The organism is Nonomuraea deserti, assembly GCF_004348685.1.
In the GTDB taxonomy this organism is placed as follows: domain Bacteria; phylum Actinomycetota; class Actinomycetes; order Streptosporangiales; family Streptosporangiaceae; genus Nonomuraea; species Nonomuraea deserti.
Window position 1 is genome coordinate 113760 of the sequence record NZ_SMKO01000003.1, and the last position, 43794, is coordinate 157553.

Annotated in this window: 50 protein-coding genes (1 of these 50 cut by a window edge); 30 read left to right on the plus strand and 20 right to left on the minus strand. The window is 71.5% G+C overall.

Annotation, left to right across the window (positions count from 1 at the left end; genetic code table 11):
• Nucleotides 1-490 carry the 5' portion of a TetR/AcrR family transcriptional regulator gene (locus tag E1292_RS02310; protein WP_132591472.1) on the minus strand. The gene continues 140 nt to the left of window position 1, outside the view, so the window shows 490 of its 630 coding nt (coding positions 1-490); the start codon lies at nt 488-490; its stop codon lies off the left edge, out of view.
• 189 nt (nt 491-679) lie between these two features.
• Between E1292_RS02310 and E1292_RS02315 the strand changes: the two genes are divergently transcribed.
• The 8 genes from E1292_RS02315 to E1292_RS02350 all read left to right on the plus strand — a co-directional run bounded on the left by E1292_RS02315 (nt 680) and on the right by E1292_RS02350 (nt 9047).
• Complete coding sequence (locus E1292_RS02315) at nt 680-1720, plus strand: LacI family DNA-binding transcriptional regulator (RefSeq protein ID WP_132591474.1); 1041 nt, start codon at nt 680-682, stop codon at nt 1718-1720.
• Between the two features lie 141 nt (nt 1721-1861).
• Nucleotides 1862-2782 (plus strand): carbohydrate ABC transporter permease, encoded by a 921-nt coding sequence (locus E1292_RS02320; RefSeq protein ID WP_132591476.1) that lies wholly within the window; start codon nt 1862-1864, stop codon nt 2780-2782.
• Nucleotides 2779-3687 (plus strand): carbohydrate ABC transporter permease, encoded by a 909-nt coding sequence (locus tag E1292_RS02325; RefSeq protein ID WP_132591478.1) that lies wholly within the window; start codon nt 2779-2781, stop codon nt 3685-3687. Before E1292_RS02320 ends, E1292_RS02325 begins: the two co-directional genes overlap by 4 nt.
• A complete protein-coding gene (locus E1292_RS02330; RefSeq protein ID WP_132591480.1) occupies nt 3684-4340 on the plus strand; it encodes a hypothetical protein in 657 nt (218 codons plus the stop codon). The genes E1292_RS02325 and E1292_RS02330 overlap by 4 nt, the downstream gene beginning before the upstream one ends.
• A 13-nt stretch (nt 4341-4353) precedes the next feature.
• Complete coding sequence (locus E1292_RS02335; RefSeq protein ID WP_132591482.1) at nt 4354-5715, plus strand: ABC transporter substrate-binding protein; 1362 nt, start codon at nt 4354-4356, stop codon at nt 5713-5715.
• Entirely contained in the window at nt 5712-7076 is a 1365-nt protein-coding gene (locus tag E1292_RS02340) for a sulfatase-like hydrolase/transferase (RefSeq protein ID WP_165974321.1), read from the plus strand. The genes E1292_RS02335 and E1292_RS02340 overlap by 4 nt, the downstream gene beginning before the upstream one ends.
• A 25-nt stretch (nt 7077-7101) precedes the next feature.
• Complete coding sequence (locus E1292_RS02345; RefSeq protein ID WP_165974322.1) at nt 7102-8595, plus strand: sulfatase family protein; 1494 nt, start codon at nt 7102-7104, stop codon at nt 8593-8595.
• A 41-nt stretch (nt 8596-8636) separates the two neighbouring features.
• Nucleotides 8637-9047 (plus strand): HIT family protein, encoded by a 411-nt coding sequence (locus tag E1292_RS02350; RefSeq protein WP_165974323.1) that lies wholly within the window; start codon nt 8637-8639, stop codon nt 9045-9047.
• Between the two features lie 12 nt (nt 9048-9059).
• On the opposite strand, the gene E1292_RS02355 is transcribed toward E1292_RS02350, so the two are convergent.
• Nucleotides 9060-9878 carry a sugar nucleotide-binding protein gene (locus E1292_RS02355; RefSeq protein WP_132591490.1) on the minus strand — a complete coding sequence of 273 codons (819 nt, stop codon included), beginning with the start codon at nt 9876-9878 and terminating at the stop codon, nt 9060-9062.
• A 98-nt stretch (nt 9879-9976) separates the two neighbouring features.
• On the opposite strand from E1292_RS02355, the gene E1292_RS02360 reads away from it, so the two are divergent.
• Nucleotides 9977-10420 (plus strand): SRPBCC domain-containing protein, encoded by a 444-nt coding sequence (locus E1292_RS02360; protein WP_132591492.1) that lies wholly within the window; start codon nt 9977-9979, stop codon nt 10418-10420.
• A gap of 44 nt (nt 10421-10464) precedes the next feature.
• Here the strand turns inward: E1292_RS02360 and E1292_RS02365 are convergent, their stop codons facing one another.
• Together E1292_RS02365 and E1292_RS02370 are read right to left on the minus strand one after the other, a co-directional pair.
• Nucleotides 10465-11418, minus strand: coding sequence for a DUF3500 domain-containing protein (locus E1292_RS02365; protein WP_132591494.1), 954 nt, complete (start codon nt 11416-11418; stop codon nt 10465-10467).
• A gap of 121 nt (nt 11419-11539) precedes the next feature.
• Nucleotides 11540-12397, minus strand: a complete 858-nt coding sequence (locus E1292_RS02370; RefSeq protein WP_132591496.1) for an alpha/beta fold hydrolase — start codon at nt 12395-12397, stop codon at nt 11540-11542.
• Nucleotides 12398-12476: 79 nt separating this feature from the next.
• Here E1292_RS02370 and E1292_RS02375 point away from each other — a divergent pair, with 79 nt between their 5' ends.
• The gene (locus E1292_RS02375; RefSeq protein ID WP_132591498.1) at nt 12477-13340 is read left to right on the plus strand and encodes an AraC family transcriptional regulator; all 864 of its coding nucleotides are present in this window, start codon (nt 12477-12479) and stop codon (nt 13338-13340) included.
• Nucleotides 13341-13455: 115 nt separating this feature from the next.
• A complete protein-coding gene (locus E1292_RS02380) occupies nt 13456-13767 on the plus strand; it encodes a hypothetical protein (RefSeq protein WP_132591500.1) in 312 nt (103 codons plus the stop codon).
• A gap of 19 nt (nt 13768-13786) precedes the next feature.
• Here E1292_RS02380 and E1292_RS02385 read toward each other — a convergent pair whose 3' ends face one another.
• Genes E1292_RS02385 through E1292_RS55365 form a run of 3 tightly spaced genes read right to left on the minus strand, consistent with a single transcriptional unit; the run spans nt 13787 to nt 14716 of the window.
• On the minus strand, nt 13787-14140 hold the full coding sequence (locus E1292_RS02385; RefSeq protein ID WP_165974327.1) for a hypothetical protein: 354 nt from the start codon (nt 14138-14140) through the stop codon (nt 13787-13789).
• Between the two features lie 49 nt (nt 14141-14189).
• Nucleotides 14190-14555: an Lrp/AsnC family transcriptional regulator gene (locus E1292_RS02390; protein WP_342775594.1), complete on the minus strand. Its 366-nt coding sequence runs from the start codon at nt 14553-14555 to the stop codon at nt 14190-14192.
• A complete protein-coding gene (locus tag E1292_RS55365) occupies nt 14552-14716 on the minus strand; it encodes an Lrp/AsnC family transcriptional regulator (protein WP_342775595.1) in 165 nt (54 codons plus the stop codon). Before E1292_RS55365 ends, E1292_RS02390 begins: the two co-directional genes overlap by 4 nt.
• 90 nt (nt 14717-14806) lie before the next feature.
• On the opposite strand from E1292_RS55365, the gene E1292_RS02395 reads away from it, so the two are divergent.
• From E1292_RS02395 to E1292_RS02415, 5 genes are all read left to right on the plus strand, one after another.
• Complete coding sequence (locus E1292_RS02395) at nt 14807-15853, plus strand: S1C family serine protease (RefSeq protein WP_246089874.1); 1047 nt, start codon at nt 14807-14809, stop codon at nt 15851-15853.
• 25 nt (nt 15854-15878) lie between these two features.
• The gene (locus E1292_RS02400; RefSeq protein WP_132591504.1) at nt 15879-16868 is read left to right on the plus strand and encodes an AAA family ATPase; all 990 of its coding nucleotides are present in this window, start codon (nt 15879-15881) and stop codon (nt 16866-16868) included.
• Nucleotides 16869-16871: 3 nt separating this feature from the next.
• Entirely contained in the window at nt 16872-17756 is an 885-nt protein-coding gene (locus tag E1292_RS02405) for a DUF58 domain-containing protein (RefSeq protein ID WP_132591506.1), read from the plus strand.
• A gap of 102 nt (nt 17757-17858) precedes the next feature.
• Nucleotides 17859-18809, plus strand: a complete 951-nt coding sequence (locus E1292_RS02410) for a VWA domain-containing protein (RefSeq protein ID WP_132591508.1) — start codon at nt 17859-17861, stop codon at nt 18807-18809.
• Nucleotides 18810-19865, plus strand: coding sequence for a VWA domain-containing protein (locus E1292_RS02415; RefSeq protein ID WP_132591510.1), 1056 nt, complete (start codon nt 18810-18812; stop codon nt 19863-19865).
• A gap of 39 nt (nt 19866-19904) precedes the next feature.
• Here the strand turns inward: E1292_RS02415 and E1292_RS02420 are convergent, their stop codons facing one another.
• Nucleotides 19905-20309 carry an RNA-binding S4 domain-containing protein gene (locus E1292_RS02420; RefSeq protein WP_132591512.1) on the minus strand — a complete coding sequence of 135 codons (405 nt, stop codon included), beginning with the start codon at nt 20307-20309 and terminating at the stop codon, nt 19905-19907.
• 135 nt (nt 20310-20444) lie between these two features.
• Nucleotides 20445-21134, minus strand: a complete 690-nt coding sequence (locus tag E1292_RS02425) for a DUF899 domain-containing protein (protein ID WP_132591514.1) — start codon at nt 21132-21134, stop codon at nt 20445-20447.
• Between the two features lie 192 nt (nt 21135-21326).
• On the opposite strand from E1292_RS02425, the gene E1292_RS53355 reads away from it, so the two are divergent.
• Entirely contained in the window at nt 21327-21479 is a 153-nt protein-coding gene (locus E1292_RS53355; protein WP_246089875.1) for a hypothetical protein, read from the plus strand.
• Nucleotides 21443-21607: a hypothetical protein gene (locus E1292_RS55610; RefSeq protein WP_369334330.1), complete on the plus strand. Its 165-nt coding sequence runs from the start codon at nt 21443-21445 to the stop codon at nt 21605-21607. The genes E1292_RS53355 and E1292_RS55610 overlap by 37 nt, the downstream gene beginning before the upstream one ends.
• A 5-nt stretch (nt 21608-21612) precedes the next feature.
• Here the strand turns inward: E1292_RS55610 and E1292_RS50780 are convergent, their stop codons facing one another.
• Nucleotides 21613-22077 carry a MarR family winged helix-turn-helix transcriptional regulator gene (locus E1292_RS50780; protein WP_165974324.1) on the minus strand — a complete coding sequence of 155 codons (465 nt, stop codon included), beginning with the start codon at nt 22075-22077 and terminating at the stop codon, nt 21613-21615.
• Between the two features lie 349 nt (nt 22078-22426).
• Between E1292_RS50780 and E1292_RS02440 the strand changes: the two genes are divergently transcribed.
• Nucleotides 22427-23167 (plus strand): TetR/AcrR family transcriptional regulator, encoded by a 741-nt coding sequence (locus tag E1292_RS02440; protein ID WP_132591518.1) that lies wholly within the window; start codon nt 22427-22429, stop codon nt 23165-23167.
• A gap of 12 nt (nt 23168-23179) precedes the next feature.
• Here the strand turns inward: E1292_RS02440 and E1292_RS02445 are convergent, their stop codons facing one another.
• On the minus strand, nt 23180-24043 hold the full coding sequence (locus E1292_RS02445; protein ID WP_132591520.1) for an NmrA family NAD(P)-binding protein: 864 nt from the start codon (nt 24041-24043) through the stop codon (nt 23180-23182).
• Nucleotides 24044-24155: 112 nt separating this feature from the next.
• Nucleotides 24156-25037, minus strand: coding sequence for a helix-turn-helix transcriptional regulator (locus E1292_RS02450; protein ID WP_132591522.1), 882 nt, complete (start codon nt 25035-25037; stop codon nt 24156-24158).
• 191 nt (nt 25038-25228) lie between these two features.
• Here E1292_RS02450 and E1292_RS02455 point away from each other — a divergent pair, with 191 nt between their 5' ends.
• Both E1292_RS02455 and E1292_RS02460 read left to right on the plus strand, forming a co-directional pair.
• Nucleotides 25229-26272, plus strand: a complete 1044-nt coding sequence (locus E1292_RS02455; protein WP_132591524.1) for an alcohol dehydrogenase catalytic domain-containing protein — start codon at nt 25229-25231, stop codon at nt 26270-26272.
• A 200-nt stretch (nt 26273-26472) separates the two neighbouring features.
• Nucleotides 26473-27150, plus strand: coding sequence for a YqjF family protein (locus tag E1292_RS02460; RefSeq protein WP_220446611.1), 678 nt, complete (start codon nt 26473-26475; stop codon nt 27148-27150).
• Here the strand turns inward: E1292_RS02460 and E1292_RS02465 are convergent.
• Nucleotides 27125-28108, minus strand: a complete 984-nt coding sequence (locus E1292_RS02465; protein WP_132591528.1) for a helix-turn-helix domain-containing protein — start codon at nt 28106-28108, stop codon at nt 27125-27127. The two genes, E1292_RS02460 and E1292_RS02465, sit on opposite strands and share 26 nt — an antisense overlap.
• Nucleotides 28109-28209: 101 nt before the next feature.
• Here E1292_RS02465 and E1292_RS02470 point away from each other — a divergent pair, with 101 nt between their 5' ends.
• Together E1292_RS02470 and E1292_RS02475 are read left to right on the plus strand one after the other, a co-directional pair.
• Nucleotides 28210-29247 (plus strand): saccharopine dehydrogenase family protein, encoded by a 1038-nt coding sequence (locus E1292_RS02470; protein WP_132591530.1) that lies wholly within the window; start codon nt 28210-28212, stop codon nt 29245-29247.
• Nucleotides 29248-29379: 132 nt separating this feature from the next.
• Entirely contained in the window at nt 29380-29805 is a 426-nt protein-coding gene (locus E1292_RS02475; RefSeq protein WP_132591532.1) for a spore-associated protein A, read from the plus strand.
• A 161-nt stretch (nt 29806-29966) separates the two neighbouring features.
• Here the strand turns inward: E1292_RS02475 and E1292_RS02480 are convergent, their stop codons facing one another.
• Both E1292_RS02480 and E1292_RS02485 read right to left on the minus strand, forming a co-directional pair.
• Nucleotides 29967-30809: an NAD(P)H-binding protein gene (locus E1292_RS02480; RefSeq protein ID WP_132591534.1), complete on the minus strand. Its 843-nt coding sequence runs from the start codon at nt 30807-30809 to the stop codon at nt 29967-29969.
• A 140-nt stretch (nt 30810-30949) separates the two neighbouring features.
• Nucleotides 30950-31384 (minus strand): TIGR03618 family F420-dependent PPOX class oxidoreductase, encoded by a 435-nt coding sequence (locus tag E1292_RS02485; RefSeq protein ID WP_132591536.1) that lies wholly within the window; start codon nt 31382-31384, stop codon nt 30950-30952.
• A gap of 50 nt (nt 31385-31434) precedes the next feature.
• Here E1292_RS02485 and E1292_RS02490 point away from each other — a divergent pair, with 50 nt between their 5' ends.
• Complete coding sequence (locus tag E1292_RS02490) at nt 31435-31791, plus strand: winged helix-turn-helix transcriptional regulator (protein WP_132591538.1); 357 nt, start codon at nt 31435-31437, stop codon at nt 31789-31791.
• Nucleotides 31792-31803: 12 nt separating this feature from the next.
• On the opposite strand, the gene E1292_RS02495 is transcribed toward E1292_RS02490, so the two are convergent.
• The 3 genes from E1292_RS02495 to E1292_RS02505 form a co-directional block, all read right to left on the minus strand.
• Nucleotides 31804-32259, minus strand: coding sequence for a MarR family winged helix-turn-helix transcriptional regulator (locus tag E1292_RS02495; protein ID WP_132591540.1), 456 nt, complete (start codon nt 32257-32259; stop codon nt 31804-31806).
• Nucleotides 32246-32998, minus strand: a complete 753-nt coding sequence (locus E1292_RS02500; RefSeq protein WP_132591542.1) for an alpha/beta fold hydrolase — start codon at nt 32996-32998, stop codon at nt 32246-32248. Before E1292_RS02500 ends, E1292_RS02495 begins: the two co-directional genes overlap by 14 nt.
• A 74-nt stretch (nt 32999-33072) precedes the next feature.
• Nucleotides 33073-35649, minus strand: coding sequence for an ATP-binding protein (locus tag E1292_RS02505; RefSeq protein WP_132591544.1), 2577 nt, complete (start codon nt 35647-35649; stop codon nt 33073-33075).
• 183 nt (nt 35650-35832) lie between these two features.
• On the opposite strand from E1292_RS02505, the gene E1292_RS02510 reads away from it, so the two are divergent.
• The 5 genes from E1292_RS02510 (at nt 35833) to E1292_RS02530 (ending at nt 40462) form a co-directional block, all read left to right on the plus strand.
• Entirely contained in the window at nt 35833-36396 is a 564-nt protein-coding gene (locus E1292_RS02510) for a dihydrofolate reductase family protein (protein WP_132591546.1), read from the plus strand.
• A gap of 64 nt (nt 36397-36460) precedes the next feature.
• Entirely contained in the window at nt 36461-38107 is a 1647-nt protein-coding gene (locus tag E1292_RS02515) for a tannase/feruloyl esterase family alpha/beta hydrolase (protein WP_132591548.1), read from the plus strand.
• 12 nt (nt 38108-38119) lie between these two features.
• A complete protein-coding gene (locus tag E1292_RS02520) occupies nt 38120-39445 on the plus strand; it encodes an MFS transporter (RefSeq protein ID WP_132591550.1) in 1326 nt (441 codons plus the stop codon).
• 31 nt (nt 39446-39476) lie between these two features.
• The gene (locus tag E1292_RS02525; protein WP_132591552.1) at nt 39477-39917 is read left to right on the plus strand and encodes a hypothetical protein; all 441 of its coding nucleotides are present in this window, start codon (nt 39477-39479) and stop codon (nt 39915-39917) included.
• 197 nt (nt 39918-40114) lie between these two features.
• Nucleotides 40115-40462, plus strand: a complete 348-nt coding sequence (locus tag E1292_RS02530) for an alpha-amylase inhibitor (protein WP_132591554.1) — start codon at nt 40115-40117, stop codon at nt 40460-40462.
• Between the two features lie 92 nt (nt 40463-40554).
• On the opposite strand, the gene E1292_RS02535 is transcribed toward E1292_RS02530, so the two are convergent.
• Together E1292_RS02535 and E1292_RS52480 are read right to left on the minus strand one after the other, a co-directional pair.
• On the minus strand, nt 40555-41619 hold the full coding sequence (locus E1292_RS02535; protein ID WP_132591556.1) for a Glu/Leu/Phe/Val dehydrogenase dimerization domain-containing protein: 1065 nt from the start codon (nt 41617-41619) through the stop codon (nt 40555-40557).
• Between the two features lie 166 nt (nt 41620-41785).
• Complete coding sequence (locus tag E1292_RS52480) at nt 41786-43231, minus strand: serine/threonine protein kinase (RefSeq protein ID WP_220446613.1); 1446 nt, start codon at nt 43229-43231, stop codon at nt 41786-41788.
• A 172-nt stretch (nt 43232-43403) separates the two neighbouring features.
• On the opposite strand from E1292_RS52480, the gene E1292_RS02545 reads away from it, so the two are divergent.
• Complete coding sequence (locus E1292_RS02545; RefSeq protein ID WP_132591558.1) at nt 43404-43793, plus strand: hypothetical protein; 390 nt, start codon at nt 43404-43406, stop codon at nt 43791-43793.
• Nucleotide 43794 lies beyond the last annotated feature (1 nt).

Genomic DNA, 43794 nt, shown 5'->3' on the forward strand with positions numbered 1-43794 from the left:
GCAGCGCGCCGGTCATCGCCGCGGCGGTGATGGGGTCGAGCCGGCCGGGGAAGGCCTTCTGCAGCTCGTCGGCGATCCGGTGCTGCAGGTCGAGCAGCAGGTAGAGCCCTTTCGCCTGCAGGGCGGGCGTGTTCAGCACCAGCCGGGCCGTCGCCGACAGCTCTTCGGGCTCCTTCGGCGGGACCTTGGGCCGGCGGTGGGCGGCGTACTCCTGGACCATCCTCGCCAGCACCTCGCCGGGACCCTCCTCCGGCCGGCGTTCCGCGATCGCCCGGAACAGCACGTCGAAGTCCCGCTCGGTGCCGACCCACAGGACCTCGTCCTTGCTGCGGAAGTAGTTGGAGAACGTCTTGGGGTCGACGTCCGCCGCCGCGGCGATCTGCGCCATCGTGGTCTGCTCGTATCCCTGCTCCTCGAACAGCTTGATCGCCACCATGACGATCCGTTGCCGCGTCTCACGTTTCTTCCGCTCTCGCCGCGACTCCTGCATGGCCCCAAACGTACGCCCACCCGAATTTTCCTGCAACCTGAAAATTCCATGATCGGGAATTTGTCCCGACCGAGATCGGGCTATCCTGAGGCCGCCACAGATCACCTGATGATCACCGCCTGCTGTTCGCCACGGCGGCGACGCTTGTCGTTCATGCATGGCGGTGCTGGCCGGCGCGGGAGGTGAGTCGTGCAGGACGACCTGGAGCAGGGCGACCGGGCCCGGGCGCGACGGGTGCGGATGATCGACGTGGCCAACTCGCTGGGGCTGTCCCGGGCCACCGTCTCGCTGGTGATGCGGAACAGCCCGCTGGTGTCGGCGGCGACCCGGAGCGCGGTCCTGGCCGAGGCCGAGCGGCTGGGATACATCTACAACCAGGCCGCCGCGAACCTGCGGACCCAGCGCAACGACCTGGTCGGCCTGGTGATGCCGGACGTGATGAACCCGTTCGTCGCCGAGGTGTCGCTGGGCGTGCAGGAGGTGCTCGGCGAGATCGGCTTCTTCGTCATGATCGCCAACACGGTCGACCGGCTGGACCTCCAGCGGCAGATCCTGCAGTCCCTGGTGGGGCACCGGGCGGCCGGCGTCGTCACCATCCCGGCGCTGACCTCGGCCGCCGACCATTTCGCCGGCATCCGCCGCAGCGGCCTGCCGACGGTGCTGCTGCTGCGGCACATCGACGGTGTCGACCTGCCCTTCGTCGGCACCGACGAGGTGGGCATCGGCCGGCTCGGCGCCGAGCACCTGATCGCCGTGCACGGCTGCCGCCGGGTGGCCTACTTCGGCGGCGACCCGCTGGCCTCGCCGCGGGTGGGCCGAATGGAGGCCTTCCGTGAGGCGGTCGCCGAGGCCGGCGCCGGCTGGGACGCGGCCTGGTCGGAGCCGCTGGAGGCGACCGCGGACGCGGCGCACCGCCGCGCCGCCGACCTGCTCGCCGCGGGGCCGCCGCCGGACGGGGTGCTGTGCCACAGCGACAACGTGGCCTACGGCCTGGCCAAGGCGCTGCGGCTCGGCACGCCCGACGCGGCGCCCTGCGCGGTGCTGGGCATCGACGACCTTCACCAGTCGGCGATGTGGAACCCGTCGATCAGCAGCATCGCCACCGATCCCGTCGAGCTGGGCCGGGTCTGCGGCCGCGTGCTGCTGGCGGAGATGGGGATGCCGGTCGAGGGCAGCCGCACGCCTCCGCCGCCCGAGATCCACGCCCGCGCGTCCTGCGGTTGCCGCTGAACCATTTCACCCTTGGCCTACCTGTTTTGATAGAAAAGGTTGACCCGCCGGTTTAGATCGATCTAAGGTCCATACCGAGTTGATGAGGCCCCATCGGCGCGAGCCCGGGGCCGGCCCACTCGACCGAGGGAGGGGGCACGGATGCCCGCAGTCGTCCGCTCTCCCCGTCGCGCGCAGTGGCACCGGCGCGAGGACGGCGTCGGCCGCCTGATGTTGCTGCCGAGCCTGCTGCCCTACCTCGCTTTCGCGCTGCTGCCGATCGGCTGGCTGTTCTGGTTCAGCTTCCAGCGCTGGAACGGGTTCACGGCGCCGCGGTTCGCCGGGGTCGCCAACTACGAGCGGATGATCGGCGACGAGCAGTGGTGGCTCGCGGTGCTGAACACCGTGAAGTTCGGGGCCGGCCGGTTGATCATCGAGATCCCGCTGGCGCTGGTGCTGGCCTACGTGTTCTTCCGCGGGGTGCGCGCCGGCACCGTCTACCGGACGATCCTGTTCCTGCCGCACGTGCTGTCGCCGGCGATCATCGGCATCATCTTCGTCTTCCTGCTGCGCGAGACCGGCGGGCCGATCAACCAGCTGCTCGTCGGATCGGGCCTGGTGGAGGCGCCGATCCGCTTCCTGGGCGAGGCCGGCAGCGCGCTCGCCAGCCTCGTCGGCGTCGGCGTGTGGGCCCACCTGGGGATCAACCTGCTGCTGTTCTTCGCCGGCATGATGACGATCCCGAACGAGCTGCTCGAAAGCGCGTCGCTGGAAGGCGCCGGTCACTGGTCGACGCTGCGGCACATCGTGCTGCCGATGCTGGCCCCGGTGACACGGGTGGTGATCCTGATCTCGATCATCGGTACGCTGCGCAGCTTCGACCTGGTCAAAACGCTCACCGACGGCGGGCCGGCCGGTGGCACCGAGGTGATGTTCACCTACCTCTACCGGTTCTTCTTCGAGCCGGAATCGGTGCCGCAGATCGGGTACGCCGCCGCGCTCGGCGTCACCGCGAGCGTGATCGTGGGCATCATCTCCGTGGCCTACCTGCGGATCAGCCGGAGCGGGAGGACGGCGCGATGAGCACACCCACCGTCACCGGACCCGCGACCCGGACGGCCGCCCGGCCCGTGCCGTCCAGGCGCCCGCGCCGCACCCGCCCGCTGACCGTGCTGCTGCACGCGGTCCTGATCGCGGCGGCGCTGATCATGCTGTCGCCGCTGGTCTTCGGCCTGTTCGCCTCGGTGTCGCCGCTGGACCAGATCCTCAGCAGGAACGGCGGCCTCCTGCCCCGGGTCTGGGAGTGGGGCACCTACGTCCAGGCCTGGACCACGGCCAGCTTCTCCCGCTATTTCGTCAACAGCGTGATCGTCACGGCCCTGGTCGTGCTGCTGGACACGCTCGCCTCCAGCATGACCGGCTACGTGCTGGCGCGGCGCCGGCTCCGCGGCCAGCGCCTCCTCGAAGGCGTGTACGTCGGCACCCTGTTCGTCGGCCTGACCACGGCGACGCTCTACCCGCAGTACGTGATCGCCGAGGCGCTGGGCCTGGCCAACCTGCTCGGGATCGCGCTGGTCCAGCTGGCCGGCATCATGCTGGTGCACATCTTCCTGATCAAGGCGTTCGTGCTCGGCCTCGGCACCGAGATGGAGGACGCCGCCCGCGTCGACGGCTGCGGGCTGTTCGGCACCTACTGGCGCATCGCCTTCCCGATGATGCGGCCGATCCTCGCCACCACGGTGATCCTCGGCTTCCAGGCCTCGTGGAACAACTACCAGGTGCCGCTGGTGTTCTCGCTCGCCGCCCCCGACCTGCGCACCCTGGTCGTGGGCGTGAGCGCGCTGCAGTACGACGCCGCCGAGGGGATGACGCCGTACAACACGGTGCTGGCCGGCGCGAACATGGCGCTGGTGCCGATCGTGGTGATCTTCATCGTGCTGCAGCGGCACTTCGTCCGCGGCTGGACGGACGGGTCGGTGAAGGGATGACCCTGCTCGCTCCGGACGGCGCCCTGCTGCGCGGCTGGTCCCGCTGGTGGTTCTGGGCCTGGACCAGCTGCTGCTGGCTGCTGCTGAGCCTGCCTGTGATCACCGCCCCCGCGGCCACCCTGTGGCTGGTCGACCAGCAACGCCGGCAGGAACGCGGCGAGGCCGCGCTCGGGCCCGGCGAGACACTGCGGTTCCTGGCCCGCCGGCTGCTGCCCGCCCTGCGGCTGGCCGGCTGCCATCTCGGCATCGCCTGCCTGGTGCTCGTCGGCCTGCTCGGCCCGTCGCCCGGCGGCCCGTACGGCTGGCTGGTGCTGATCACCAGCGTGGTGGCCGGGGTGACCTGGGCGCTGGTCGCCCCGTGGTCGGTCGTCATGTTCGAGCGCACCGGCCGTGCCGTCGCGGCGCTGCGGATGGCGTACGTGCTGGCGCTGTCGCGGATCGAGCTGGCACTGACCGCGACGGTGGCCGTGCTGGCCGCCGCCGTCGCCGGGCCGTTCCTGGCGACCCAGGTGCCGTACGCAGGTCCGCTGCTGGTGATCGCGCTGCCGGCGGCCACGGCCAATTTCGTGATCATGCTGGGCGATCGGGCCGCCGCGGTCCGAGACGTGGTCCCCGCCGGCCGGATCGGGTCCGGTTCGGTCCCTTCCGGATGAGAAAGGCCCCCTGATGATCGATCCCTCCCTGACCCGCCGCGGCCTGCTCGGCACGCTCGCCGCCGGCGCCGCGGGCGTCCTCGTCGGCTGCGGCGGCTCCTCGTCCGGTTCCACCGATCCCGACGAGCTGACCACGATCGTGGTCTGGGATCGGGCAGGCGCGCACGCCAAGGCCCGGCAGGAGTTCTTCCGCACCTGGAACCAGCAGCAGGGCAGGTCCCTCGGCATCGCGGTGCGGTACGAGCCGCAGGCGACGGACAAGTACGAGGAGATCGTCCGGCTCGGCTTCCAGACCAAGAGGGCGCCCGACCTGTTCCACAGCCCTTCGGCGCAGCTGGGCGCGTTCGTCGCGGCCGGGTGGGTGCAGCCGCTGCCGGACCTGGTCGGCAAGGCCGTGCTGGACAAGGCCGCGCCCTACCACCAGAAGAACAGCGAGCTGGTCTGGGGCGGCGTGCCGTACGCGGTGCCGACCACCGCGTTCACCAACCGCATGGTGATCAACACCGACCTGTTCGAGAAGGCCGGGCTGGACCCGGAGTCGCCGCCGGCCACCTTCTCCGAGGTGCGGAAGGCGGCCGCGGCCATCACCAGGATCGGCAAGGGTGACGCGTTCGGCATGCTGATCCCGATCAAGGCGACCGGGTTCCGGCAGTGGAGCGTCGACATCCTGCTGATGGCGGCCGACCCGGCGCTGGCCCAGTTCGGGCTGTTCAACGCGGCCACGCAGACGTACGAGTCGGCCAAGTACGCGCCGCTGCTCGAGCTCTACCGGAGCATGCTCAGCGACAAGACCGCCTACCCGGGCGCCGCGACGCTGACCAGCGACGTCGCCATCAACGCCTTCGGCAAGGGCGAGGCGGGGATGTACGTCACCAGCAGCGCGGTCGTGTCCTCGCTGGCCGATCTCGGCAGCGAGGTCAAGGCGGCCGCGGTCCCGCTGCCGGTGCCGGACGGGCAGAAACTGGTGCGCTCGCCGATGAACGCCGGATACCCGTACGCGATCTCGTCGACCACCGAGAACCCGGAGAAGGCCGCCAAGGTGTTCGAGGTGATGGTCGGCGACGGCATGCAGGAGGCGCTGGCCGCGAAGGCGGCGCCGCCGCTGAACGCCGCCGTCTGGGACTCCGCCGCGATCAAGGACAACGCGCTGCTCCAGCAGTACCGGCCGGCCGAACGCGACGAGCAGTGGCCGAAGACGCCCGGCGGCCTGCTGCAGGTGGACGGGGAGAGCGTCGATCAGACCGTGGAGAAGCTGCTGCTCGACCCGTCGGCGGCGCTCGGACCGGCGCTCACCGCCATGCAACAGCGCATGCAGGCCGCCTACGACGCCGCGGTGAAGAACGGCGAGATCGACCCGCAGGAGTTCCAGGCGTGACGGGCCCGAACCTCGTCGTGCTGCTGGCCGACCAGTGGCGGGGCCAGGACCAGGGCTGGCTCGGCGGCGCCCGCGGACGAGCCTCCCAGGTCCGCACCCCGCACCTGGACCGGCTGGCGGCCGGCGGCGCCGCGATCGCGGGCGGCTGCGCCAGCTCGCCGGTCTGCGGACCGAGCCGGGGCAGCCTCCTCACCGGCCGCCTGCCCCACCAGCACGGCGTGGTCGCCAACGACCTGCCGCTCTCGCCCCGGCTGGAGACTCTGGGTACGGCACTGTACGGCGCCGGATACCGGACCGGCTGGATCGGCAAGTGGCATCTGGCCGGGCTGCCACGGGACAAATGGGTGCCGCCCGCCGCACGGCCGGGAATCGAGCACTGGGCGGGGGTCGACTGCTCGCATGACCACGTCGACGGCCACTACTACGTCGGCGAGGAGAGCCCGGCCAGGGTCGACTTCGTCGGATACGAGCCCGAGGTGCAGACCGACCTCGCGATGGAGTTCCTCGCCGGGCAGGACGCCCCCTTCTTTCTCACGGTCTGCTACAACCCGCCGCACGACCCGTACGACTCGGTGCCGGAGCGCCTTCGCACGGGTTACCCGCTCGAGCGGATGACGGTGCCGCCGAACACGCCCGGCAGCGACGAGCGGCGCGAGGTGCAGCGGCTCTACTGGAGCGCCATCACGGCGGTGGACGCGCAGATCGGCCGGATCCTGGCGGAGCTGGACCGGCTCGGGCTGCGCGAGAACACGATCGTCGTGGTCACCTCCGACCACGGCGACATGCTCGGAGCGCACGGCCTGCGGGCCAAGCAGAGCCCGTACGCGGAGGCCGTCAGGGTGCCGATGGTGATCAGCGGGCCCGGTGTTCCCGCCTGTCGCCCGGCCGGCCTGCTCGGCCTGGTCGATCTCGCTCCGACCCTGCTCGGACTGCTCGGGCTGCCGCCGATCGGGGTGTACGGCCGCGACCTCAGCGACCGGCTCCGATCCGGCGCATCCCTGCGCACGGAGCTGCTGATCGGCAACTGGGTCAGCTTCGACAACGGATACGACCAGGGCATCGGCGAGTGGCGGGGCTTCGTCACCGACGAGCTGACCTACGCGCGCACCGTCGACGGCCGGCCCTGGCTGCTGTTCGACGACCGCGCCGATCCCTGGCAGATGGACAACCTGGCCGGCGACGCGGCGTCGGCCGGCCGGGTCGCCGCGGCCGACGACCGCCTGTCCGCGCTGCTGACGGAGTCCGGGGACAGGTTCTGGCCGGCCGACCGGTTGCTGACCGAGCTGGGCCTGGTCGATGACTGGAACGCCCGCGAGATCGCCCTGCGGGGCGACAGGGCCCGGCTGCTGCCGACGAGATGACCGCTCTGTGAGGAGAGACCCGTTCATGCCCACCCGCCCGAACGTGCTGTTCGTGATGACCGACCAGCAGCGGTTCGACACCATCGCGGCGCTCGGCAATCCCCATGTCGCGACGCCCCATCTCGATCGGCTGGCGGCCCGCGGGACCGTCTTCGACAACGCGTACTCCACCTCCCCGGTCTGCGTCCCGGCCCGCTACACGCTGCGCAGCGGATGCGAACCGACCAGGACCGGGGTGTACGACAACACCGTCCCCGGCGGGGGACACGCCGGGATCAGGGAACGTTGCGGCCCGTACCTGGCCGAGGCGATGGGCCTGCGCGGGTACCGCACCTGGGGCGTCGGCAAGTTCCACACCGAGCCCTGGGACGCGCCGGTCGGCTACGAGGTGCAGCGGCACAGCGAGGAGTTCTACGGCAGCCCCGAGCAGCGCGCCAGGGACGCGTACGCGTCGTGGATCGCGACGGAACACCCTGAGTACGACTGGATCGAGGCGCTGATGGGGGAGCGGACCGACATGTACTACATGCCGCAGCTCAGCCCCTTGCCGGCGGACTGCACCGTCGAGTCGTGGGCCACGCGGGAGGCCATCGGGCTGATGGCCGCCGATGACGGCCGGCCCTGGTTCGGGTTCGTGTCCTACATCGGCCCGCACCCCCCGTTCGCGCCACCGCTGCCGTACAACCGGATGTACGACCCCGACCAGATGCCCGACCCGGTGTGCGGCGATCGTGCCATTGACCATCTCGACCAGCACATCCCGTGGATGAACCACCTGGTCTACGCCGAGGACGTCGACCCGCACCGCGCCCGGACGCTGAAGGCCCGCTACTACGGCGAGATCAGCTACATCGACGGCTGCATCGGCGACCTGCTCGACGCGGTGGAGCGGCGACCGGACGCCGACAACACCGTGATCTGCTTCTACGCCGATCACGGCGATCTGCTCGGTGACCATCACGGCTGGCAGAAGGAGAGCTTCTTCGAAGCGTCTGCCCGGGTCCCGTTCCTGATCTCCTGGCCGGAGCGGATCGCGGCCGGTGACCGCCGATCGGAGCTGGCATGCCTGACCGACCTGTTCGGCCTGGCCACCTCCGCCGCCGGCCGGCCGGAGCTGCGGCAGGGCAGCGACCTGCTCGGCCTGCTGGCCGGTACGGCGCCGCCCAGGGAGACGCTCTTCGGCTACCACGGGCGCCCCGGCACCCGGCGGTTCAAGGCGATGGTGCGGCAAGGTCACCTGAAGCTGATCTGGCTGGCCAACGGCGGGCACCGGCTGCTGTTCGACCTCGATGCCGACCCGCAGGAGGTCAAGCCGGTGCAGGCGGAACGGCCGGAGGACGCCGACCGGCTGACCGCGCTGCTGGCCGCGCGGCTCCGGTCCGAGGGCGTGGCCGAGGCCTTCGACCGCGCCGGCCTCGGATCGGAGCTGCGGACCTTCCCGTACGAGGAATGGCCGCTGACCAGGATCCACCAGTTCGACCTGTCGCGAGGGATCACCGGCTTCGGCGCCGCCGGATAACCCGATGGCGGGCCCGGCCCGCGGGATGCGACCATCGGCAGGTGGCCGCATGTGTCTTCTGCGAGATCGTCGCTGGGCGGGCTCCCGCCTACCGGGTGACGGCGGACGAGCACGCGGTCGCGTTCCTGGACCTCGCCCCCGCCGCGCCGGGCCACACGCTGGTCGTGCCTCGCGGGCATGCGCGGGACGTGTGGGAGCTGCCGCAGGACGCCTGCGCCCAGGTCGCTCGGCTGGTGCATGGGGTGAGTGCGCTGCTGCGGGTGGCGCTGGCCCCCGACGGGCTGTCGATCACCCACGCCACCGGGGAGGCGGCCGGGCAGGACGTCTTCCATTTCCACACGCACGTCGTCCCGCGGTGGCGGGGCGACGACGTGAGGCTGATGTGGAAGACCAGGCGAGCTTCGCCTCAGGAACTGCAAGAGGTGCTGGAGCGGGTGACCGTGGCTCGGTGAGCGGTCACGTGGTCACCTCAGGAACTCCCGCGCGCCGCGCAGCCTGGTGCGGAGCCGCCGCCGGGTCAGGCCGCACTCCAGGCGCACGTCCGTCGGGCCGGGCACGCCGGCGTCCGCTCTCCGGGCGGAGGGCAGCCGGTCGGCGTCGAGGCCGTCGCGCCGGGCGATGAGCCGCCCCAGCTCGTACCGGCTCACCGCGTCGGCCCCGGCGACGTGGTGGACGCCGTGATGGCCTGAGACGGCGAGTTCGAGGAGCGCCGCGGCCAGGTCGACGACGTGCACGGGGCAACGTACGTCGTCGGTGAACAGCGCTCCCCGCGCCCTGCCGGTGGCCAGGGCGTGCACCAGCGCCTCGTGCGGAGAGCCGCCGTCACCGATGATCAGGGAGGTCCGGGCCGTCACCGCGGCCGGCGCGATCGCGTTCACGGCCGTCTCGGCGGCGGCCTTGGCGGCGCCGTACGGGGTGATCGGGTCGGGGACGCACGTCTCGTCATAACGGATCGCGGCGCCGGAGAAGACCGCGTCGCTGGACACCTGGACCAGGCGTGCACCTGCCGCGGCGGCGGCCAGGGCCACGTGCGCGGCTCCCGTCGCCGTGGTCGCCCAGTCCGTCTGCCGGTAGGCGGCGTTGATCACCGCCTCCGGCCGGCATGCCGCGACCAGCGCGCCGACGTCCTCGCGCCGGCGCACGTCGAGCGGCGACCACGCGACACCCTCGGTCTCCCCTGGTCGGGAGAGGTAGGTCGCGGCCACCTCGTGTCCGGCCGTCGAACACTGCCGAGCGAGTTCGCCGCCGAGCAGGCCACTGCCACCGACGATGAGGAATCTCATGGCGGGTCACCATAATCGATCGGTCACGCCGATCCGCCCTGTACCAAGATCGTTCATGCCGGTATGGTGTGGACCCCGACGACACCGCGAGGTAAGGCGTGCACCAGATCCGGACGGAGATCCGCATCGCGGCATCTCCCGAGCAGGTATGGAAGATCCTCTGCGATTTCGACGCCTATTCGGAGTGGAACCCGCTGGTGCCGAGGATGCGGGGCACCGCGGTGACGGGGAGCCGGCTGTCCTTGCCGACCGCCATGTGGCCCGGAGGCCCCGTCGTCATGCCGATGCGCGCGACGGTGGAGGACGCGACCCCGCCGCGGCGGCTGGCCTGGCGTACCAACGTGATCGCGCGCGGCGTCGTCAGCTCGGTGCACGTCTTCGAGCTGTCCCCCGATGAGGAGCGTGGCGGCACGCACGTGCGTCATCAGGAGACCGTCACCGGGGCGGCCGCTTCGGCGATGTGGCCGATACTGCGCCGGTTCGAGCCGGTGTTCGAGCAGCTCAACCAGGCGCTCAAGAGCCGGGCCGAAGCGTCGTCCTAGCTCTCGCCGGCCATCCGTGGCCGGGGTGCGATCGGCGCGGCTGGTCAGTGGTGCTCGGCGTAGTGGCGCGCGAGCAGGTCCTCGCCCCAGTCGTCACGCAGGTCGCGCCACACGGAGTGGATGTGGTTGGCATCGTCCTGGGTGTTGTCGTACTCCAGCAGGAACGTGGGCCCGGCGACGCAGTAGTAGTGGCCCTGCCCGCGCTGGTCGGATCCCATCCACGCGAACGTCACCTTGTCGAGTCCGGCGTCGAGCACGTCGCGCCAGCAGGTCTCGCCGTACCAGCCGGGAGCACGGTCGAAATAGCGGCGGACGAGCCGTTCGAGCAGGTCCTTCGACGACGCCGGCATGTCGGCGCAGGACAGCCCGCGGGGGATGCGGCCGGGATCGGCCACGGGGTCGTTGCGGGTGAGGACGTCGTCGGGGGCCGCCTGGCTGGTGATCGCGATCGAGCGCTGGTGCGGCGCGAGGTCGGCGAGCAGCGCCCGGCCCAGCTCCTCCTCCTCGGCGAGCAGCCGCAGGCCCCGCTGCGGCCCGGACAGGACCATGGCCGGCTCCGCGCCGAGGAAGCTCGGCGTGACGGCGATCGCGTCGCCTGCGACCGTGATGTGCACCGCGAGGTGGTGGCCGTTGACCTGCCACGTCCACGGGTCCGCTCCTCCCGGGTCGCCGAAGACCCGGAACCAGTAGCGGTCGCCGTCGATCTCGTCGACGCCGGTCGCCAGGCGGCGCCTGATGCGCTCGAGCTCGATGACGCCTCTCGCCGTGCGCGCACCGGCCGTGCCGCAGCCGGTGTCGAGCAGGGCGAGCGCCAGCTCCTGCTGTCCGGAGGTCATCTCGGCCAGCGGCAGACCCGGGCGAGGGCCGGGGAGGTAGGACCACTCGGTGCGCTCGGGCGAGCCGAACGCCGCCGTCGCCGCGGCCCTTCGCCCGGTGTCGAGCGAGCCGAGGAAGCGCTGCACCGCCTGGCGCATCGCGTGGACGTCGTGGGCACTCATGCATGGTTCCTTAACGGGAGGAGGGAGCCGCGATGGTCAGAACACGGTCTCTGACGCCACGAACCGCAACATACTGCAATCTAAACGACAGCAAGCGGATGCGGATCGTCGATCGTCCCGCTCAGTCCGCCCGCGCGGCGTGGATCGCGCCGAACGCCAGGAGAGGGGCGGCGGTCCGCGCCGGATCCTCGAGAATGGGCGTGTGTCCGAGACCGGGCAGCATCTCGACTCTCGCTCCCGGGACGACGCGGTAGCCGGCGGCGGATGAGGATCGCCATCTGCGATCGTCCTCGCCGAAGATCACCAGCAGCGGCTTGCCGAGGGCCCTCAGCCGGTCCGGCAGCGCCCGCTCCTCCAGGTAGGCGCGGGTGGCCTGCATCGTCGTGGTGAACGTGTGGTAGGTCATGCCGCGCACCTCGTCCAGGAACTCATCCGGGATCCGGTAGCCCGCGCGGCTGAAAGCGGGGCCCGCCAGCCGGCGGATCTGCTCGTCGGTCGGCGGCCACCGCGAGGGCCCGATCGCGGCGGTCTCCGGCGCGATGAAGGCGTCCAGGCTCGGGCCGGTGTTGATGAGCGCGAGCGCGGCAACCAGGCCGGGTCGCTGCTCGGTGAGGGCGGTGGCGACCGCGCCGCCGCTGGAATGGCCGGCGACCAGGGCGCGCTTGACGCCGAGCCGGTCCAGTGCCGCGCCGACCCGGCGCCCCTGCTCCGGGAGCGCGTAGCTGCGGTCGGCGGGCTTGGCTGACCGGCCGTGCCCGAGCAGGTCGATCCGGACGACACGATGAGCTCCGGTCAGCATCGGAACCAGCGCGTCCCACGAGCGGGTCGAGGACGCGGACCCGTGGATGAGCAGGAGCGCGGGTGCGTCGCGGGGGCCGTCCTGGCACACGTGGATGTCGCCGTCGTCCAGGGACAGCGTCGTACTCTCGGCGGCCGCGGCGTCGCCGTTCACGTGCGGTCTGCCGTCAGGAATCGTCATGTCGCCACTGTCGCGGCCCGTACGCGCCGGTGGATTGGACGAATGTTCCCCCTCGACCGGACCCGCCTAGCATGGAACGGTGCGGACGTTCGTCCACGGTGCGGCTGTGTGGGGCATCGCGTGCCCGCGGCGGCCCAGCCGGGTGGCCGGTGTCACCATGGCCGGGTTCCGGGTCCGTGATCTGAGCGCGCTCCGGATGGTCCCCCACCCCGCCGTGACGCTGATCGTGGACTTCGGCACCGGCTCGCCCGTGGTGGACCACGCCGCCGGGCGGCGGCTTCGGGGCAGCGTCGCCGCCGGGCCGGGGATCGGGTCGGGAGGCGCGGTCCGGGCGTGGGGCGAGAACGTGGAGTGCGTGCAGGTGCGCCTGTCCCCCGTGATCGCACGCGGGGTTCTGGGCGCCTCCCCGGCCGACCTCGACGGCGTCGTGGTGGCCCTCGACGACCTGTGGGGCCGGGAGGCGTCACGGATCCGCGAGCAGCTGAGCGAGGTCTCGTCGTGGCAGGATCGTTTCGCGCTGACGGACGCGCTGCTCGCCCGCCGGCATGCCGAGGGGCCGCCGGTCGACCCGGAGGTGGCCTGGGCCTGGAGGCGGATCGTCGGCGCCCGCGGCCAGGCCCGGATCGACGGGCTCGCGGCGGAGGCCGGGTGGAGCCGCAAGCGCCTGTGGTCGCGGTTCCGGTCGCAGCTCGGCCTGCCGCCCAAACGCGCCGCGAAGCTGGTCCGCTTCGACCATGCCGCCCACCGCCTGGTCGCGGGCGAAGGCGCGGCCCGAGTGGCCGCCGACGCCGGCTACGCCGACCAGTCCCACCTGCACCGGGACGTCGTGGCGTTCACCGGGGTGACCCCCGCGACCGTGGCCGGCGAGACGTTCCTGGCGGTCGACGACCTGGCGTGGAGCGGCCACGTCTCCAGGGTTCTCGGGCTCGGGCGCCGGCCGTAGGCGAGGCGGCCATCGCCGTGATCGAAGCTGGTCGCGAGATCGAACCTTCGGGGATCCGGCGGGATCACAAGGGATGACCGACGTTCCGTGGAGTCCGCCGATTCGGAGGCTGTTCGTGGAGTTCCTCATCGCGATGATCGTGGCGAGCGCCGCTCTCGCCGGAGGCGTCGCCCATGCGGTCACCCGCCGTGATCTGCAGGGCGGCGCAAAGGTGGCGGTCCCTCTCGCCTGCGCCCTCCTGGTGGGCACCGCCTGCACGTTCGTGCCCCATCTTCCCCTGCTCGCCTTCCTGGGGACCGTGGTGGTCTATCTGCTCGCGAGGCGCCTGTTCACGGCGAAGCTCGCGCTCGCCGCCTCGGGGGTCGTGCTTCTCGGCGGGTGCTCGTTCGCCGTGCTCCTCATGATGGTCGCCCTCGACACCATGTGATGCGCGCCCGCCGTCGCCGCTAGCGCAGCCAGCGCAGAGCCGCGTCGGCGCAGTCGTCGGGGTTGTCGTTGAAGGCGATGGCCGCGCCGGGCGCGTGCCGCCTGACCCGGTTGACCACCTTCTCGAAGAACTCGAGCAGCGGTTCGTGCTTGCGGATGCCGCCCCCTATCACCACGCAGGCGTAGTCGTCGCGGGTCAGCGCCTCCACGATCGCCGCTTCGGGATCACGGTCGAGCGCCACCAGGCAATAGTCGGCCTCGATGCCGTGATCGTCGAAACGGGCGCGACCGCGTGCTATCGCCTCCTGGACCGGCTCCGGGTCATAGCCCTCGATCGCGGCGGGATCGAGGCCGATCACGAGCACTCGTGCCATTGTCACGCGTCTCCTTCCTGGCAGAACATGTGCACAACCGATGCGGGCGTCACGCGCGAGCGCCCGGGTGGCGGCGCGTCCAGCCTTCCGAGGCGGTCACCCGGCTGCTCCGTGGCGGGGCAGGTTCGACGGCACGGCCCTCGTACGGTGTCGAGAGCACGACGTGGGAGTTCATCTCGCCGTGCTCGCCGAGCCGTTCGAGCAGCCCTTCCAGGTGCGGCATCGAGGCGACCCGCACCTTGAGCATCGTGCACCAGCTGCCGCTCAGCTTGTGCACCTCGGTGACTTCGGGCAGGTCCTCGGCGGCCGTGGTCTTGAGCAGGCAGCGGCCGTGCGCGCAGCGCATCTGGACGAAGGCCGTCAGCGGCTGCCCGGCGCTCGCCGGGTCGATGCGCGCCTGGTAGCCCGTGATCACTCCCACTCCTCGAGCCGCCGTACCCGTTCCGCCACGGCGGGTGCGGAGAGGTTGACGCGCCGGGCAAGCTTGTTGAAGGAGAGCCGGCCGTCGTGCTGGAGTTCGCCGATGATGCGCCAGTCCGTCCGGTCCAGCGATCTGTCCATGTGCAAGCCTCGCATGCTTGATTCCTTGCGAACCAGCGGTCTATGGCATCGAACTCCGATTCTTGCCCATTCAACGGCGGATTCGGCGTTCCTATCGTGAAGGCCATGGTTGTTGAGGTCCGGGCGGGCGGCGTGACCCGCGAGCGGCGGCCGATGGCGGCACTGTGCTCGGGGGCCGCCCTGATGAACGCGGCAATGGCGGTCGCGAGCGCGGCGGGCACGCTGGTCGCGGGGGATTTGGCTGTGCAGCCGGCCGCGTACGGGCGGTGCGGGGACCGGTTCTCATGGAGTTCTCAGGCGGGCTTTGTAGCACTTTCGCCTGAAATTTATGAATATGGGGCGATGGAGCGCGTGCCGCAGGAGGCCGGTGCGGCCGAGGCTCAGCAAGCTCGAAGAGCCGTGGCCGGAAAGGCTCGGCGGATGGTCATCGGGGGCGGCGTACTCGTCGTCGTGGCGTTGGCGGCGTACTGGCTGGGGAGCGGCGGCGGGCACGGCGAAGGAGCCGCGCCCAGGCCGAGCGCGACGCCGACGCCCAGCGCGACGCTCACCGTGCCGGACGTCTTCAGGAGAGTCGGGCCCTCGGTGGTGGTCATCCAGGCAGGGAAGTCGCTCGGCACCGGGGTGATCGCGGCCGACGACGGGACGATCCTGACCGCGCACCACGTCGTCAAGGGCACGAAGGACGTCAACCTGACATTCGCCGACGGCACCAAGGCGAAGGCCGTGGTCGCGTCGTCGAACCCCGAACGCGACGTCGCGACCCTCAAGCCCGCGAAGCTGCCGGAGATCGTCGTACCGGCGACGCTCGGCGGCGGCGCGGCCGTGGGCGCGCCCGTCGTGGCGATCGGAAACCCGCTCGGTCTGACCTACAGCGTCTCCACCGGCGTCGTGTCCGGCCTGAACAGGAGCGCCGACCGGAGCGCGGAAGAGGGCGACCTGAGCGGGCTCATCCAGTTCGACGCCTCCGTCAACCCGGGCAGCTCCGGCGGTCCGCTCCTGGACGCTCGCGGCCTGGTCATCGGGATCGTCGTCTCGATCGCCGACCCGGGAGGCGACGAGGCGTTCGCCGGCATCGCGTTCGCGGTGCCGATCGGCGTGGCCCTGGGCGGCACCGAAGGCGACGGCCCCCCGGGCGACGGGCCCGAGATCTGATCGAAGCCCCATGAGAAGGAAGCCCATGACCTCGACCAAGTCCCCCGAGCCGGCCCACCCGCTCGAACACGTGCTGTTCGAGGTCAAACGTACGATCGTCGGGCAGGACGTCCTGCTGGAGCGCATGGCCGTCGCGCTGATCGCCGACGGTCACCTGCTCGTCGAGGGCGTGCCAGGCCTGGCCAAGACGCTCGCGGTGCGGTCGCTGGCCGCGGCGATCGCCGGGAGTTTCCAGCGCGTCCAGTTCACCCCCGACCTCGTGCCCGCGGACCTCGTGGGCACGCGGGTCTACCACCAGCACTCGGGGGAGTTCAAGACCGAGCTCGGCCCGGTGTTCGCGAACCTGCTGCTGGCCGACGAGATCAACCGCGCCCCCGCCAAGGTGCAGAGCGCCCTGCTGGAGGTGATGCAGGAGCACCAGGTGACGATCGGCCGCGAGACGTTCCAGGTGCCCGAGCCGTTCCTCGTCATGGCGACGGAGAACCCGATCGAGTCGGAGGGCACCTACCCGCTGCCCGAGGCGCAGGTCGACCGTTTCATGATGAAGGTGGTCGTCGACTATCCGACGCAGGCGGAAGAACAGGCGATCGTCGACCGGGCGCTGCGCCCGCCGGAGCCGCCGCAGGCGATGGTGACGGCCGATGACCTGGTCGCGATGCGGGTCCGCGCCCAGGAGGTGTACGTCGACCCGTCGATCGTCGACTACGCGGTCCGGCTGGTGTCGGTGACACGTTCCCCCGCGACCGCCGGGCTCGGCGAGCTGGAACGGTACGTCACCTACGGGGCGAGCCCGCGGGCGTCCATCGCGCTCGTCACGGGCGCCCGGGCGCTGGCGTTCCTTCGCGGCCGCGACTACGTCCTGCCGCACGACCTGGCCGAGCTCGCGCTCGACGTCCTGCGCCACCGCCTCGTCCTGTCGTACGAGGCCCTCGCCGACGACGTCGACGCCGACACGATCATCACCAGGGTGCTCGGCGCGGTCCGGGCCCCCGACGTCGTCCTGCAGAACCGCTGAGCCATGGCCACCGCCCCCGACAGGCTCCTGCTCCGCCTGGAGTGGAAGGTCGTCCGCAGGCTCGACGGCCGGCTCCAGGGCGCCCACCGCACCACGTACCGCGGCTCCGGGATCGACTTCACCGGGTTGCGCGCCTACGCCGACGGCGACGACGCCCGGCACATCGACTGGAACGTGACCGCGCGGCTGGACGAGCCGCACGTGCGCGTGTTCACCGAGGACCGCGAGCTGACGGTGTGGCTCGTGCTCGACCGGTCGGCGTCGATGGCGGCGGGCCGGCCGGGACGCGGCAAGCACGACGTGCTCGCCGAGCTCGCGCTCGTCCTGACTCGCCTGTTCGGCCGGGGCGGCAACCGCGTCGGCGCCCTGCTGTTCGACACCGGGATGCTGCGTGTCGTGCCGCCGGGCACCTCCCGGCGGCACGCGCTGCGGATCGGCGCCGAGCTGGAACGCACCGCAGGGTCACGGGGCGGCAGTACCACCGACCTGGCCGAGATGCTCGACGCGGCCGGACGGCTCGCCCGCCGCCGCGCCCTCATCGTCGTGCTGTCGGACTTCATCGGCGACGGCGACTGGGAACGCTCGCTCCAGCGCCTGGCCCGGCGGCACGAGGTGGTCGCCCTGCGGATCGTGGACACCGCCGACGACGTGTTGCCCGAAGCCGGGCTGATCGTGGTCGAGGACGCCGAGACGGGCGAGCAGCTCGTCGTCGACTCCGCCGACCCGCTGCTGCGCGTACGGTTCCGCGAGGCCGTCGACGACCGCGACGCCCGGCTCGCGGCGGGCATGCGCCGGGCCGGGGTGCCCGTGCACCGCGTCGACACCGACCGCGATCTGGCCGAGGCGCTCGTCGAGGTCGTCGCCCGGACCCGGGACCGGGCGACATGACCGCGCCCGTCGAGGTCACCCACGGACACGGCGCCTTGGTCATGCGGCCGGCGAAGGAGGCTCCATGACCGAGGTCGGCGTTCGACGGGCGAAGGAGGCTCCATGACCCTGTCCTCCCCGCTGTTGCTGGCCGCCGGGCTGCTCGTGACGGTGGCGCTCGCGTGGGCGGCCGTCGTCTCGGCGCGCCGGCGGACTGCGGCGCTGGCCGCGGCCGGGGTCGCCGTGACGGGCGGCCGGCGGGCGTACCTCGGAGTCGGGTTGACGATCGCCGGCGTCGGCGTGCTCGCGATCGCCACCGCCGGACCGGCGGCCATGGTGCCGGTGCCGCGGACCGCGGGCACCGTCATCCTCGCCATCGACGTCTCCAACAGCATGGGCGCCGGCGACGTCGCGCCCAACCGGCTGGCGGCCGCGCAGCGGGCGGCCCGCGCGTTCGTCGCGGCGCAGCCCGACAGCGTCGACATCGGAGTCGTCGCGTTCGAACGGGGCGCGCTCACCACCGCACGCCCCGACGCCGACCACTCCGTAGCGCTCAAGGCCATCGACCGTCTGAGACTCACGGGCGGCACCTCGCTGGGCACGGCCATCACGGCCGCGCTGTCGGCGATCACCGGCAAGCAGGTGGCGATCGGCCGCGACGGCGAAGCGCCCGACATCGGCTACTGGCCGTCGGCGACGATCGTCATGTTCTCCGACGGCCAGAACCGGGGCGGCGATGTCGAACCGGCCGCCGAAGTGGCCCAGCGGGCGGGCGTGCACATCCACACCGTCGGGGTCGGGACCACGGCCGGGGCGACGGTGAAGGTCGACGGTTATCACCTGCAGACCTCGCTGGAGGAGGAACCTCTCACCGTGATCGCGCAGACCACCGGCGGCGCCTACCATCCCGCCTCCGACACCGCGCGGCTCGACGGGATCGCCGACACGATCGATCTGCGGCTCACCGTCTCCGACGAGCCGCTGCCTCTCGCCGGCGGGCTGATCGGGCTCGCCCTCGCGCTGCTCGCCGCGGGAGCGGCGCTCACGGTGCTCCGGTCCGGACGGGTGGTCTGAATGGTGTTCTCGTGGCCGTGGGCGCTGCTGTCCGTACTGGTCATCCCGCTGATCTTCGGCATCCGCTGGTGGGCGCGGCGGCGCCGGCGACGGGCCGCTGTGCGGGTCACCTCGATCGCGCTCGTACGCAGCGCCCTGCCCGGCCGTACCCGCTGGACGCGGAAGATCCCGGCGGTGCTGTTCGTCGCCGGGCTCGCGCTGCTCGCGGTCGGTGCCGCGCGTCCGCAGGCGTCGGTGCCGGTGCCGCAGACGTCGGCGACGATCCTGCTCGCGCTCGACACCTCCGGCTCCATGTGCTCCACGGACGTCGACCCCAACCGCATCACCGCCGCGAAGAAGGCCGCCGCGGAGTTCATCGAGTCGCAGCGGGGCGGGCCGCGCATCGGGCTGGTCACCTTCGCGGGCAACGCGGGCCTGCTCGTGCCTCCCACCGACGACACGGAATCGCTGATCGAGGCGCTGGACGGCCTCACCGTGGCCCGCGGCACCGCGATCGGGCAGGCCATGCTGACCTCGATCGACGCGATCGCGGAGGTCGACCCGTCGGTCGCGCCCACCGGAGCCGACCCGCCCAGCGGAGGGCCGGGCTACGCCGGCGCCGCGATCGTCGTGCTCACCGACGGCGCCAACACCCAGGGCGTCGACCCGCAGACCGCCGCCCAGGAGGCGGCGCTGCGCCGCGTCCGCGTCTTCCCCATCGGCTTCGGCAGCACCGAGCCGGCCCCGATGGTCTGCGAGAACTCGCAGTTCGACGGCCGTGGCTGGGGCAGCTGGGGCGGCTTCAGCGGCCGTGGCGGATTCGACAGGGGCCGCAACGTCCGCATGATCGACGAGCCCGCGCTCAAGCAGATCGCCCAGACCACGGGCGGGTCGTACCACCGCGCCGAGAACGCCGACCAGCTCCATAGCGCCCTCGAGTCCCTGCCCGGCAGCTTCACCGTCATCACCCAGCGGGTCGACACCGCCGCCGCCTTCGCCGCCGGCGGTGCCGTCCTCGTCACCGCGGCCCTGTCCCTCTCCCTCTGGTGGAACCGCCCCCGCACCCCGACCCGCTGACGGTACGCGCAGCCGGAAGAGCCCGACAAAAGCGGCCGGTCACTCCCGGCGGCCCCGCCCCTCTCCCGCCTGGCGGCCGAGCAGCTTCTCGATGCTGCGGCGCTCGCGTTTGGTGGGACGGCCCGCGCCACGAGCCCGGACGGCCACCGTCACGGTCTCCTCGCGGGGAGGCGGCGGAGGGCTCTTGTCGACGTAGCATTCGGCGGCCACGGCGGCGCCGACGCGCTTGGTGATGATCCGGGAGACGACCACGACGCGTTCGCGCCCCTCGTGCCGCAGCCGGACCTCGTCACCGGCGCGGACGGCGTGCGCGGGCTTGACCCGCACCCCGTTGACCCGGACGTGACCGCCGCGGCAGGCGTCGGACGCGATCGAACGCGTCCTGGTCAGCCGCACCGACCAGATCCAGCTGTCCACCCGGGCACTCACCTGCTCGCCTGCCATCCCGACACTGTACTGAGCGACACGACACTCCGTGGACCGCACTCCGTGGACCGCGCTTCATGGACCGCGCTCCGTGACCGCACTCCGTGGACCGCGCTTCATGGACCGCGCGGGTCCCGTCGGGACGCGGAGTCCTCAGGCGGTGTCCGGGCCGTAGAGCGCGGCGATGTCCTGGGAGCTGGCCCACCGGCTGTAGGTGGGCGACTGCGGCCAGCCGTCGGGCGAGTCCTGCCACTCCTCCTGCCGCCCGTACGGCAGCAGGTCGATCAGCGCGAACGTGTGGCTGAGCTGCTCGGTGCCCCGGCCGTTGGTGTGCCAGGTGCGGTAGACGGTGTCGCCGTCGCGCAGGAACACGTTGACGGCGAAGCCTCCTCCGGGCGGTGCGCCGACGTCGGCGCCGAACGGGCTGTTCGCGGTGGAGTACCAGGCCATCGTGTTTCCGACCCGCCGCTTGTAGGCGAGTGCCTCGTCGATGGGGCCCTGGGTGACGACGACGAACCGGGCGTCGTAGTTGTCCAGGAACTCCGTCCGGGCGAACTGCGAGGTGAAGCCCGTGCAGCCCGGGCACTGCCATTCTTCGCCCGGGGACCACATGTGGCTGTAGACGATCAGCTGCCGCTTGCCGTCGAAGACGTCCGCCAGCCGGACCGGTCCGTCCTCGCCCTCGAGGGTGTAGTCGGGCATCTCCACCATGGGCAGGCGGCGGCGCTGTGCGGCGATGGCGTCGAGTTCCCTGGTCGCGGCCTTCTCCCGGGCACGCAGCGCGTCGAGCTGCCGCTGCCAGGTGCCGGCGTCGACGACGGGTGGTAGCGCGTTCGTCATCATGGTCCCTCCCTGATCCCTTGCTTGGCTTTCCGTGCTCAGGGGATAGACCTGCCCCGTGCGCGGAACTCATCGGCGGCCAGGTCAAATGCGTACAAAACGTGCGTCGTGCACGTTCGTGCAGATGTGTTGACCATCCGTTCAGGCGCAGGTCACAGTGACGCGACACCCCGAGCGCGGGAACAAGGAGTGGCGGTGACCACCTTCCGCTGCACGCGCGACATCCCGATCAGCGATGCCACCGCAGTCCTCGTCGTGGGAGGCGGGCCGGCCCGGGTCTCGCCGCCGCGCGGGCCGGGGCATCCGTACGGATCGTCGAGCGGTCCGGCTTCCTCGGCGGAAACCTGACCGCCGGGCTGGTCGGCCCGTGCATGACGTCGTTCTCGCTGGACGGCGGCACGCAGCTGATCCGCGGGGCGGACATACCGCGCTCCTGCAGCGGCAGGCCGCGGATCAGCAAGCGTCGTTCCAGGTGAGGGCGCTACGGGGAGCGCTCGCTCGCCTCGTCCTCGTTGTCCGGGTCGAGCCGTGCCCAGACCTCGGCGAGGTTGCGCAGGTGCTCGTCGTCGAGCCGGTCGAAGAAGAGCCTGCGCAGGTCGCTGTGCTGCCGGCGCCATGCCTTGCGCAGGAGCGCCCTGCCGTCCTTGGTCAGGACCACCTCGAAGCCGCGGCCGTCGTCGGCCGAGCGCCGGCGCTCGATCAGGCCGCGGCGCTCGAGCCGGTCGGCGAGCCGGGTGAACCCGCCGGTGGACATCAGGCGCCGCTGCGCGAGCTCCGACATCCGCATGCCGTTGCGGCCGGCCTCGCCCAGCAGGGACAGCACGCTGTATTCGGCCATGCTCACGTCCAGCGGAGCGAGGCCGGCCTCGATCTCCCGCCAGATGCGATCGTGGGTGAGCAGGAACCCCCGCCACGCCTGGTCCTCAAGCTCTCGCAGGGTCGCCATGAGCAGCACAGTAGCGGCAGGGCGTCGTGGGAACCAACCGGTATGTCTGCCTGCGCAGGCACCATGAACAGCCCGCCACCGGCTGATCCCGGATGCCGCCCGCCTGACGGCTGTGCCGGCACTGACTCCGCGTGGATCGGCGGTCGGCCGCCCACGCGGTGGCGGCAGCCCATCGCCTTCGGCGTCGACCGGGACATACGCCTTCGGCGTCGACCGGGACATACCGAGCGGGGTCGTACCGCATCCCATCGACCCGGAGTCGAGCGCGGCGGCTCTGGGAGCTGAGCGAACGGCTGCTCGGGGCCTGACGCCGTGAACGTCGATACGGCGAGAGCGGTATCGTTCCTCCATGCCTAGGAGCACAAGGGCGGACACCTCCTCGGGCTCCATGCCGGAGGGGGGAGGGCGCGAGCTGACCCGCCAGCGGGTGGTCGAGGCCGCGGCCGGCCTCCTGGCCCGCGAGGGGCGCGAGGCCGTCACCACCCGCGCGGTCGCGGCCGCGGCCGGGGTGCAGCCCCCCGCGATCTACCGCCACTTCGACGACATGGACGGCCTGCTCGACGCGGTGGCCGAGCAGGGCTACGCCAGGTTCGTCGAGGCCAAGCGCGCCATCCCCGCCCCCGACGACCCGGTCGAGGATCTGCGGGCGGGCTGGGACCTCGCCGTCGAGTTCGGGCTCGCCAACCCGGCGCTCTACGCGATGATGTACGGCGAGCCCCGGCGTGGCACGGATTCCCCCGCGCACAGGGCCGGCATGGAGCTCCTCCTCGGGCGCATCCGCCGCATCGCCGCCGCGGGCAGGCTCCGCGTCGACGAACCGCTCGCCGCCGCCCTCATCCACGCCACAGCCCGCGGGGCCGTGCTCACCTGGCTGTCACTCCCCGAGGACCGGCGCGACCCGGCCCTGCTGACCGCCATGCGCGAGTCCATGGTCACCGCCGTCACGACGGAGAAGCCTGCTGTGCAGGACCCTGGCCCCGCGGGCGCGGCCAGGGCGCTGCGTGCCGCGCTACCGCAGCAGACCACGCTCAGCGAGGCGGAGCTGCATCTCCTCGGTGAGTGGCTCGACCGCCTGGCCGCCGGCGGGTAGGGCCGCCGACCCTCAGGCGCCGGGCAGGTGCTTGCGTACGACGGAGCTCAGCGGGGTGGGTTCGTGGCCCAGCAGGGTGGCCAGGGTCGGGTCGACGGTGGCGAACTCCCCGGCGCGGGCGGCGACGAAGACGTCGATCAGATGGCCCGCGTACTCGTCGGGCACGCCGTGCTCCGTCAGCTGCCGCCGGAACCGGTCGTCGGGTGCGACGGCCCTGGTGACGGTGCGGCCGGTCACGTCCCCGGCGATGACGGCGATGTCGTCGAAGGTGAGCGCCCTGGCCGCGGTGAGCGGGGGAGTGGGGCCGTCGAAGCGGCCCTCGTCGGCGAGGATGGCGGCGGCCGCGTCGGCGAGGTCCTCGTGGGCGGTCCAGCTGACCGGCCCGTCCGCGGGGAGCACGATCTGGTCGGATCGCATGGCCTGACTGAGGAACCGTACTGCGCTGGCGGCGTAGAAGCCGTTGCGCAGTGAGGTGTACGGCACGCCGCACGGGCGCAACGCCTGCTCGGTCGCGGCGTGGTCGCGGCAGGCCTGGAAGTGCGAAGAGGCGCTGGCGCCCATGTGGCTGGTGTAGAGGACGCGGCGGGCGCCCGCCGTGACGGCCGCGTCGATCGCGGCGCGGTGCTGCCGTACGGACTCTTCGCCCATCACGTCGGTCGAGACGATCAGCACCTGGGCGGCGCCCTCGAAGGCGTGGGCGAGGCTGCCGGGGTCGGCGAAGTCGCCGCGCCGGACGCGTACGCCCTGATCGGCGAAGGCCCGAGCCTTCTGGGGATCGCGGACGCTGAGGCCGACCTGGCCCGCCGGCACGCGGGTCAGCAGCCGCTCGACGATCTGGCTCCCGAGCAGTCCGGTGGCGCCGGTCACGATGATCATGTTGTACTCCAGTGGCGTTTTCCGGTGGAAACACAACAAGCGTACCACCGATAATATCACTGGAATCAGTAATGGGTATCGTTGATATCGGCGGAGGGCGGGCTCGACGTCGTCACCGTGGGTCCGCGGAATCCGCGGACGGTGAGGAGGCCCGAGGGGCAGGGGCGGTCAAGCTGCTCAGCAGCCGTATCGCGTCGGCGGTGGGGGAGCCGGGCTCGACGTTGTAGACGCACAACGTCTGGTCGGGGTCGCCCGGAGGCTGGAGCGTCTCGTAGGAGAAGCAGAGCTCGCCGACCGCGGGGTGGAAGTAGCGCTTGGTGCCGTGGGTGCGGCGCAGGACGCGGTGGTCATTCCACCAGGTGGTGAACTCGGGGCAGCGCAGGGTGAGCTCGCCGACGAGATCGGCCAGCCGCCGGTCGTTCGGGTAGCGGCCCGCTTCGAGGCGCAGCATGGCGACGGTCTCGGCGGCGATCTGCTCCCAGTCTTCGACGCGGTCGCGGGCGACGGGGTCCAGCAGGTAGTAGCGGGCGAGGTTGCGCTGCGGGACGGGCAGAGCCTCGAAGTCGGTCAGCACCTCGCGCGCCAGCCGGTTGGCGGCCAGGATGTCGGTACGCCGGCCGACCACGAAGGCGGGCACGTGCTCCAGCGTATGGAGCATGAGATGGAGGCCCGGCCGCACCCGCTGCGGAGCCGACGGCGCCCGGCGCGCGGACGCGGGCCGGGCCAGCAGGTCGACGAGGTGCTCACGTTCGGCGGGGTCCAGTTGGAGGGCGCGCGCGAGAGCCTCGACGACCTCCGGGGACGGCGTTCCGGCGCGGCCCTGTTCGAGCCGGGTGAAATATTCGGTGCTCATGCCGGCGAGGCGGGCGACCTCGTCGCGGCGCAGCCCCGGCACGCGCCTGGCACGGCCGTCCTCCGGGAGCCCCGCCCGCTCGGGAGTGATCCGGGCGCGCCGGGAGCGCAGAAAGTCGGCGAGCTCGCTCCTTCTGTCCATAGCACCATTGTCGTCCCGCCGCGACGGGAACACCCGCGGGCCGGGTGGCCCTGTCCGTACCTGCCTCGCCGGTACCTGCCCGCTCACGGCCTGCTCGGAGCGGTTGCCGAGGGCTGCGGCGTGGTGTCCTGGGTATGGGCCCGGTGGGACCGGTTCCGCCACAACTCAGCCTCCTTCCGAAGGGGTTCACCATGTCCACGGAAACGTTCGCCAAGCCGCTGACCGTACGAGCCGCCCAGGTCACCGAACCCGGCGGCCGGTTCAGCGTGGTCGAGCGCGAGCTGCCCGAGCCGCAGCCGGGCCACGTCCGGCTCACGGTCGAGGCCTGCGGCGTCTGCCGCTCCGACGCGGGGTTCGTCAACGCAGGCTTCCCCAACGTGCCGTTCCCGCTGGTGACCGGGCACGAGATCGCCGGACGCGTCGAAGCGCTCGGAGACGGCGTCGAAGGCTGGGACGTCGGCGACCGGGTGGCTGTCGGCTGGTTCGGCGGCAACTGCGGAACCTGCCTGCCCTGCCGCCAGGGCGACTTCATCCACTGCGCACGCATGCAGGTTCCCGGCTGGGCCTACCCGGGCGGCTACGCCGAGGGCGTGGTCGTACCCGTGTCCGCGCTGGCCCGCATCCCCGATGAGTTCAGCGCCGCGGAGGCCGCTCCCATGGGGTGCGCCGGTGTGACCACGTTCAACTCGCTGCGGCACAGCGCGGCAGGGCCAGGCGACCTCGTCGCCGTCCTCGGACTGGGCGGGCTCGGCCACCTGGGCGTGCAGTTCGCCGGCAAGCTCGGGTTCGAGACCGTGGCCGTCGCGCGGGGCGCCGACAAGGCCGACGCGGCCAAGAACTTCGGCGCCCACCACTACATCGACAGCAACGCCGGTGACGTGGCCGGCCGGTTGCAGGCCCTGGGAGGCGCGAAGGTCGTGCTCGCGACCGCGGCCAGCTCCGACGCCATGAGCGCCGCCATCGACGGCCTGGGCAACAACGGCGAGCTCATCGTGCTGGGCGCCACGCCCGAGCCCATCCAGGTCAGCCCGTTCCAGCTCATCTCGTCCAGCAGGACCGTGCACGGCCACCCGTCCGGCACCGCCCGCGACGTCGAGGAGACGCTGCACTTCGCCGCCCTGACCGGCGTCCGTCCCTTGATCGAGACCCGCCCCCTGGACGACGTCGCGGCCGCCTACGACCGCATGATGTCCGGCGACGCCCGCTACCGCATGGTCCTCACCACCGGCAGGTGACGGGCCCGCCGTCAACGAAGCGCCGAGTACGGCGGGGCGCCGGCGGTCGCCAGGCTGCGACGGTTCAGCGTCATCACCAGAGGGAGCACACACGGACCCGACGATCGCGCGGCCCCGTAGAGAGCCGGATTGCCGGTGCGGGCGACGGGCAGGGGTGCGGGATGCGTGCTCCATCCTCGCCCCACGTCAGCCTGCCCGTGATGTACCACCGTTGGTCGCGGATGACGTTCATCCACTGGCGCTACCGGCCGGAGCAGGTGCGGGCGCTGCTGCCGGCGCAGGTCACGGTCGAGACGTTCGACGGGGCCGCGTGGGTGGGGCTCACGCCGTTCCTGATGCGAGGGGTCCGGGTGCCGGGTGTTCCCGAGCTGCCGTGGTTGTCCACGTTTCCGGAGACGAACGTGCGGACCTATGTGCGCGACGCCCGGGGACGTACGGGCGTCTGGTTCTTCTCGCTGGACGCCGGACGCCTGCCCGCCGCGCTCGGCGGACGCGTCGGCTACCGGCTGCCCTACTTCTGGTCCGACATGTCGGTGGACGCCAGGAACGGACGCACGCGGTACCGGTGCCGCCGGCGCTACCCCGGGCCGGGTGGCGCGCGGTGCGACGCGGAGGTGGAGACCGGTCTGCCGCTGGCGGAGCGCGAGCGCGACGAGCTCGCCTACTTTCTGACCGCCCGGTATCGGCTGTTCAGCCTCGTGGCCGGGCGGCTGGCGGCGGCGCAGGTGGAGCACCCGCCGTGGCCGCTGCACCACGCCTCCCTGTGCGGCCTGGACCAGGACCTGGTGCAGGCCGCCGGGCTGCCCGCCCCTGAAGGGCGGCCGGTCCTCCACGCCTCCCCTGGAGTGCCGGTCAGGGTGGGGATGTGGAGTCGGTGAACGTGGGGGCCGGCGCGCGGAACGTGCGGCGGTAGGCGTCCGGCGGTACGCCGATCGTGCGCTGGAAGTGGCGGCGCAGTGTCGTCGCCGTGCCCATGCCCGAGGCCGAGGCGATGGTGTCGATGCTGTCGTCCGTGGTCTCCAGCAGCTCCTGCGCGCGGCGGATGCGCTGCGTCAGCAGCCACCGCAGCGGGGTGGTGCCGGCCGTCGAGCGGAAGTGGCGGGTCAGGTGGCGTGAGCTCATGTTCGCCTGGCGGGCCAGGTCTTCCACGGTGAGCGGCTGGTCCAGCCTTCGCATCACCCAGGGGAACAGCTCGGCCAGGGGATGGCCGTCCTGGTCGGGCACCGGCGTGGTGACGAACTGGGCCTGGCCGCCGGCCCGGTGGGGCGGCACGACCAGGCGGCGGGCGAGCACGTTGGCGATCGCCGAGCCGTGGTCGCGGCGGACCAGATGCAGGCACAGGTCCATCGCGGCGGCCTTGCCCGCGGAGGTGAGCACGCTGCCGTTGTCGACGTAGAGCACGTCCGGGTCGACCTCCACCCGGGGATGGCGCGCGGCCAGGTGCCCGGTGTGTGCCCAGTGCGTGGTCGCGCGCAGCCCGTCCAGCAGGCCGGCGGCGGCGAGCACGAACGCCCCTGTGCACAGGGAGACCACCCGCGCGCCCGACTCGTGGGCCGCGCGCACCGCCTCGACCAGGTCGCCCGGCGGGTCCTCGTCGACGTCCGCCAGGGCGGGAACGAGGACGGTGCCGGAGCGGGCCAGCTCGTCGAGCCCGCGGTCCGGCTCCAGCTGGAACCGGCCGAGCCGTACGGCGTGCGTGCCGCACACCTTGAGGTCGTACCAGGGGCCTGGGAGGGCGGCCGGGGCGGAGCCGAACACCTCGTAGGCCAGGGCCAGCTCGAAGTGGAGCATCCCGTCGGCCGCGGCGACCGCGACGGAGCGCGGGTCAGAACTCATGTCGGGAATTGTACGGGTCATGTCGTTCCGGACACTGGCCCCGATGGGCCGGTAGCGGCAGCATTCCGGAGGCGGATCACTTCGAGCACGTGGGAGCGGGCATGGGATCGGGTCGGAACGTGGTGGCGGTGTTCGGCGCCTACGGGCACACCGGGCGGTTCGTGGTCGCGGAGTTGCGCGAGCGCGGGTACGTGCCGCTGCTCCTCGGCCGCGACCGGGACAAGCTGCTGGCGATGGGGCAGCCGTCCCTGACGCGGCAGGCGTCGGTCGACGACCCGGGCTCGCTCGACCGCGCGCTGGACGGCGCGGCCGTCGTGATCAACTGCGCCGGGCCCTTCGCCTCGACCGCCGGCCCGCTGGTCGAGGCGGCGCTGCGGGCCGGCATCCCCTATGTCGACGTGGCGGCCGAGGTCGAGGCGAACGTCGACACGTTCACGCACTTCGCGGAGCGTGCCCGCGCCGCGGGCACCGTGGTGGTCCCGGCGATGGCCTTCTACGGCGGGCTCGGCGACCTGCTGGTCACCACCGCGATGGGCGACTGGACGGCGGCGGACGAGGTGCACGTCGCCTACGGCCTGAGCAGTTGGCACCCCACGGCGGGAACGCTCGCCGCCGGCGTGGTTTCGGGGCGACGGCGGGGCGGCCGCCGGGTCCGCTACACCGGCGGTCGGCTGGAGTACCACGACGACGCCCTGCCGACCCTGGAGTGGCGTTTCCCGGCTCCGCTCGGTCCCCAGAGCGTCATCGGGGAGTTCACCATGGCCGACGTCGTCACCGTTCCCAGCCACCTGGCCGTCCCGGAGGTGCGTACCTACATGACCGCCAGGGCGGCCGCGGACCTGTTCGCTCCTGACGCCTCGCCACCGGCCGCCGTCGACGAGCGCGGCCGCTCCGCGCAGACCTTCCTCGTCGACGTCGTCGTCCGTTCCGGCGGCGCGGAGCGCCGCGTGGCCGCCGCCGGTCAGGACATCTACGCCGTCAGCGCGCCGCTCGCGGTGGAGGCCGCCGACCGCATCCTCACCGGCCGGACCAGGACCACCGGCGTCGCCTCCGCGGGGGCGGTCTTCGACGCCCCCGACTTCCTCCGTGCCCTGTCCCCGCACGTCTCGCTGCAGGTCCCGCTCGGCTCACGCGGCTGACCGGCCACGCCGGGATCCGGACCGTGCCCGGTGGCCGAGGCCGCTCGCTCGTAACGTGACCGCACCTGTGATGGCGCGTCAGCGGCATTCGTGGTCTCATGTCGTGAGCATTGATCGATTGAAGGGATTTTCGTGCGCACACGCAAGCTGGCGACCCTCCTGGCCGGCGCGGCCATCGCCGCCTCCGCGACGATGGTGGCGGGTGCCGCTCCGGCAGGCGCGGCCGGACCCTGCGGTAGCAGCTACACCCGGGTCGGCGTCTACGCCATTCACCACAAAGTAGACGGGAGCCGCACGGGCACGCTGGAGGTGCACTACAGCTCCAGCACCGGCAAGAACTGCGCCCTGACCTACGGCTACGGCAAGTACGCCAACACCAAGAGCTGGAAGGGCGTCATCATCTCGCGGGGCGACGGCAGCGGGAAAGACTCGGACGCCGGCGAGTTCACGTACTACGCCGGCCCGGTGTACGTCTCCGCGCCCAACCAGTGCATTGACGTTGAGGGGATCGTACCGGACTGGAATTCGCTCAAGCTCAACAACGTGCACTGCGGCTGAACCCGTCACGACGGACGTGCGGGCAGACCTGCCACGTTCGTCCGTGGCAGGTCCGCCGACCTTGGAGGGGTCACTCCTCGCGTACGCGATCACCGGTGACCGCCCGGGCTGTCAGCCCTGGCGGTCCGGGGGCGTGAGCCGGTTCTCTCCGTGCCGCTTCCTCACGACCACACGCCGGTTCGCGCGGTGCTTCGCGCCCAGTCGGTGAAGTCGCGCGGTTCCCGGCCGAGGACCTCCCGCACGCCGTCGGAGACGTACTCGGAGCGGTGGTCGCGGATCACCGCGAACAGGTCGCGGAGGGCCTCTGCCCCGGCTCGGGACGCGCCGTACCCGACCATCTCGGTGACGTGCTCCTCGGGTTCGAGAGCGACGTACCGGATCTGCCGGCCGGTCGCGGCGGAGAGCTCGGCCGCGACCTCGGCCAGCGTGAGGGCGCGCGGGCCGGACAGCGAGTACGTCTCGCCCGTGCGCTTCTCGTCCAGCAGCGCGGTCACCATCACGTCGGCGACGTCCTCGGTGTCGATCCACGGCTCGGCGCCGTCACCGGCCGGCAACCGGAGCTCGCCGGCCACCACCTGGCCGTGCATGAGGTCCTCGCTGAAGTTCTGCATGAACCAGGCGGGCCGGACGATGGTCCAGCCGACGCCGCTGTCCTTGACCGCGTTCTCCAGTTCGAGCTGGGCATGGTAGACCGCGAACTCGCGGCCGGGACCGCCGACGCCGCGGCCGGACAGCAGCACCACCCGGCGCAGGCCGTCCGCCGCCGCCTGCTGGACGAACCGCCCGGCCTGCGCGAGACCCGGCGGGTCGTACGGCGGGGCCAGGTAGGCCGTGTCGATCCCGGCCGCCGCCGGGGACCAGGTGCTTTCGTCGTACCAGTCGAACCGCTGCTCGCTCGAGCGCGAGGCCGGCCGGATCGGGACGCCGCGCGCCTGAAGCCGCCCGGCGACGTGGCGGCCGGTCTTGCCCCTGCCGCCCAGGATGAGGATCGGTGTCGTTGTCATGATGCGAGTTCATCGCGAAACGATGAGACGCACCATGGCTGAAAAGCGCATTTCCATGTCCGAGCGTCTCGATCGCGCCGTCGTGGACGTGCTCGCCGGCCTGCCGGCGGCGCGCCTTCGCGGCCGCTGAGCGGATGGTGTCAGTGCGCCCAGGGCCCGACGCCTGACACGTGTTCCACCCGGATCCGGCCGATGAGCGCCGTCGTGGACTCGCGGTTCGCGAAGGGGTAGTCGGTGCCGAGGTAGCGCTGGGCCTGACGGTCCATGAAAGCCGCGAACCGCTCGGGGATGCCGGGGCCTTCGAAGGTCACGGTGCCGCGGACGATCAGGTGCTGCCGCAGCCCGTGCTCCGCGTCCCGGTCGTCTTCGACCAGCACCGTGATGCGCGGGTCGCGCCGCAGGTTGCGGACCTTCACACGGTGTTGCTCGACACCGAACACCAGGTCGTCGCCGTCTCTGGAGATCCACATGAGGCTGACATGCGGCGAGCCGTCGGCATTGACCGTGACAAATGTGGCACACCGATCGGCTTCGAGGAGCCGATCCGCGGCCGGCGAGAGCTTCTGCGTCGTCATGAAGCGCACGATAGTGAGCGCCATGGGAACCGGAGAGTACCTTGGGAACCATGGGTGACTTCGACGGGCCGGGGGATGTGTTCCTGGCCGACTGCCCGGCCCGCCTGGCGGTCGAGGTGATCGCCGACAAGTGGTCCGTCGTCGTCCTGTACGCGCTCAGCCGGGGGTCACGCCGGCACGGCGAACTGGTCGAGCTCATCGGCGGCATCTCGAAGAAGGTGCTGACCCAGACCCTGCGGCGGCTGCAGGACTACGGGCTGGTCGGCCGGCGCGCCTACGCCGAGGTGCCGCCGCGGGTCGAGTACGAACTGACCGAGCTCGGCGCGACGCTGATCGACCCGATAGCGATCCTGACGCAGTGGGCAGAGCATCACGGGGACGCGATCCTGGCCGCGCGGCCGGAGTGACCATGGTGCCGGTCAGCGGTGGGTGCGGCGGGCCACGGCCTGGCCGGCGGGCAGGCCGCCGACGAACGCCCTGAGGAAGGCGAGGATCTCTCCGAGCTCGCGCCCCTCGGCCGCGGCGTCGATCGACTCGTAGAGCCTCTCCTCGATCTCGGTGATCTGCCGCACCCGAGCGCTCCCTTCTTCGGTGAGCGACAGGTCGATGTGACGGCGATCGTTGGCCGCAACGTCACGCCTGACCAGGCCGAGGGTGACCAGGCGATCAACGAGCCTGCTCGGGCTGTTGCCGCTCTCGCAGACCAGGAGTTCACCGAGGCCGTTGAGCGTCAGAGGGCCGTGCTGCTGCAGGACGCGGATCACCTCGGCTTGGGAGGGGGTGATGCCGAGCGGCCGCAGGGCCTGGCCGAGCAGCCGGTTGCCTTCCCGCTGCGCGGCCAGGATCAGGTATCTGAGCTCCTCAGCGGGCCGCATGGGTCATCTCGCGGTCGCCGGCCGTTTCGGTCAGGAACGTCTCGACGGCGCGTGCGTAGGTTTCTGGATGCGTGAAGCGGAACATGTGCCCGCTCCGGTCCAGCACGATCTCGCGGGAGCCCGCGATCCCGGTGCGCATGATCTCCGCCGCCCGCTCGCCGATCAGCTTGTCATGCGACGGTGTGATGATCAGGGTGGGGACTCGTACTCTGTCGAGACGGTCGATGTAGTCGGCGGTGAGCGCCGCGCCGATGCGGGCCCCGAAGGACGTGGCCGGGGTGTTGTCCAGGAACAACCGGCGGCTGTCGGCCTCGCTCCAGGGGATCTGGCCCGCACGGTCGTGGGGTGAGGCCAGCCGGTGGGCGTGCGCGCGCAGCGCCAGCTGCCGGTAGAGGCCGCCGCGCAGCCTGCCCATCATCCGCATGGCGCTCCTCCAGACCGGCGAGGAGACGGGGTTGGCCGCGAAGCCGCCCGACATCACCAGAGCGCGCAGCCCGGCCGGCCGGCGGACGGCCAGCGCCAGCGCGATGTTGGCTCCGAAGGAGTCCCCGACCAGCACGTAGTCGTCCAGGTCCGCGACGTGGGCCGCGGCGGCGTCGGCGTAGACCTCCATGTCGGCCACGCCTTCGGGGAGCCGGAAGGTGCGCTGCGGACGATGGGCCAGCGGGGTGAGCGTCGTCAGATCCCAGGGAGCGCCGGAGAAGCAGGGGATGAAGACCAGGGTCGGTTCGTTCGTCATGGCAATAGATTACACGACATATATGTCATGTCAACTAATTGGCGGGTCGGTGTTCAGGTGCGGCGACCTCGTCGTCACCCAGCCGAACCGGATGCGCCGCCGGCCGGTCCCCGCGATGTCGGCCTGAGCCCGAGGCGGGCGAGGTGGGTGCGGATGCTTTCGGCGTCGACCCCTCTTTCGTCCGTATGGTCGGTGCCGAGGGTGGTCAGGATGGTCAGGGCCTCGGCCCAGTGCCGGTGGGCCTGGTCGTCCCGGCCGAGCATGGCGTGGGCGTGGGCGAGGCCGTCGTGGGCGCGTACCTGGTCGCCCGGCTGGTCGAGGTCCGAGGCGAGGCCGAGTGCTCGGCGGTGGTCGTCGAGCGCCTGCTCGTAGTGGCCGCAGTCGTGTCGCAGCCGGCCCCTGCCGTGGATGGCTTCGAACTGCCAGTTGCGGTTGCCGATCTCGATGGCGAGGTCAAGGGCCTGCTGGTAGCAGTCGCCGGCCTGCCGGTCGCGTCCCTGGAGGCGGTGGAGGTCGCCGAGGGCGGTGAGGCTGTCGAGTACACCGAGCCGGTGCTCCGTGCCGCGGGCCAGCTCCAGGGCCTGAGTGAAGCAGCCGGTGGCCGGCCCGTGCTCGTCCCTGCCGAGATGGAGATGGCCGAGCGCGAGCAGCGCGCGCACCTCGCCGGTGCGGTGGTCGATCAGCCGGGCGATGTCGAGAGCTCGCGCGAGACTGTCCACGGCCTGCGCGTGCCGTCCCATCAACCGGTGCATGTGGCCGAAACCGATCAACGCGTCCAGCTCGCTGGTGGGGTGACCGAGCGTCCGGGCGATCTCCAGCGCCTGCGTGAAGTGCTCGACGGCCTGTGCGTACTGTCCGTGGACCGCGCAGATCATGGCAAGAGGGTTGAGCGCTCGGAGTTCGCCTGAGCGGTGACCGAGGGCTCGGGCGATGTCCATGGCGTACGACGCGTCCTCGATGGCCGTTTCGTACCGGTTCTGCATGTGGCGGATCTCAGCGAGCCCGATGAGCGCCTCCATCTCGCCCGTACGATCTGCGGCCGCGCGGGCGGCGGCCAGCGCCCGCCGGTGGAGGGTCTCGGCTTCGGCGTAACGGCCGCGGGTGCGCAGACACCGATGCAAGGTGGCCGACAGATGCCGGACATGTTCGGAGAAGCCGTGCTCGGCGGCACCCTGAGCCAGGGTGAGCAGGTTGGACAACTCCGCCTCCAGCCACGCGGCGGCATCCGGCATCACGGGCATGGAGGCCCCGCTCAGCGAAGGGCGTGGCCTGATGTCGGCTTCGTAGGGGTAGAGGCGATCCATCGCCACCGAGGCGGCCAGGCTGTAGTGGTCGAGCAGCCGGGTCAGCGCGGCGTGCCGGCCGTTCTCGGATTCTTCTTCGGCGACCACCTCGGCGGCATGCGCGCGGATCAGGTCGTGAAAGCGAAAGCGGCCGGGCACCGGCTCCTGCAGCAGGTGAACCTCCAGTAACTGGTCCAGCAGCCGGCCGGCCCGGGTGACCTCGGTGGCGAAGAGGGCGGCGGCGGCATCGGGCGCGATATCGGTGCCGGCGTGCAGCCCCAGCAGCCGATATGCCCGCCGTACGTCGTGGTCGAGTTCCCGACAGGACAGGTCGAGCGCGGCGGTGACGCTGCGCTGCCCGGCGTGCAACTCGCCCAGCCGGCGCTGACGCTCCTCCAGGCGCTCCAGCAGATCCCCTACGCTCCAGGCCGGATGGACCTTGAGCCGGGCCGCGGCCAGCCGGATCGCCAGCGGCAGCAGCCCGCACCGCCGCACCACCTCGGCCAGCGCATGCTCGGGAGCATCGGCGACGCGCCCTTCCCCCGTCGTCGCGGTGAACAACGCGATCGCATCCGCGAGCGGCAGGAGGTCCACCGACAACGTGCGGGCGTCATCGAGCCCGACCAGCCGCCGCCGGCTGGTGATCAGGACCAGGCAGCCCGCCGCACCCGGCAGCAGAGGTTGTACCTGCGCCTCATCGGCGGCGTTGTCCAGCACGATCAGCATCTTCCTGCCGGCCAGGACGCTCCGGTAGAGCATCACCCGCTCCTCGAGCTGCTGGGGGACCGACTCGCCGGGCACACCCAGCGCACCCAGGAAGCGAGCGAGCGTGTCGGCCGGGTCCGCCGGGCCCATGCCCTGCGTGTGACCGTGCAGGTCGACGAACAGATCGCCATCGGGAAAGCGGGAAGCCAGCTGGTGAGCGGCGTGCACGGCCAGCGCGGTCTTGCCGACGCCTGCCATGCCGTCGATCGCGCTGATCACCACGGTGGACGCCTCGCCGGCATCGTCCAGAACGGCCAGCTCCCGCGCCCGGCCAACGAACGCGACATCGGCCGGCAACTGCCGCGGCACCGTACGCGCCGGGTGAGAGGGCTCCGGAGCGGCGCGGGCGAGCCGCCTCAGGACCGACAGCTCTTCGGCATCCAGGGCTAGCGCCTCGGCCAGCAACCGCATGGACGCCGTACGAGGCCGGCGTAACTCATCCGCCTCCAACCGGCGCACGGTACGCACACTGAGCCCGGACCGTACCGCAAGCTCCTGCTGGGTCAGCAGCGCCCGCTCGCGCCAAGCCCGCAACAACGCCCCCAGCGTCGGCTCCGCCGCCGGCGGGCCTGCCGCAGCCGCGTCATGCGTTCCTGACGGCATGAACACATCCCCTGCGTTTTCCAGCCTGGATCAGAAAAACTATGCCACACGCCCCCAAGAGCCGTGCCGAAGCGGCAAGCGCCGCGGTCGAAACAAACAGGAGCCATGGCGGCAGCCGGTCATTCAGCGGCCATTCCACCACGCGGCGCATAGTGGAGTAACGGCGCTGGTTAACCTCCCCGTATGCGCAAACTGGTCGTTCAAGAACTCGTCACGGTCGACGGTTTCGTGGCGGGTCCCGGCGGGGAGCTCGACTTCTTCGAGTCGGTCACCGACTACAGCGAGGTGGACCGGGACGCGGTCCGGCACCTGGAGACCGTGGACACCGTCCTGCTGGGCGCGGCGACATACCGGATGTTCGTGGAGTACTGGCCCACTGCCGACGAGCCGGTCGCCAACGTGGTGAACTCCCTTCCCAAGCTGGTCTTCTCCGCCACACTCGACAAGGCTCCGTGGGGAGACCGGGAAGAGGCGCAGATCGTACGCGGCGATGCGGCTGAGGCGGTCACCGCTCTCAAGGAACGGCCAGGCAAGGACATCATGCTCTGGGGAAGCCTCTCACTCGCGCGTTCCCTGATTGGGGCAGGCCTCCTTGACGAGCTCCAACTCCGCGTGATCCCGGTCGCCATCGGCAGCGGGCTGAAGCTCTTCCCCGGCGACCTGGGCCGGCTGGACCTGGAGCTCATCGAGGTTAGGCCCTACACCTCGGGCGTCACCGCGATGCACTACCGCCCGAGGCGCACGTGACCCCCGGCCGCTCATCCGATCCCGGGTGCCGAAACCCGCGGACCCCCCAAAGGAGAGCACCACGATGACCTTCGATGTCCTGACGAGAACCGCAGCGGTGATGATCGCAGCGGCGATGATCACCGTGCTCGGCCTGGCCGTCCCCGCGAGCGGCGCCTCCGTGCCCGGCTCGGCGATCGAGCCGGTACGGGAGTGCGACGAGCTGCCGAAACTCTTCGACCTGCCAGGCGCGCGGACACACGTCGAGCGGGCGGAGGTGATGGACCAGAGCGAGCCGAAGCACTGTTACGTGGAAGGCTACGTCGAGCCCGCGGTGGGGTTCCAGCTCAGGCTGCCGTTGGAGACGTTCACGGGCCGTTACCTGCAGTATGGCTGCGGCGGGTTCTGCGGGCAGATCAGGGAGCTGCCGTTCCCCGACTGCGGGGGCGAGCCCGGCGGTGACGTCGCCGTCGGAGCCACTGACGACGGTCATGTGTCGCAAGGGCTGGAGGAACGGTGGGCGGCCGACAACCAGGCGGCCCGGGACGACTACTTCTATCGTGCGCCGCATGTGCTGTCGGTGGCGGCCAAGCGGATCATCACCGAGTTCTACGGGGCGCCGCCGAGACGGTCCTACTTCAGCAGCTGCTCCAACGGCGGGCGGGAGGGGCTGCTCCTCGCCCAGCGTTATCCTCGCGACTTCGACGGCATCGTCGCCGGCGCCCCCGCCCACGTCATGGGTCCGATGTTGGGCATTTACGCGCCCTGGCTGGCTCGGACGAACACGGCCGCCAACGGTGAGCCGATCATCACGAGCGCCGAACTGCCCGCCCTGCACCAGGCTGTGGTGGCGGCCTGCGATCGGTCCGACGGGCTGGCCGACGGACAGATCGATGATCCACGCGCCTGCCGGTTCGACCCCGTGAAGGTGCAGTGCCCGCCTGGCGCCGATCAGCCGCACTGCCTGACGCCGCGCCAGGTCGCGGTCGCCCGCGCGTTGTACGCGGGGCCGAAGGACCCGAGCGGGCGCCGGCTGTTCCCCGGCTGGCAAACCTACGGATCCGAGCTTGGCTGGGACGGAATGATCACGCCCTCTCCCGGACTGGGCGGTACTTCGTTCGCCGCATGGCTGGGGGACAACTACCTCAAATATGTCGGATTCCCGATCGGCACCCCGCACTCCTCCCTGGCCGAGATCTCCTTCACCGCCGAACAGTTGCACCGGCTGACCGCCGAAGGCGTCAAGGGCAACGCCATGAGCCTCGATCTCAGCGAGTTCCGCCGCAACGGCGGCAAGCTCATCATGTGGCACGGCTGGGCCGATCCCCTGCTGCCCCCGGCCGCGACGCTGGACTACTACCAGCGGCTGTCACAGCGCAACGGCGGCTTTCGGAGAACCCAGCGATGGGCGCGGTTGTTCATGGTGCCCACGATGCACCACTGTGGCGGCGGCTACCGGCTGAGCGAGTTCGACCCGCTCCATGAGCTGGTCGCCTGGGTCGAGCGGGACGCGGCGCCGTACCGGATCATCGCCAACGCCCGGGACGCGGAGGGCGGCGTCTCCCGGTCGCGACCGGTCTTCCCCTACCCGCTGCGAGCCTCCTACGACGGCACCGGCAGCATCGACCACGCGAGCAACTTCGTCCCCGCACCACCGCGGCGTCCACCGCTCGACATCGTCCGCTGGATCGGCAGCTCCCTCCACGAGTTGCCCGGACCCGTCGCGCCCTAGCCGGAGCGGACCATGACAGCCTCCGACGGGAGCACGGGAACCGGACCCGGGAAGGCGAGCGGGTTACGGCTGCTGCGCGGCAGCGCGGGGTTCCGCTCGCTGTGGTCGGCGCGGGTCGTCTCGGTGGGCGGTGACGCGCTCAGCCTCGTCGCGCTGATGCTCCACGTCGCCGACACCACGGGGCAAGCGATCGCCGTATCGCTGCTGCTGCTCGTCGGCGACTTCGTCCCCTCGCTGCTCAGCCCGATCGCCGGCGCGATCAGCGATCGTTTCGATCTCAAGCGGGTGATGATCGTATGTGAGCTGGCGCAGGGTGTGGTGCTCCTGCTCATCGCTGTCTCGTTGCCGCCGCTTCCCCTGCTGCTGGTACTGGTCGGGCTGCGCGCGATCGGGGGACAGGTGTTCCTGCCGGCCTCACGCGCGGCGATACCGGAGCTGGTCCGGGACAAGGACCTGGAGACCGCCAACGCCACGCTGGGGTTCGGCACCAACGCGGCCGAGGCTCTCGGGCCGCTGGCCGCGGCCGCCCTCCTGCCCTTCGTCGGGATACGAGGTGTGCTCCTGGTCGACGCCGTCTCCTTCCTGCTCGCGGGCGCGGCACTGCTCAGGCTGCGGTCGCTTCCCCCCGCGCGCTCCCCGGAAGTCCCGCAGGCCTCGCTCCTGGAGGATGCGAAGTCCGGGCTCGGCTACATCTGGTCGGCCAAGGCGGTACGGGTCGTCGCGCTGGGCTTCTGCGCCGTCGTGGCCTTCAACGGCGTGGACGACGTCGCCCTGGTACTCCTGGCCACCGAATCCTTCGCGGCCGGCGAGTCGGCGGTCGGCCTGCTCCTGGGCGCCGTCGGCATCGGCCTGCTCTTCGGGTACGCGCTGACGGCCCGTCACAGCGCCCGGATGTCCCTGGTGACCCTGCTGGTCGCCGGATTCGCGGTGAACAGCGCCGGTAACCTCCTCACCGGGTTGGCCTGGGCCGTCGCCGCCGCGTTCGTGACCCAGTTCGTGCGCGGATTCGGCATCGCGGCGATGGACGTGGCCACCAACACCATGCTGCAGCGCCTGGTCCCTGCCGGAATGCTCGGCAGGGTCTTCGGCAACCTCTATGGAGCGGTCGGAGTGGCCGCCGCGCTGTCCTACACAGCGGGCGGGTTCCTCCTGGACGCCACGTCCGCACCGACAACGCTCCTGATCGCGGGTGGCGGCGGCCTCCTTGCCACCTTGCTCGTCGCGTGGACGCTGCCAGGAGTGCTGCGCAAGCACCCGGCCGACGGGCACGGGCTCGGAAGTTCACCACAGCCTCCACCACCTCACGAGCCACCGCGGTCGAGCCGGAAACCGGATTGATCGGGTCCGCCGTCGATGTCACCATCCCCAGATGGAGGAAGAGGAGCTGCAGCAGATCCAGGCGAACGTCAGCCTGGCCATCGACCAACTCGGGCCGCTGAGCGACGTGGAGTTCGGCCTCAACCCGGAGTCCGTCGAGTGGGTGGAAGGCTTCATCGAGCGCCAGCGTGCCCGGCCCGGCTTCGACCCCGAGCGGATCGACGGGCTGGTCGGCGTGCTCGGCTCGTTCCTCGGCGCCTGCATCGCCGCCGCCACGGGCGGCCGCTGGCGCAAGTCGGACGATGACACGTGGGGCGTGCTCCTTCCCGACGGCAGCACGGCCTTCCCTTTCACGAAAGTGCGTAAGCAGTTCCGTGGCGGGGTGGAGGACGGCGAATCGATCGCCGGCTTCTACCGGGTCGCGGTCGGCTTCATCGCCACGGGAAAGCTGCGGGAGGCATGTGGGGGAGGGGCCGGCCCGGACGCGACGTGACTCCTCGCCCTCCGACCGCAGGGGAAGAAGTTCACGCGTCGGACAGCGGTTTATGAATCTTTGACCTGGTTACGGTTCAGGGTTTGCGAGACGGGCGGGCTGTTCCCGGCGTACTGACCGCGCCGCGTACGGCACCACCCGGCCGGGCGCGGCGCCACCGTCGCGCCGCCCCGCCCCGACAGAGAGAGGAGAACACCATGCGTACCGCGATCTTCGGGGGCGCCCTCATGCTGGCAGGCACCCTCGCCGGAGCCGGCGCCATGGACACCGCTCATGCCGGCGCAGACGTCGGCACAGCGCCGGCCGCACAGCCCGACGACCGGGCAAGCAAAGCCGGCGCGAGGATTCCCTGCTACGACATCCGGGTCAACGACGTCGGCTTCTACCGTAGCGTCACGATCAAGAGCAAGTGCGGGCAGACGAATGAGGTGAGGGCGAGGATCGCCTCGTGGCCCGACGGACCCTGCTGGACCATCGAACCCGGCGAGCGCCGGACCCACTACTACCGCTCGCCCGGCACGTTCTACAACCTCAAGGCATGTTGACGACCATCCCACATTCCCGTCATGCGCGCTGATCGTCTGGAGCGCGCTCCGGCTCGGCGGGGGTAGTGAGCCTCGTCCTCGTCACTGCCCTGTTACTCCACGGCCGGCTCGGTTGCGAGGGGAGGGCCGTCGGGGAAGTCGGCTGGGTCGCGCCAGGTGGCGAGGAAATCCTCCGCCACGGCGCACGAGCCCGCGAACGGGCCGCCGGGGTGCTCCAGCGCCGTCGTGGTGAGCCGGCCGACCCGCTCTTCCACCAGGTCCCGTGCCGAGGCGGCGTCGGAGATCCGGTCGGCGCGTTCGGCGAGGTAGCCGATCGTGGCGCCGGCCCCGCAGACGAAGTCCGCCAGCGTCACCACGTCCCGCTCCGCAAGAGTGCGCAGCCCGGCCTCGGTGTAGGGCACGTTCGCCGCCGGAGCGACCACGCGGGCGCGTACCCCGGCGGCGCGCTCGGCGGTCAGGGTGCCGGTCCGCGCGCCGGGCACCAGCACGTCCGCGGCCACCTCGTACAGAGCCTCGGCGGGCCGCACCGGCGGACCGAGCAGGCTCACACAGGCGTCGCCGTGCTCGGCGCGCAGCTCTTCGAGCGCGGCCACGTCCAGCCCGGCGGGGTCGGTCACGCACCCGTGCAGGGTCGAGAGGGCCACGAGGCGCGCGCCCCGCCGCGCGGCCTCCCGTACGACGGCGCCACCCACTTTGCCGAACCCCTCGACCGCGAGCGTGCGCCCGGCCAGACCGCCGAGCGCCGTCTCCGCGGCGACGACCACGCCCAAGCCCGTCACCATGGTGTCCACCAGCTCGCCGCCGACCTCCTGGTGCATCACCGAGTCGGTACGGTAACCGGGCAGCGAGGCGAAGTCCTCCGTACGCGTGCCCAGGTCCGAGGCCGTGAGGAAGCCGCCCTTCTCGACCAGCGGGGTGATCTCCTGGCAGTAACGGGCCAGGGTGGCCGTCCGGTTCTCCGGCTCGGCCCGCAGCACCGCCTTGGCGCCGCCGATCCGCTCGCCGAGCACGGCCAGCTTGTACGTCATCGCCCGCGCCAGCAGCCCGGCCTCACCGCGGGTGACGTCAGGGGCGAGCCGGGTGCCGCCCGCGCTCGTCGGGCAGTCCAGGTCGAAGGCGATGCATCCGTCCACCGAGGCCAGTTCCACGATCCTCATCCGCACTCCTTACGTCGTCCGATCGGCGCCGCCGGGCAGGCGATGGCGCGCCTGCCGACCAATCTCGACGTGAACCGGCCCCATGTCCACTGCCGGGAAGGCCTGCCAGCGGAAGCCGGGCACCGGAAGGGCCTGCCAGCGGAAGCCGGACAAAAGGAAGGCGCTGTCAGCGGAAGCCGTCGGGGCAGAGGAAGGTCCGGATGCCGGCGGGCGCGCTCGCGAGGAGCGCCGGCCGGGACTCCAGCGAGCAGAAGTTGCTGCCGATCTCCCCGCCGAGGAACCGGGTCGCGTTCCGCTTGGCGATGAGGTCGATGCCGCCGACCCCAGGGGAGTCGAGTTCGGCCGCGACCCAGTGGCCCACGCACCGTTTGCGCGCGACCACGGCATCCCCCGGCAGGCTGCCGCCGTTCAGCGCGGCGACCTGCCGGAGTATCGAGCCATCGGAGGCGCAGGGAACGCCGGCGTCGGTGCGGCGCGTGCTCGCCCTCTTCGTCGGGGTGGGGGTCTTTCTCCTGGGCGGTTCGGTCGTGCTGGGAGCATCCTCGGGGGACTCGCTCGCCGTCGCCGCCTCGTCCGAGGTCTCGCTCGGGTCCGGCTGCGGGCTTTCCGCGTACGTGGACGCGGGGGAACTGCTCGGGCTCCGCAGTGCCTCGGGCGTGCCCCGCGAGTTCGTTGCGAACACCGTTCCCGCCGCCGCGACCGCCGCGACGACGACGGCGGCGGCCGACCACAGCGGCACCATGTGACGCCTGCCGCGCAGGGGCGGGGGCGGCGGCATGGGCGTGGTGCCCGTCGTGAGCGCGGTGACCTGGTCGAGCAGTTCGTACGCGGTGGGCCGGGACGTACGATCCTTGGCGAGCGCGCCGCGTACGAGGTCGTGGAGCGGGGCGGGCACCTCCGACAGATCCGGTTCGACGCTCATGACCCGGTAGGCGAGGACGTCGGGAGCTCCGGTGCCGAACGGCGGGCGGCCGGTCGCGGCGTAGACCATCAGCGCGCCCCAGGCGAAGACGTCGGCGGCGGTATCCGCCACGTCACCCCGGTACTGCTCGGGGCTGATCCAGCCGGGCGTTCCGATCAGCGCGCCGGTGCCCGTGAGGCCGCTCTCGTCGAGGGCCCGGGCGATGCCGAAGTCCAGGACCTTCGCGCCGGAGGCGGAGCGGATCACGTTCCCGGGCTTGAGGTCGCGGTGCACGATGCCGGCCCGGTGGATGTCGGTGAGCGCCTCGGCGATGTCCAGGCCGAACGGGAGGAGTTCGTCCGGCCGCAGCCTGGAGTTCTGCTGGACGTAGGTGCTGAGCGTCGGGCCGGGGACGAACTCGGTGGCCAGCCAGGGCGGCATCGCCGCGGTGTCGGCGGCCAGCACCGAGACCGTGCAGCGCCCGCGTACCCGGGACAGCAGCTCGACTTCGCGGATGAAACGGGCAAGGAACTGCGGATCGGCGGCTAATCCCGGGTGGATGACCTTGACCGCGGCCTGGGCGCCGTCGGCCGCGATCCCCGCGTAGACGACCCCCATGCCACCGGCGCCCATCCGGCCCACGATCCGGTAGGGGCCTATCGGTTCGTGATCGTCCATCGCCAGGGGGCCGAAGCCGCCGGGGTCGCTCATCGTGCTCCGATCGCCGGACCAACGCAACAGCAGCGATCTTATTGAGCCGGCCTCCTGTGGCGCTGATCACATCCGGTGTGTGGATTCGTCCACAGTTGATCGCTGCGGGTCTCCGTAGTGTCCCTGTCACCGGATCACGCCGGCAGCACACCGATACGGGGAGGAACCCGATATGCGTAAGACCCTTGCGATCGCCGCTCTGGCCGGTTCGATGGCGGTCACCGGTCTGTCCCTGGCTCCGGCGGCCGCCCAGGCGAGCACGCACTCCACGACGAGCTGGGGGAAGTTCTTCTCCAGTGATCACAAGGCGTACACGTTCGGTAAGGCCTGGAAGAGCCACGGGAAGGTGTTCACGAAGTGGTACGGGGTCGACAAGCGTGGTGGCAAGCAGGCGTGGGTGTGGTTCGAGGTGTATCAGAACGGTCACTGGAAGAGGTTCAACAAGGCGTGGGACGGCCAGGTCGCCGGCGCCTGGCGGGGGCACGGGATCGAGAAGGTGTACACGTTCACCTGCTGGGCGGGCAAGTTCGACAACTGCGGCAAGAAGTACCGCATCTACTGAG

Bases quoted from the DNA above. Each gene is read 5' to 3' on its own strand.
- E1292_RS02320 (WP_132591476.1), top strand. From the start codon at position 1,862: ATGCCCGCAGTCGTCCGCTCTCCCCGTCGCGCGCAGTGGCACCGGCGC.
- E1292_RS02325 (WP_132591478.1), top strand. From the start codon at position 2,779: ATGAGCACACCCACCGTCACCGGACCCGCGACCCGGACGGCCGCCCGG.
- E1292_RS02330 (WP_132591480.1), top strand. From the start codon at position 3,684: ATGACCCTGCTCGCTCCGGACGGCGCCCTGCTGCGCGGCTGGTCCCGC.
- E1292_RS02335 (WP_132591482.1), top strand. From the start codon at position 4,354: ATGATCGATCCCTCCCTGACCCGCCGCGGCCTGCTCGGCACGCTCGCC.
- E1292_RS02345 (WP_165974322.1), top strand. From the start codon at position 7,102: ATGCCCACCCGCCCGAACGTGCTGTTCGTGATGACCGACCAGCAGCGG.
- E1292_RS02355 (WP_132591490.1), bottom strand. From the start codon at position 9,878: ATGAGATTCCTCATCGTCGGTGGCAGTGGCCTGCTCGGCGGCGAACTC.
- E1292_RS02365 (WP_132591494.1), bottom strand. From the start codon at position 11,418: ATGAGTGCCCACGACGTCCACGCGATGCGCCAGGCGGTGCAGCGCTTC.
- E1292_RS02370 (WP_132591496.1), bottom strand. From the start codon at position 12,397: ATGACGATTCCTGACGGCAGACCGCACGTGAACGGCGACGCCGCGGCC.
- E1292_RS02385 (WP_165974327.1), bottom strand. From the start codon at position 14,140: ATGGCACGAGTGCTCGTGATCGGCCTCGATCCCGCCGCGATCGAGGGC.
- E1292_RS55365 (WP_342775595.1), bottom strand. From the start codon at position 14,716: ATGCGAGGCTTGCACATGGACAGATCGCTGGACCGGACGGACTGGCGC.
- E1292_RS02395 (WP_246089874.1), top strand. From the start codon at position 14,807: ATGGTTGTTGAGGTCCGGGCGGGCGGCGTGACCCGCGAGCGGCGGCCG.
- E1292_RS02400 (WP_132591504.1), top strand. From the start codon at position 15,879: ATGACCTCGACCAAGTCCCCCGAGCCGGCCCACCCGCTCGAACACGTG.
- E1292_RS02405 (WP_132591506.1), top strand. From the start codon at position 16,872: ATGGCCACCGCCCCCGACAGGCTCCTGCTCCGCCTGGAGTGGAAGGTC.
- E1292_RS02410 (WP_132591508.1), top strand. From the start codon at position 17,859: ATGACCCTGTCCTCCCCGCTGTTGCTGGCCGCCGGGCTGCTCGTGACG.
- E1292_RS02415 (WP_132591510.1), top strand. From the start codon at position 18,810: ATGGTGTTCTCGTGGCCGTGGGCGCTGCTGTCCGTACTGGTCATCCCG.
- E1292_RS02420 (WP_132591512.1), bottom strand. From the start codon at position 20,309: ATGGCAGGCGAGCAGGTGAGTGCCCGGGTGGACAGCTGGATCTGGTCG.
- E1292_RS02425 (WP_132591514.1), bottom strand. From the start codon at position 21,134: ATGATGACGAACGCGCTACCACCCGTCGTCGACGCCGGCACCTGGCAG.
- E1292_RS50780 (WP_165974324.1), bottom strand. From the start codon at position 22,077: ATGGCGACCCTGCGAGAGCTTGAGGACCAGGCGTGGCGGGGGTTCCTG.
- E1292_RS02440 (WP_132591518.1), top strand. From the start codon at position 22,427: ATGCCTAGGAGCACAAGGGCGGACACCTCCTCGGGCTCCATGCCGGAG.
- E1292_RS02445 (WP_132591520.1), bottom strand. From the start codon at position 24,043: ATGATCATCGTGACCGGCGCCACCGGACTGCTCGGGAGCCAGATCGTC.
- E1292_RS02450 (WP_132591522.1), bottom strand. From the start codon at position 25,037: ATGGACAGAAGGAGCGAGCTCGCCGACTTTCTGCGCTCCCGGCGCGCC.
- E1292_RS02455 (WP_132591524.1), top strand. From the start codon at position 25,229: ATGTCCACGGAAACGTTCGCCAAGCCGCTGACCGTACGAGCCGCCCAG.
- E1292_RS02460 (WP_220446611.1), top strand. From the start codon at position 26,473: ATGTACCACCGTTGGTCGCGGATGACGTTCATCCACTGGCGCTACCGG.
- E1292_RS02465 (WP_132591528.1), bottom strand. From the start codon at position 28,108: ATGAGTTCTGACCCGCGCTCCGTCGCGGTCGCCGCGGCCGACGGGATG.
- E1292_RS02470 (WP_132591530.1), top strand. From the start codon at position 28,210: ATGGGATCGGGTCGGAACGTGGTGGCGGTGTTCGGCGCCTACGGGCAC.
- E1292_RS02480 (WP_132591534.1), bottom strand. From the start codon at position 30,809: ATGACAACGACACCGATCCTCATCCTGGGCGGCAGGGGCAAGACCGGC.
- E1292_RS02485 (WP_132591536.1), bottom strand. From the start codon at position 31,384: ATGACGACGCAGAAGCTCTCGCCGGCCGCGGATCGGCTCCTCGAAGCC.
- E1292_RS02490 (WP_132591538.1), top strand. From the start codon at position 31,435: ATGGGTGACTTCGACGGGCCGGGGGATGTGTTCCTGGCCGACTGCCCG.
- E1292_RS02495 (WP_132591540.1), bottom strand. From the start codon at position 32,259: ATGCGGCCCGCTGAGGAGCTCAGATACCTGATCCTGGCCGCGCAGCGG.
- E1292_RS02500 (WP_132591542.1), bottom strand. From the start codon at position 32,998: ATGACGAACGAACCGACCCTGGTCTTCATCCCCTGCTTCTCCGGCGCT.
- E1292_RS02505 (WP_132591544.1), bottom strand. From the start codon at position 35,649: ATGCCGTCAGGAACGCATGACGCGGCTGCGGCAGGCCCGCCGGCGGCG.
- E1292_RS02510 (WP_132591546.1), top strand. From the start codon at position 35,833: ATGCGCAAACTGGTCGTTCAAGAACTCGTCACGGTCGACGGTTTCGTG.
- E1292_RS02515 (WP_132591548.1), top strand. From the start codon at position 36,461: ATGACCTTCGATGTCCTGACGAGAACCGCAGCGGTGATGATCGCAGCG.
- E1292_RS02520 (WP_132591550.1), top strand. From the start codon at position 38,120: ATGACAGCCTCCGACGGGAGCACGGGAACCGGACCCGGGAAGGCGAGC.
- E1292_RS02525 (WP_132591552.1), top strand. From the start codon at position 39,477: ATGGAGGAAGAGGAGCTGCAGCAGATCCAGGCGAACGTCAGCCTGGCC.
- E1292_RS02530 (WP_132591554.1), top strand. From the start codon at position 40,115: ATGCGTACCGCGATCTTCGGGGGCGCCCTCATGCTGGCAGGCACCCTC.
- E1292_RS02535 (WP_132591556.1), bottom strand. From the start codon at position 41,619: ATGAGGATCGTGGAACTGGCCTCGGTGGACGGATGCATCGCCTTCGAC.
- E1292_RS52480 (WP_220446613.1), bottom strand. From the start codon at position 43,231: ATGAGCGACCCCGGCGGCTTCGGCCCCCTGGCGATGGACGATCACGAA.
- E1292_RS02545 (WP_132591558.1), top strand. From the start codon at position 43,404: ATGCGTAAGACCCTTGCGATCGCCGCTCTGGCCGGTTCGATGGCGGTC.